The organism is Geodermatophilus africanus (genome assembly GCF_900107105.1).
Taxonomy (GTDB): Bacteria; Actinomycetota; Actinomycetes; order Mycobacteriales; family Geodermatophilaceae; genus Geodermatophilus; species Geodermatophilus africanus.
In genome coordinates, this window is the sequence record NZ_FNOT01000009.1 from 114,860 (window position 1) to 171,385 (window position 56,526).

Here is a 56,526-nt window from a genome sequence, read left to right on the forward strand (position 1 = left end):
CCGGCCCCATGCCGACCTCGAGCGCGGCGTCGATCAGCCGGCGCCACTGGGCCTCGTAGCCGGGTGGGACGGGCAGCCGCCGCCACGCCCGCTCGGGTGGCGGTGCCGGCATCGCCGGGAGTGGTGGTGCCCACCGGTCGGTCATGTGTTCAGTCTACCGTTATGCCCAACAAAAGCAACACAATTGCATATTCATCGGCGCCTGCGGCGCCAGGGCACCAACGCAACACCCCCTCGCCGTTCGCCGCGCGGCACCGCAGCAGGCTGGCGATGCTGGTCGGCGTGCGGACGGTGGGTGTCGAGGAGGAGCTGCTGGTCGTCGACCCCTCGGGGCGACCGGTCCCGCTCGGCCCCGCCGCGCTCGAGGTGGCGGCCCGCCGCGGCGAGGGCGAGACGGTCGACGAGCACGACCGCGCCGAGCGGGAGGACGGCGACACCGCTGCGGTCGACGACCCCGCCGCCCGGCTGGTGCCCGAGCTCAAAACCCAGCAGCTGGAGTTCGGCACGCGCGTCTGCACCGCCCTGGACGACGTCGCCGCCGACCTGGAGCACTGGCGGGAGCGGGCGGACGCCGCGGCCCGCGGGGTCGGCGCCCGGGTGGCCGCGCTGGCCAGCTCGCCGGTCCGGGTCGAGCCGCAATCCACGCCGGGGGAGCGGTACACGCAGATGGCCGAGACCTTCGGCCTGACCGCGGCCGAGCAGCTGACCTGCGGCTGCCACGTGCACGTCGCCGTGGAAGACGACGAGGAGGGCGTCGGGGTCCTCAACCGGATCCGCGTGTGGCTCCCGGTGCTGACCGCGCTGACCGCCAACTCGCCGTTCTGGTTGGGCCGGGACAGCGGGCACGCCAGCTACCGCGCCCAGGCGTGGAACCGCTGGCCGTCGTCCGGGCCCAACGAGCTGTTCGCCGACGCCGCCGCCTACCACCGGCTGATCGCGGAGCTGATCGCGACGGAGACGATCGTCGACAGCGGGATGGTGTACTTCGACGCCCGGCTGTCCGAGCGGTGGCCCACCGTCGAGGTGCGCGTCGCCGACGTCGCGCTGCGCGCCGCAGACGCCGTCACGCTGGCCGGGCTGGTGCGCGGCCTGGTCGACACCGCCGCGGGGGAGTGGCGGGCCGGGGTGGCCGCGCCTGCCGTCCGCACCGAGGTGGTGCGCCTGGCCGCCTGGCGGGCCAGCCGCTCGGGGCTGACCGGGGACCTCGTGCACCCCGCCACCGGCCGTCCCGCGCCGGCCGCGGAGGTCGTGGCCGCGCTGCTCAAGCACGTGCGCCCGGCGCTGGCGGCCGCCGGTGACGAGTGGCGCGTGGCCGACGGGGTGGCCGCGGTGCTCGACCGGGGCACGGGAGCCGACCTGCAGCGCCGCGTGTTCGCGGAGACCGGCGACCTGACCGCGGTGGTGCGCGCCGCCGTCGAGGTGACGCACGCCCGACCCGGCGGCGGGTGAGGTCGGCGGTTATCGTCCCGCCATGTACACCGCCAGCTGGCGCGACGTCGTCCGCCGGGACCTCTTCGGTCCCCGCCCGGACCGCCGTGATCGCCCCTACCGGCTCGTCATCCGGTTCGCGCTGCTGGTGTTCCGGCTGCTGCGCTTCCGCTTCGACGTCCGCGGCGCCGAGCACGTGCCGGCGTCGGGCGGCGCGGTGATCTGCAGCAACCACGTCAGCTACCTCGACTTCACCTTCCTCGGCCTGGCGGCGCTGCAGCAGCACCGGCTGGTGCGCTTCATGGCCAAGATCTCGGTGTTCGCCAACCGCGTCTCCGGGCCGTTCATGCGGGCGATGCACCACATCCCGGTCGACCGGAAGGCGGGTGCCGCCGCGTTCGACCGCGCCGTCCGGGCGCTCAAGGACGGCGAGGTGGTCGGCGTCTTCCCCGAGGCGACGATCAGCAGCAGCTTCCGGCTCAAGGAGCTCAAGGCCGGCGCCGCGCGCATGGCGATCGACGCCGCCGTCCCGGTCCTCCCCGCGGCGGTCTGGGGCGGCCAGCGGTCGTTCACCAAGCACCACCCGATCGACCTCCGGCGGGGCGTGGCGGTGACCGTCGTCCTCGGGGAGCCGATCCGCCCGGAGCCGGGGGAGGCGCCCCGCGAGCTGCTGCAGCGCATCCGCGCTGCGATGGAGACGCTGCTGGACGACGCACAGCGGACCTACCCCCAGCCGCCGGCCGGGCCCGAGGACCTGTGGTGGCAGCCGGCCCACCTGGGCGGCACCGCACCGACGCTGGAGGAGGCCGCGCGGCTGGACCACAGCGACGTCCGGGGCACCCGCCCCCAGGGCAACCGCCTGGCGCGGGCCCGGAGGATGCTGCGCCGCCGCGCGCGCTGAAGGGCGGACTCCTGCCGGGTCCCGCAGGCCCCGTCCAGAGGCTCGTTCCGAGCCTGCGAGGGGCGAGGGGGACGGGGCCCCTTCTCCGAACGGAGGGGGGCAGGGGGTCCTTCAGGGGTCCCCCTTCAGTCGACGACGACCGGCGCCATGAGCCGGAAGGCGTCGAGCTCGACGTCGTACCAGCGGCGCATCCGGCCCAGCGGGGTCATCCCCAGCCGGGTGCACACCGCCACCGACGCGGTGTTGCCCGGCCGGACGACGGCGTAGACCTCCGGCAGCCCCGCCTCGAACCCCCGGTCGACCACCGCCCGGGCGGCCTCGGTGGCGTAGCCGTGCCCCCAGCTGTCCGGGTGCAGGTGCCAGCCGACCTCCACCTCGCCCACGCCGTGGGGCAGCGGCTTGAGCAGCACCGTGCCGGCCACCGTGGCGGTGCCGGCGAGCTCGACCGCCCAGACCCCGAAACGGTCGTCGGACCGGGCCACCGCGCGCCACCGGGCCACCAGCTCGACCGGCGGGACCGACGGCGTGCCGCCGAGCCAGCGGGTGACTTCCGGCCGGCCGTAGAGGTCCACCAGGCGGGCCAGGTCGTCGCGGCGGGTGGTCCAGGCGCGCAGCCGCAGCCGGGCGGTGCGCAGGTCCCCGCCGGCGGCCGTCACGCCGTCCTGCCTACCGCTGGAGCGGGTGCGCGGCCACCGGACGGGACCCCCCGCGGGGACGGCGCGCGGGCGCCGTGGTGTCCTTCCCCGGGCGCGGCCGGCGCCCCCCGCGACGAAGGGACGGGACGTGACCGAACGCCTGCTGGTCACCGACGTGACGGTCGGCGACCGCGCCGGCCGGGCGGTGCTGGTGGAGGACGGCCGGATCGTCTGGCTGGGAGGCGCGGCCGACGCGCCGGCCGGCGCCCGGACGGTCGCGGGGGAGGGGGCGCTGCTCACCCCGGCGTTCGTCGACGCCCACGTGCACGCGACGGCGACCGGTCTGGCGCTCACCGGTCTCGACCTCCACTCGAGCTCGAGCCTCGCCGAGGCCGTCGCGTCGCTGCGGGCGTACGCCGCGGTCGCGGCCGCCGGTGTCCTGCTCGGCACCGGCTGGGACGAGACGGGCTGGCCGGAGGGGCGTGCGCCGACCCGGGCGGACGTCGACGCCGTCGTCGGCGACCGGCCGGCCTACCTGGCCCGGGTCGACGTGCACTCCGCCACCGTCTCCACCGCGCTGCTGGACCGGGTCCCGGGGATCGCCGACCTGCCCGGCTTCTCCCCGGACGGGCAGCTGCGCCTGGACGCCCACCACGCGGCCCGGCGGGCGGCCTACGGCGCGGTGGACCGCGGCCAGCGCGGTGCCGCGCAGCGCGCCACCCGCGCGGCCGCGGCGGCCCTGGGCGTCGGCAGCCTGCACGAGATGGCCGGCCCCGAGGTCTCCGGCGCCGAGGACCTGGCCGGGCTGCTGGCGATCGCCGCCGCCGAACCCGGCCCCCGCGTGGTGGGCTACTGGGGGGAGCTCGCCGAACGGGGCGGTCTGGACCTGGTGCGCGAGCTGGGCCTGGCCGGCGCCGGGGGCGACCTGTTCTGCGACGGCGCCCTGGGCTCGCACACCGCCGCGCTGCACCGGCCCTACAGCGACCGACCCGGGACCGCCGGGCACCTGCGCTTCGAGACGGCGTCCCTGGTCGACCACCTCCGCGCCTGCACCCGCGCGGGCGTGCAGGCCGGCTTCCACGTCATCGGGGACGCCGCCGTCGACCAGGTCCTCGACGCGGTCGGCGCGGTGGTCGACGAGCTGGGACCGGCGGCGGTCCGGGCCTGCCGGCACCGCCTCGAGCACGTCGAGATGGTGTCCCCGGCGGCGGTGGGGCGGCTGCGCGACTGGGGGCTGGTCGCCAGCGTGCAGCCGGCCTTCGACGCGGCCTGGGGTGGGGACGCCGGCATGTACGCCGAGCGCCTGGGGGTGGACCGGGCCCGGGGCACCAACCCGTTCGCCGACCTCGCGGACGCCGGGGTGGCGCTCGCCCTGGGCAGCGACGCCCCGGTGACCCCGCTGGACCCGTGGGGCGGGGTGCACGCGGCGGTCGACCACCGCACGCCGGGGTCGGGGCTGCGGCCCTTCGACGCGTTCGACGCGGCCACGCACGGCGGCTGGCACGCGGTCCGCGCGGAGCACCCGCAGGGGCCGCTGGCGGTGGGCGCGCCCGCCGACCTGGCGCTGTGGGCGACGACGGAGACGCTGTCGGGGGTGCTCGCCGGGCGGGCTCGGCCGGCCTGCCGCCAGCTGCTGGTGGCCGGCGTCCCGGTCGGGGGCTCCGCCGGGTAGGTCACCAACGGGTCCCGGTCCGTTCCACCGCCCGCGCAGTCGGCGGACTACCGCGCCCCGGTCCTTACAGTGGCTGTAGTTGGACCTCGGGGGCTCCCGACGGAGGTCCGCCCGGCCCCGCACGCCCGGACGACGACCCGCCGCTCGCCGCCAGTGACCGGCCGGACGGCCCCGGGTGCGCCGTCCGGGCCGCGGACCGCCGCCGGCGCGCCCCAGGGCCGACACGGACGGAGGACCCCGGACGCGGGCATCGGCGGGTCCGTGTCGGGATGGGATGCTGGGTCGCGGACCGCCGGCGCCCACGCCGGTGGGCGCGACCCCGTCCGACCGGCTCGGGGCAGGCCAGCGACCGGGGCTCCCGGCCGCACGGTGCACGGGAGGCGCGGGTGCCGTCAGCGACGCCGACCGGCACCGTGGAGCGGCCCGCCGGGCCGCCGGGGCCGGCTGCCGCGCGCGCGTCCCGGTGGCGCCGGGTGGGTGGGCAGGTGGCATGGCGCACGCTGCTCGCGGTCGTCGCCGGGGTCCTGCTGCTGCTCGCCTTCCCCGGCGCCTCGCTGCCGCTGCTGGCGCCACTGGGCCCGGCCGTCCTGGCGCTGGCGGTCCACGGGCAGCGGGCGCGCTCGGGCGCCTGGCTGGGCCTGGTGGCCGGCCTGACGTTCTTCGTGCCGCTGCTGTCGTGGAGCGGCATCTTCGTCGGCGCGCTGCCGTGGCTGGCCCTCGCCGGCTCGCAGGCGGTCTTCCTCGCCCTGCTCGGCGCGGCGACGGCCGCCACGTCGCGGCTGCCGCTGTGGCCGCTGTGGGCGGCGGCCCTGTGGGTGGGCCAGGAGGCGCTGCGCGGCCGGTTCCCGTTCGGCGGGTTCCCGTGGGGCCGGCTCGGGCTGAGCCAGACGGAGGGCCCGTTCCTGGCGTTCGCCGCCTACGGCGGGGTGCCGATGGTCGGGTTCGCCCTCGCGCTCACCGGCACCCTGCTGGCCGCCGCCGTGCTGGCCCTGCGCCGGGGCGGACGGCGGGCCGCGGCGCTCACCGCGGTCGGCGCGCTGGCGGTGCCGGCCCTGGGTGGGCTGGCCTGGCTGCCGCTGCCCGGCTCCTCGCTGACCGCGGGCGGGCCGACCCGCACGGTCGCGGTCGTGCAGGGCGACGTCCCGCAGCCGGGCCTGGCGTTCAACGAGCGGCGCCGCGCGGTGCTGGACAACCACGTGCAGCAGACGATCGGCCTCGCAGAGGCCGTGGCGGCGGGGGAGCAGCCGCAGCCCGACCTCGTCGTCTGGCCGGAGAACAGCTCCGACATCGACCCGTACCGCAACGACGACGCCGCCCGGGAGATCAGCCGGGCCGCCGACGCGATCGGCGCACCGATCCTGGTGGGCGCCGTCGTCAGCGGGCCCGGGGAGTTCGTCAGCAACACCGCGATCGTCTGGGAGCCCGGGAGCGGGCCCGGCGACACCTACGTCAAGCGGCACCCGGTGCCGTTCGGCGAGTACATCCCGGCCCGCGACTTCTTCCGCCTGTTCAGCGACAAGGTCGACCTGGTGCGCCGCGACTTCGCCGCGGGGGACGAAGTGGGCGTGCTGGAGCTGGGCGGGGCGCGGGTCGCCGACGTCATCTGCTTCGAGGTGGTCTACGACGGCCTGGTGCTCGACGCCGTCCGCGCGGGTGCGGGGATGCTCGTCGTCCAGACCAACAACGCCACCTTCGGCTACAGCGCCGAGAGCGAGCAGCAGGTCGCCGCGGCGCAGGTGCGGGCGGTGGAGTTCGGCCGGTCGGTGGCCCTGGCCTCCACCAGCGGCATCTCGGCGGTCATCGCCCCGGACGGCTCGGTGGCCGCGGCGTCGGGGCTGTTCGAGCCGGCCGTGTTCGTCGAGGAGATCGCGCAGCGCGACTCCCGCACGCTCGCCGAGCGGCTCGGTGCCGGGCCGGAGTGGCTGCTGAGTGCCCTGGGCGCCGGCGCGCTGCTGGCGGTGGCCGTGCCCGCGCTGCGCCGTCGCCGGACCCGCGGGGGAGCGGCGTGAGCCGGGGCCGGGTGCTGGTCGTCGTCCCGACCTACGACGAGGTGGAGAACCTCGAGCCGATCCTCGAGCGGTTGCACGCCAGCCTCCCCGAGGCGCATGCCCTCGTGGTGGACGACGGCTCGCCGGACGGCACGGGGGAGCTGGCCGAGAAGCTGGCGGCCCTCGACCCGCGGGTGCACGTGCTGCGGCGGACCACCAAGTCCGGCCTGGGCCCGGCCTACGTGGCCGGCTTCCGCTGGGGCCGGGACCGCGGCTACGACGTGCTCGTCGAGATGGACGCCGACGGCTCGCACCACCCAGAGCAGCTGCCGGGGCTGTTGGCCGCGCTGGACGACGCCGACCTGGTGCTCGGGTCGCGCTACGTGCCCGGCGGCCGGGTGGAGGACTGGCCACTGCACCGGCTGCTGCTCTCCCGCGGGGGCAACCTGTGGACCCGCTGGTCGCTGCGGCTGCCGCTGGCCGACGCCACCGGCGGCTTCCGGGCGGTGCGCGGCGAGCTGGTCGACCGGCTGCCCTTCGACGACGTGGCCAGCCAGGGCTACTGCTTCCAGGTCGACTGGGCGTGGCGGGCGGTCCGCGCCGGCGCCCGGGTGGTCGAGGTGCCGATCACCTTCACCGAGCGCACCTTCGGGCGGAGCAAGATGAGCCGCTCGATCGTTCAGGAGGCGTTGGTACGGGTCACCTGGTGGGGCCTGCAGGACCGGCTGCCGGTCCGGGCCCGCCGTCCCGTACCCGGACGAGCTCGCGATGGCAGGCGGTCGACCGGGGTCCGGTAGGCGGACCCGGACCGCCGCCGCGTGCGGGCAGAGGGAGAACCGTGGGACACCGCGTGCGCGTGCTGGTCGGGCTGTGGGCGCTGGCCGAGGTCGTCGTCCTCGTCCTGGTCGCGTCGTGGATCGGCGTGGGCTGGACGGTGCTGGCCACGCTGGCCACCACCGCCCTGGGGTGGGTGCTGCTGGCAAGGCAGGGCGCGAGGGCGCTGACCGAGCTGCGGGAGCGCGCCCGCGAGCGCCGGGCGCCGGGACGGGCCCTGGGCGACGCCGGGCTGATCGCCGTCGGCGGCCTGCTGGTGGTGCTGCCCGGCTTCCTGGGGGACGTCGTCGGGCTGCTGTGCCTGCTGCCGCCGACGCGCTTCCTCGTGCGCGGGCTGCTGGGCCGCGTGGTGGCCTCCCGGCTGCCGGTGCAGCTGCGCGGGCCGGTGCGGGTGCGCAGTGCCCGCGCGGAGGGGCCCCTGGGCGGGCCGTCCGGCTCCGGCGCGCACGCGTCGCACTACGGGCGGCCGCTGGTCATCGAGGGCGAGGTCGTGCGGGACGAGCCGGTCCGCGACGACCGCCCCTGACCGGGCCCGCGCGTCCCGGTCGCGCGCCGGGCGGCTGGGGCCGGTCGGGTGACGGGCTCCCGGCCCTGGACGTGGAACGGCCCCGGTGGGGATCCCACCGGGGCCGTCCGCTGTCGTGCGGGTCCTTTGTCAGCTGGCGCGGGTCCGCCGGCCGCGGAGCACCTCGAGGCGCTCGGCCAGGACCTCCTCCAGGTCCTCCACCGAGCGGCGCTCCAGGAGCATGTCCCAGTGGGTCCGCGGTGGCTTGACCTTCTTCGGCGCGGGCTCGGTGCCACCGACCAGCTTGGCGGCCGCCCCGTCGAACTTGCACTCCCAGGTGTCGGGGAGCTCCGCGTCGTCCGCGAAGGGCACGGTGAACAGGTGACCCGACGGGCACCGGTACTCCGCGTACTGCCGCTCGATCGGTGCGGTGTTCCGCTCGGTCTCGTAGCTCACGCTGCCCAGTCGGCTGCCCCGCAGGGAACGCTCGCCCATGGCACACCGTCCTCTCGTGCTGGTGGTGTCGGTCCGGACTCACCGTCGCAGCAGGGATCTACCCACTGCACGGCGGGATCACATGGACCAACGACAGAGTTCGCGGAGAGATTCCGCGGAATCGGTGCCACATCATCGCATGGGGTGGTAATGGGGGTGTCGACCACCCCCTCCGGGGGACATGCAGATTGTCACCGGGCACCCTGGCGGCCGTGACGACACCGGGGGAGTGGGACGCCGAGGCCGAGCGGTTCGACGCCGAGCCGGACCAGGGGCTGACCGACCCGGCGGTCCGCGGAGCGTGGCGGGCGCTCCTGGTCCCGCTGCTGCCGGCCGCGCCGGCGCGGGTGCTCGACGTCGGCTGCGGCACGGGCAGCCTCGCCGTCCTGCTGGCCGAGGACGGGCACGACGTCGTCGGGGTCGACTTCGCGCCGGCGATGGTGGCGCGCGCACGGGCCAAGGCCGCAGCCGCCGGCGTGGCGGTCGAGTTCCGGGTGGACGACGCCGCCGTCCCGGCGGTGCCGCCCGGGTCGGTCGACGTCGTGCTCTGCCGGCACGTGCTGTGGGCGCTGCCCGACCCCGCCGCGGCGCTGGCGCGCTGGACCGGGCTGCTGGCGCCGGGCGGGCGACTGCTCCTGGTCGAGGGGCGGTGGTCCACCGGCGGGGGACTGGCCGCGGCGGAGGTCGCCCGGCTGCTGGGGCACCGTCCGGCAGGAGGCCGACGTCGTCCCCCTGACCGACCCGGCGCTGTGGGGCGGTCCGGTGGACGACGAGCGCTTCCCGGTCCTCAGCCGCCGGTTGGGCCCGGGTCAGCGCAGCGCCAGCTGTCCCGGGCCGGCCGCGGTCGGCCCCAGCTGGCCCAGCACGTGGTGGCGCCGGCAGAGCACCTGGTAGTGCACCTCGGCGTCCCGCGCGTCGGGCGCGGGCGTGGGCGCGGTGTCGGCGACGACGACGGTCTCGCCCTCGCGCACCATCTCGCCGTCCACCACCCGGGCGTTGAGCAGCCCCGGCAGGCCGCACCAGCAGAGCACCTCGACCTGGATGCGCTGCACGTCGTCGGCGACCTCGAGCAGCCGCTGGGTGCCGGGGAACAGCCGCGCGCGGAAGTCGGTGGTCAGCCCGAACGCGTACACGTCGACGTGGGACTCGTCGACGAGCTCGGCGAGCTGGTCGACCTGCCCCGAGGTGAGGAACTGCGCCTCGTCGACGATCAGGTAGTCCACCCGGTGCCCGGCGGCCCAGTGGTCGCGCACCAGCAACCGCAGGTCGGTGCCGGCCGCCACCTCGAGCGCCTCGCGGCACAGCCCCACCCGGGAGCTGATCTGCGGCTGCGCCGACCGGTCGCCCTGGGTCAGCAGCAGGCCCCGGCGTCCCTGCCGGCTCTGGTTGTGGTCGACCTGCAGGGCCAGCGTGGACTTGCCGCAGTCCATCGGCCCGTGGAAGAACCGCAGGTGCGCCGGTGCCGGGTGGCGGCGGCGGTCGCCGGCGGCGGGGACGGCGGACAGCAGCGGGGCGCCGTCCGGGTCGGTCAGGGGGGTCACCAGACCTCCTCGCTGGCGCTCGTCGCCCCTGCGCCACCGGGTGCTCCGCTCATCGGTGACCTCGCCGGCTCGGTCACAGACGCTCCGGGGGGGTGTTGCCCGCCGCGACCACCGCGCGGCGGATGGGCAGCGCGGCCAGCGCGACGAAGCCGGCCACGAAGAAGACCACGAGGCTGACGATGGCCAGCCGGTAGGACCCGGTCAGCTGGTAGGTCAGCCCGAACGCCAGCGGGCCGAGCCAGCTGGTGCCGCGGTCGCTGATCTCGTAGAAGCCGTAGTACTCGGCCTCCTTGCCCGCCGGGATGAGCTGGCTGAACAGTGACCGGGACAGCGCCTGGGTGCCGCCCTGCACCAGCCCGATGACGGCGGCCAGCGCGTAGAACTGCCCGACCGCCCCCGCCTGGAGGGAGAAGGCGGCCAGCAGGACGCCGATCCAGGCGATCAGCGCGCCCAGGACGACCCGCTTGGCTCCGTAGCGGCCGGCCAGCCGCCCCAGGCCCAGCGCGCCGGCGATGGCCACCACCTGGACCATGAGGATCGCGCCGGTCAGCACCGACTGCTCCAGGCCCAGCTCCTCCGTGGCGTAGGTGGCCGACAGCGAGATGACGGTCTGCACGCCGTCGTTGAACAGCAGGTACGCGCCGAGGAACCACAGCGTCAGCGGGAAGGCCCGCATCTCGCGCATCGTCGTCGCCAGCTGGCGGAAGCCGCTGCGCGGCCGGTCCGGTGTGTCCCGCACCGGCCGGTTGCGCAGCCGGGAGACGGTGAAGACGGTGAACGCGCCCCACCACAGGCCCGCCGTGGCCAGGCAGATCCGCACCGCCTCGCCGGTGGTCAGCCCCAGGGACGGCGCCCCGAGCACCAGCCCCAGGTGGACGGCGAGCAGCAGCGCCCCGCCGACGTAGCCGAACGCCCAGCCGCGGCTGGAGACGGCGTCCCGCTCGTCCGGCCCGGCCAGGTCCGGGAGCCACGAGTAGTAGACGACGGTCGCCGCGCCGAAGCTGATGTTGGCGACGACGAACAGCGCCGCGCCGAGCAGGTAGCGGCCGTCGGCGACGAAGTACAGCCCGGTGGTGGCCAGCGCGCCGAGCGCAGCGAACCCGGCCAGCATCTCCCGCTTGCGCCCCGTCCGGTCGGCGACGGCGCCGGTCAGCGGCAGGACGAGGACCTGCAGCAGCACCGACGCCGACAGCACGTAGGAGAACCAGCTGCCCGGCGGGATGGACAGCCCGAGGAAGCCCAGCCGGCCGTCGGGCCCGGCCGCCTCCTCCGCGACCGACGTCAGGTACGGCCCCAGGAAGACGGTGGTGATGCTGGTGTTGAACACCGACATCGCCCAGTCGTAGGAGTACCAGCCGAACCGCTCGCGGCGCAGCGCGCGGTCGGCGGGGGGACTGGTCGGCCCGGTCGTGGCGGCGGTCGTCACGGCGGCAGGGTGTCAGCCGCGATGGGGGGCGTCCAGCAGGGGCAGGTCATGCCGGGATGTCGCCGGGGACGACGCCGCCAGGGAAGGCCGCGGTCGCCGTCGTCGGGCGGGTCGGGTCGACGTGCGCCGACCGGGAGGCGGGCTCGCCGGCGCGCAGCGGCGCCAGCCCGCGGGTGAGCGCGGCGGCGACGGCCAGCTCCCGCGAGTCACTCCGGGTCGTCCGGGCGCACGAGCGCCGCGGGGTCGCCGGGCCGGGGCGGCGTGCGCGGCCGCCACGAACGGACCATCCCGCTCACCGCGGCACCCACTGCCCACGCGCGATCAGGATGTCCCGCAGCATCGCGGGCCGGTCGGTCATGACGCCGTCCACCCCGAGGTCGAGCATCGCCTCCGTCTCGGCCCGGGTGTTGACCGTCCAGACGTGCACCTGCAGACCCCGGGCGTGCGCCGCGGCGACGAACCGCTCGTCGACCAGCGCCCGGCCGCCCAGCTGCAGCGGCACCTGCGCGCAGCCGGCGGGGATGCCCACCAGCCCGGCGGCACGGGGGGAGTAGGAGGACAGCCGCAGCGCCGCCACCCCGCGCGGGCCCAGCGAGGTGCACACCCCCGGCCCGAACACCCGGCGGGCCGCGGCGACCCGGGCGTCGGAGAACGAGCCCAGGCAGATGCGGCCCTCGGCGCCCAGCCGGCGGACCGTCCGGGCCAGCGGGCCGACCACGCCCGGTGCCTTGATGTCGAGGTTGAACCGCACGTCGGGCCAGGCGCCGAGCAGCTCCTCGAGCCGCAGGACCGGCTCCCGCCCCCCGATCCGCGCGCCGGAGATCTCGGCCCAGGTCAGCCGGTCGACCCGCCCGCTGTGGTCGGTGACCCGGTCGAGGGCGGGGTCGTGGAAGACGACCGGCACCCCGTCGGCGCTCACCCGGACGTCGGTCTCCAGGTACCGGTAGCCCATCGCCACGCACGCCTCGAAGGCCGGCATGGTGTTCTCCAGGTGCTCGATCGCCCCGCCCCGGTGGGCCATCGCGATGGGGGTCGGCGCGTCGAGGAACGCGTACCGGACCGGACCCACGGCGACACGCTAACGCTGCTGGTCGACGCGCCGTCCGCGACCTCGGCCGGCCCGGCGGGCGGGACCCGTCCGTCCGGCGAGGGGGACGCGTCCGTCCCGCCCGGTGGGTCGACTGCCCGTGCCGGCGGTCGGGCGTGTTCTGCGGTTCCTGTCGGTGCCTGCGTCTACGGTGCGCAGCGTGGGAGAGCGAGACACGATCCGGACGATCCACGAGGAGGCGACGACCGGGACCGGGCTGCCCAGCCCCCGGGAGGGGAGTGGCGGCGAGCGGCGCTGCGGCTGGTGCCGCCGGGTGCTGCCCCAGCAGGGGTCGGTCGGGCGGCCGCGCCAGTACTGCGGTCAGGCCTGCCGGCAGCGGGCCTACGAACAGCGGTCCGCGACGGCCAAGGCCGGCCTGTCCGGTGACGTCGTGCTGGTCACCCGCGCGGAGCTCGACGGGCTGCAGGACCGGCTGTACCAGCTGCGCTGTGCGATCGAGGACGTGCAGACCCTGCTGGGCGAGCGGCACACCAAGGCCGAGCTCGAGCGCTCCCTGCAGGACCTGGTGCGGTCGACCGGGCGGCTCGACAGGCTCTGGGTTTCCGAGCGCGCCGCCGGCTGACCGCACCGGCCCGGCGGGTCAGCCGTCGTCGGCGTCGTCGTTGCTGTTGCCCTGCTCGACACCGCCCTCGGGGTCGGACAGGTCGGGCACGTTGTCCTGCGACGGATCCGACTCGTCGTCGGTCTCGACGTTCGGCGGCACGTTCTCGTCGGTGCTGCCGTCGTTCTGGTCCTGCCCGGCTGCCTGACAGGCGGTCATCGTCGCCCCGCCTCCGAAGAGCGCCAAGGCGGTCACGAGTGCGGCGATCGGGCGTCGGAGTTGCATGTCTCCGACCCTAGGCAGCACCCGTGGCGCGCGCCCGTCGAGTCACCTCCTTTCCGGCTCAGCGTCACAGTGACGGAAGGGGAGGTGGGTCACAGGTGGCCGGACCGCCCGGGGAGGAGGCGCCCGGGAGTGTCCGGCAAGCCCTGGGTGGCCCGAACGGTCCTCCTCGCAGTCCCCGTGCTGTGGACGCAGTGGCTGGCGATCGCCGAGGGCGCGGTGCCCCCGTCCACGGACGTCGCTCTGCTCGCCGGCGTGGTGGTCGCGCACGAGGACGTGGGATGCGGGTCCGGCGGCTGTTGGCGCGAGCTGACGCTCCGAGGGCCCGGCGGCCCCCACCTATCCGTCATAACGTCACGGTGACGAAACATCGAGGTGAGGCTCGGTCGGGGAAGTGGCGGGAGCGCGAGGAGGTCTCATGGCGCGAGGTCGACCTGGCCGTCCCAACCGCCCGATGCGCACGGTGGGGCGGGCCGGTCCGGAGGAGAGCCGTCCGGCGCGCGGGGCCCGGGATGGCGAGGTCACCGGCGTCACGAGGCCGAGCGTCAGGCGCTCGCCGACCGTGACGCGCGTCGGCGACTGACGTCCGCAGCTGCCGATGCACGGACGGACATCGGCGTCGACGTCCGTCGGGTCGGTCGGCCGATGCCGAGTCGCCACCTCGGTGAGCCGCTGGCACGGCGACTCGTCGAAGCACCGGCATGCTCGTCGCGCGAGGCCCGGGACCCCCTCTGAACTCTTCCCGAACTCACCGCCGATAATGAACATTATGTCAACTAACGGGGAGGCAGCCCTCCCCGGCTGTCGACAAGTCCGCCGCAGAGCCTCACCGGGCCGCGGTGAGGCGGATCCGCGGGTCCAGCGCGGCCACGAGGACGTCGGCGACCGCGTTGGCGACGATGACCACCGCCATCACGACCGCCACGAGCCCGAGCAGCAGAGCCCGGTCGCGGTCGGCGATCGCGCCGATGAGCGCCCCGCCCAGCCCGGGCATGCCGAAGATGCCCTCCACCACCGTGAGCCCGACGACCAACTGCCCCACGTTGGCCGCGAGGAAGGTGACCACCGAGGTCAGCGACGGCCGCAGCGCGTGCACCGCCACCACCCGCCGGTCGCGGAGCCCGCGACCGCGGGCCGCCTGCACGTACGGCGCCCGCAGCGTCTCGACGAGCTCGGCACGGGTGATCAGCGCGACGTAACCGGTCGACAGCGCCGCGAGGGCGAGCACCGGGAGGACGTACGTGTCCGGCTCCCCCGACGCGCCGGTCATCGGCAGCCACTCCCACTGCCAGCCGACCACCAGCCGCAGCGCCGCGGCGGCCACGATGACCGGGGTCCCGACCAGCAGCAGCGCGGTGGCGTAGACCCCGGCGCCCGCGCGCGGCCGGCCCACGCTCAGCACCCCGGCGACCACGCCCACGAGCGTCTGGACGAGCAGGGCCCCGACCAGGATGACCGCACTCACCGGGAGCGTGGCCGCCACCAGATCCATCACCAGGGGGCCACCGCCCGGGTCGCCACGCGCGTCGACCGGGAAGCCGCGTCCGAGGTCGCCGGTGAGGACGTCGCCCAGCCACAGCACGTACTGGGTCGGCAGCGGCTCGTCGAGGTGGTATTGGGCCGTCAGCGCGGCGTACAGCTCCGGGGGCGGCGGCCGGTCCGGGAACAGCCCACGCACCGGGTCACCGGGCAGCACGGTGATCGTGACGAAGACCAGCGTCAGCGCCGCCCACAGGCTCAGCACCATCTGCACGGCGCGGCGGGCGACGAAGTCGATCACCGGCACATGGTGTCAGCCACCGTGCGTGGGGGTGCGTCGACGCGGACCAGTGGGTCCGGCACACTCCCCGGGTGCCGCCGGCCCGTGCCCTCTCCCCCAGGTCCCGACGGCGGCCGTCCACCGTGCTCCTGGTCCTCGGCGGCGGACTGCTGGCCCTCCTCGCCGCCATGGCCGTCGCGCCCGGGCTCTTCACCGACGCCGACCCGAGGGACTGCGACCTCTCCCGCTCGGTCGGACCGCCGAGCTGGGCGCACCCGTTCGGTTTCGACCTGTTCGGCTGCGACTACCTCGCGCGGACCGTCCACGGCGCGCGGGCGTCCCTGCTGCTGGCGGTCGCCGTCGTCCTCGGGGCCGGGCTGCTGGCCGTCGTCCTCGGGACCGTCGCCGGCTACGCGGGCGGCCTGCTCGACACCGTGGTCTCGCGGATCACCGATGTCTGGTCGGGCATCCCGATCGTCCTCGGCGGCCTCGTGCTGCTGAGCGCCACCCGCGAGCGCGGCCTGCTGCAGGTGATCGTCGTCCTGACCCTGTTCAGCTGGCCACCGATGGTGCGGCTCGTGCGGACCAGCACCCAGCAGACCAGGGAGCTGGATTTCGTCACTGCTGCCCGTGCTCTGGGTGCCGGGCCGCTGCGGGTGGTGCGGCGGCACGTCCTCCCGCACGCCGTGCGGCCGCTGGTCGTCTTCGCCAGCGGCTACGCGGGCGTGCTGATCTCGAGCGAGGCGATCCTGACCTACGCCGGGGTGGGGCTGCAGCGCCCGGTCGAGTCGTGGGGCATCCAGCTCCAGCAGGCGCAGGAACGGGTCACCCTGGCGCCGCACCTGCTGGTCTTCCCGTCGCTGTTCCTCGTCGCCGCCGTCCTGGCGTTCGTGCTCCTCGGCGAGGGGCTGCGCCGCCGACCCGTCGAGCGATGAGTCCACCGGCGGCGGTCGGTCTCCCCCGCGAGCCCACGCCGAGGAGCCCGTGCCCAACAGCGTCACCCCGATGATGGTCACCCACGACCTCGAGCGCCTGGCCCGCTTCTACACGGCCTGACCGGCGTCCTACCTCGGCCTGCAGCTGGGCGACTCCAAGCTCGGCATCGTGGCTGACGGATCGGTCGAGTCCGCCCCCCGGGGCCGCGTGCTGCTGAGCATCGAGGTCGTCGATGTGGACGCCGTCCCGGCGCGGGTCGAGTTCCTCGGTGGCCGGGCGCCGGCCCCGGCAACCGACATGCCGTGGGCTCAGCGGGTCGCGCCCGTGCAGGAACGCCGTCGACCTGACCACGACGACCGGCTGACCCCGCTCAGCGAGTGGAGACGGCCACCCGGACGCCGAGGGCCACGAGCACCGTGCCGCTGACGGCCTCCAGCCGACGGCGGATCCGCGGCCGGCGGAACCAGTCGCCCGCCCTGGCGACGCCGGCGGCCAGGGCCAGGTAGAGCCCCGTCTCCAGCATGATCTGCAGGAGACCGAGCAGCGCGGTCGTCGCGAACACCGGGCCCTCGGCCGGCACGAACTGCGGGTAGAAGGCGATCATGAAGACGGCGGCCTTGGGGTTCGCCAGCTGCACGAGCAGGCCCTCGCCGAAGCCCCTCCACCAGCCGCGCGCCGTCGGCCGGACCGGCACCGCGATCTCCTCCCCCGTGTCGCGCCACGCGGCGCGCCAGGCCCGCACGCCGAGCACGAGCAGCACCACGGCACCGACCACCCGCAGCACCAGGTAGGCCACCTCCGAGGCCGCGACGAGGGCGGCGAACCCCGCGCCCGCGACCAGCGCCCACACGTACAGCCCCAGCTCCAGGCCCAGCACCGTGGGGACGGCGGCGGGCAGTCCGCGCAGCGCCGCGCGGCGGACGATCAGCGCCATCGCCGGCCCCGGCGAGGCCGAGATCAGCAGCACCGCCAGCACGAAGGCCGGCAGCGTCGAGACGACGTCCACGGCCCGATCCTCGCGGTCGTCTCCGGCATGGTCGATGCGCTTCGTCCAGCTCGTGTTCATCTGATTTGAGTTGTCGTTAAGGATAACGGACGCAAGACGTCAGGGGGAGAGACGCGTCTTTCCTGCACATCGGCGGGTCAGCGGTCCGACGGGACCACCGAGCACTCACAGCTGCGTGCGGTTGACTCCCCGGTGTGGACGTCGTCGAGGGGTTCTGGACCCGCGTGACCACTCCCCTGCCCCAGCTGCCGACGGCGGTCCTGGTGAGTGCGCTCGTCGCGGCCGCCGTCGTCGTCGGGGCCCCTGCCCTGTGGCGGCCGGCCCGCACGGTCGTGACCATCGCCCACGAGGGCGCGCACGGGCTGGTGGCGCTGGCCGCGGGGCGGCGGCTGGCCGGCATCCGGCTGCACTCGGACACCTCGGGTCTGACCGTGTCGGCGGGGCGGCCGACCGGCCTGGGCATGGTGCTGACCTGCGCCGCCGGCTACACCGGGCCGGCGCTGTTCGGGCTGGGCGCCGCGGCGCTGCTGGCCGCCGGGCACGCCGTCGGGCTGCTGTGGGCGCTGCTGAGCCTGCTGGCGCTGCTGCTGGTGCAGATCCGCAACTGGTACGGGCTCTGGGCGGTGCTGGCCACCGGCGCCGTCGTCGTGGCCGTGACACGCTGGCTGCCGCCGTCCGGACAGGCCGCCTTCGCCGCTGCCGGCACCTGGTTCCTGCTGCTGGCCGCACCGAAGACGGTGCTCGAGCTGCAGCGGGCCCGGCGGCGCCGGGCCGCACCGGACTCCGACGCCGACCAGCTGGCCCGCCTCACCCGCCTGCCGGCACTGCTGTGGGTCGGGCTGTTCCTGCTGGTCGACGTCGGCGCGCTGCTGCTCGGCGGCTGGTGGCTGCTCGGCTAGTCCTCCCCGACCCGGCAGTGTCCGCCGGCCCTGGCCGGGTCGGCGCCGTCCGGAGGCGAGCCTGCGAGCCTGCGAGCGGTGAGGGGGACGGGGTCCTTCTCCGAGGCGTGGGGGAGGGTGGTCCTTGCTCAGCGGCGGCCGCGCCGCCTCGGCGCCACGCCGTGCGGTTGGTGCACGGGCGCCACCTCGGGTGCGGGCGGGATCGCGGCGGTCACCTCGTCCTCGGTCACCGTGAGCCGCCGGCCGTGGTGTTGCACGTCCAGCGGGTCGCCCTCGATCACCCGGTAGGTCGCCTCGGTGGGCGTGACGGTCACGACGAGCAGCCGGCCCTGGTAGTTCAGCCGGAACCGCAGCCGGGTGATCCGGTCGGGCAGCCGGGGCGCGAAGGCCAGCTGCCCGCCGTGGTCGCGCATCCCGCCGAGCCCTGCGACGGCGACCGTCCAGCCCCCGGCCAGCGAGGCGATGTGCAGGCCGTGCCCGGAGTTGCCGTGCAGGTTCTGCAGGTCGGTCAGCGTGGCCTCGCCCCAGTAGTCGTAGGCCAGCGCCAGGTGGCCGGTCTCGGCGGCGACCACGGCCTGCTGGGTGGCCGAGAGGGAGGAGTCGCGCACCGTCCGGGCCTCGTAGTAGGCGAAGTCGGCGACCTTCTCCTCGTGGGTGAAGGCGTCGCCGCGCAGGTGCAGCGCCATCACCAGGTCGGCCTGCTTGACCACCTGCTTGCGGTAGATGTCGAAGTACGGGTAGTGCAGGAGCAGCGGGTAGCAGTCCGGCGGGGTCGCCTCGAAGTCCCACTCCTCGTGGTGGGTGAAGGCGTCGGACTGCATGTGCACGCCGCGCCGGGTGTCGTAGGGCACCGCCATGAGCGCGGCCGCCCGGTCCCAGCGGGTGGTCTCGTCCCCGGTGACGCCGAGCCGGCCGGCCACGTCGGGCTGGCGCTTCACAGCCGCGATCGCCTCGCGCAGGTTCCGCTGCGCCATGAGGTTCGTGTAGACGTTGTTGTCCACCACGGCGGTGTACTCGTCAGGACCGGTGACGCCGTCGATCCGGAAGCCGTGCTCGTCGTCGAAGTGACCCAGCGAGGCCCACAGCCGGGCGGTCTCGATCAGCAGCTCGGCGCCGTGGTCCCGGTCGAACTCCTCGTCCTCGGTGGCGTTGTGGTACCGGACGACGGCGTCGGCGATGTCGGCGTTGATGTGGAAGGCCGCCGTGCCCGCAGGCCAGTAGCCCGACGTCTCCTCGCCTCGGATCGTCCGCCAGGGGAAGGCCGCCCCCTCCAGGCCGAGCACCCGGGCCCGCTCGCGGGCCAACTCGAGGGTGGAGTGCCGCCAGCGCAGCGCGTCACGGGCGGCGTGAGGCGCGATGTAGGTGAGCACCGGCAGCACGTAGGTCTCGGTGTCCCAGAAGGTGTGCCCGTCGTAGCCAGGACCGGTCAGGCCCTTGGCGGGGATGGGCTGGCGCTCGGCGCGCAGGCCGGCCTGGAGCAGGTGGAAGACGCCGACCCGCACGGCCTGCTGCAGCTCGTCGTCCCCTTCGATCTCGACGTCGGCGTGCTGCCAGTGCTCGTCGAGCACCTCGCGCTGCTCGCGCAGCAGCCGCTCGAAGCCGGCCAACTTGGCGGTGGCCAGCGCACCCTCGACCTGGTCGCGCAGCGCCGCCGCCGAGCGCCGGGAGGACCAGCCGTAGGAGAGGTACTTGATCAGCCGCACCGACGAGCCCTGCGGCAGCCGGGCGGCGAGGGTGAAGCGGGCGAGGTCGTCGGTGGCCTCGATGTCGGTCGTGGAGGTGTCGGGCACCTCGACGACGTGGTCCATGCCGGCGGCCATCCTCAGCCGGCTGCGCTGGGTGCGGTGCACCAGCACCGCGCGCTGCCCCCGGGCCACCGCCATCTCGTTCAGCAGCGGGCGGGCCAGGGCAGCAGCCGCCCGGGGGTCGTCGGCCTCGGAGCCGCTGTCGACCGGCTCGTTGGCCAGCAGGTCCGACTGGAGCGCGATGTAGAGGTCGCCCTGCCCGTCGGTGCACTCGACGCTGTACTCGATGGCGGCGATCGACCGGCGGCGCAGCGAGACCAGCCGGGTGCTCGTCACCGTCACGACGCGGCCGTTCGGCGAGCGCCACTCGGTGCAGCGGCGCAGCAGGCCGCGACGCAGGTCCAGGGTCCGCCGGTGCTCGACGATCTCGCCGTAGTCCAGGTCCAGCGGGGTGTCGCCGACCAGCAGCCGGATCAGCTTGCCGTCGGTCACGTTGACGACCGTCTGGCCCTGCTCGGGGAAGCCGTACCCGGCCTCGGCGTAGGGCAGCGGCCGCTCCTCGAAGAAGCCGTTGAGGTACGTCCCCGGGACGACGACCGGCTCCCCCTCCTCGAACGACCCCCGCATGCCGATGTGCCCGTTGGACAGTGCGAAGACCGACTCGTGGACGGCGAGCGCGGAGTGGTCGAGCCCCGTCTCGGTGAGCGCCCACGGCTCGATGGGGAAGGTGGGCCGGCCCTCGGTCACGACCCCTCCAGCAGCTGGTCGAGGTCGGTGACGACGACGTCGGCACCGGAGGCGGCCAGCGCCTGGGCCTGCCCGACCCGGTCGACGCCCACCACGTAGCCGAAGGAACCCGCCCGGCCGGCGGCCACGCCCGCCAGCGCGTCCTCGAAGACGACGGCCTCGGCCGGCGGCACGCCCAGCGCCCGGGCGCCGGCCAGGAAGGTGTCGGGTGCGGGCTTCCCGCGCAGCGCCTGCGCCGCCGCGACCTCGCCGTCCACCCGGGTGTCGATCAGGTCGGCGAAGCCGCCGGCCTCGATCACCTCGGCGCCGTTGCGCGACGCGGTGACCACCGCGGTGGCCAGGCCGGCCTGCTTGGCCGCGCGCAGGTAGCGCATCGAGCCGGGGTAGACCTCGACCCCGTGCTCGGCGAGCTCGGCGTGGACCAGCTGGTTCTTGCGCAGCCCCACCCCGTGCACGGTCGCGGCGTCCGGCGGGTCGTCCGGCGTGCCCTCGGGCAGCGTGATGCCGCGGCTGGCGAGGAAGTCCCGCACGCCGTCGAGCCGCGGCTTGCCGTCCACGTAGCGGTTGTAGTCCTGCTGCGAGAACTCGGGCACCCCGGGGTCGCGCGAACGCAGGAACTCGTCGAAGGTGCGCTTCCAGGCAGCCATGTGGACCGTCGCGGTCCGGGTGAGGACGCCGTCGAGGTCGAACAGGCAGGCACGGATCGAGCCGGGGAGACCGAGCACGGCCCGACGCTACCGGCGTCCGCGGGCGCGTGCCCGGCCGGGAAACGGGCTGTTCACCGGCCCGAGAGCGGCCCCGTCCCGAACCTGCGACGGGCGGGGAGGGCGGCGTCCTCCTAGGGTCGGCGCGGGAGCACCCGTCCCCGCCCCGGTCCCACGACACCCGAGGAGCCCGTCCATGGCCGACCGCCCGACGCCGCCCAGCCCCTACGACCTGCTGCCGCAGGTGCCGGGCTTCCAGCTGACCAGCGCCGACGTCACCGACGGCGCGCCGCTGGAGAAGCCGCAGGTCAGCGGGGTCATGGGCGCCGGCGGTGAGGACCGCTCGCCGCAGCTGTCCTGGTCGGGCTTCCCGGAGGGGACGAGGAGCTTCGCGGTCACCGTCTTCGACCCGGACGCGCCCACCCACAGCGGCTTCTGGCACTGGGCGGTGGCCGACATCCCGGTCTCGGTCACCGAGCTGCCCAGCGGCGCCGGCGACCGGTCGGGATCAGGGCTGCCGGAGGGCGCGGTCCAGCTGCGCAACGACGCCGGGTTCCCTGGTTTCGTCGGTGCCGCTCCCCCGGCCGGCCACGGACCGCACCGCTACTTCGTCACGGTGCACGCCGTGGACGTCGACCGGCTCGAGGTGCCGCCGGACGCCTCCCCCGCCTTCCTCGGCTTCAACCTGTTCAGCCACACCCTGGCCCGCGCCGTCCTCGTCGGCACCTACGAACAGGGCTGAACGGCTACGTTTCGTACCGCGGTGCGACCGGCCGGATGCGCTGTGCGGCGACACCCGGCGGGGTCGTTGAAGGTTGTCGTACTTGCTCGCTGAGCTGGGCAGCATGGTGCCATGGGGGCGACCGCGGCACACGGAGGCGCGCCCCGGCGTGCCCGTCGCAGCGCGCCGGCGGCCGTGGTGTCCCTGGTCCTGCTCGCGCTGCTGGTCGCCGGGCTCGGCGTCCCCGGGTGGGCGACCGCGCAGGAGGACCCCGGACCCGCCGCGCCGGCACCCGCTGCGCCCGCCGTGCAGGAGCAGCCCGCGCCCGAGCCCCCAGCACCCGAGCCCCCTGCGCCCGAGCCCCCTGCGCCCGCCGTGCCGGAGCTCCCCGCGCCCGCCGACGTCGTCCCCGCGGTGACCGCCGCGCAGGGTGGCGTGGGCGCGTTCGCCGTCGTCGTCGCCGAGCAGGAGCAGCGGCAGGCGGGCGTCTCCATCCGCGCGGCCGAGGCCGTGACCGCGCAGGTGCTGGCGCGGACGGCGGGCAACGAGCTGGCCGACCGCCCGTTTCCGACCGCCTCGCTGGTGAAGCTCTTCATCGCCGAGGACGTGCTGCACCGCGCCCGCACCGGCGCGATCGTCCTGACGCCCGGTGACCGGGCGCAGCTCGAGGTCATGATCCGCGGCTCGAACGACCCCGCCGCGTCCGACCTCTGGGTGCGCTTCGGCGGTGCTCGGGCCGTCAGCGACGTCGCCGTCCGCTACGGGCTGACCGGCACCGCGCCGCCGCGCCGGTGGGGCCAGTGGGGCGAGACGACGACGACCGCCAACGACCTGGCCCGCTTCCTCGCCCGGCTGCCCGTGGTGGCACACCCGGACGACGCCGAGACGCTGTTGGGCTGGATGCGCGCGGCCACCCCCATCGCCTCGGACGGGTTCGACCAGGAGTTCGGCGTCTTCGGGACGCTGCCCGGCGCCGGGGTCAAGCAGGGCTGGATGTGCTGCCTCGGCGGCCAGCGCCACCTGCACTCGGTGGGCGTCGTCGGCGGGCGGGTGGTCGTGCTGCTCAGCGAGGTGCCCCGGTCGGTCGGGTGGGACGCGGCGAGCGGCGCGCTGGACGCCGCCGCGGCGGCGGTCCCGCTCGCCCCGGCGCCCTAACGGCGGCTCAGCAGGCGTCGGCGAGGTCGGCGACGCCCACGGTGGCCAACCGGGCGAAGCCGGTGCGCTCGTAGACCCGCGCGACGTCGTCGTCCCCGGCGACCAGGAACACCAGCTCGGCGGTCTCCCGTGCGTGGGCGGTCAGCGCCGAGGCCAGTCCCGCACCGAGGCCCCGCCCGCGCAACCGGGGCAGGGTGGCCACACCGGCGATCTCGGTGATCTCGGTGCCGTCGACGTCCACCGGGTGGTGGGTGCCCACCGCGACCGGCTCGCCTCCCTCCACCGCCACCATCATGACGGTGCGGCCGGTGGCGATGCGCTCGCGCAGCACCGCGGTGCGGGGCGACCCGACGGCCACGCCGACCGCGGCCCCACCGGCCTCCGAGCGCGGCCCCGGGTTGGCGAAGGCGATCGAGGCCAGCCGCTCGTAGCGCGGCAGGTCGGGGTCGTCGGCGCCGACGAGGTAGAGCCGCACGCCCCAGGGCAGCAGCAGCTCGACCGGGTCGGCCGCGACCAGCAGCGGCGACGAGCCGACGGTCAGCCCCGCGGTGCGGACGGCGGCCTCCACCGTGGGCGCGTCCTCGCAGACCCACTCGACGGCCACCGGGAGCCCGGCGGCCTCCTGCAGCGCCACGGCGGCTCGCACGTCGTCGGCGCCGACCGGCTCCCCCGGCCGCGGCCGCGCCGGATAGGGCCACGTGGGGCTCCCGACCGGCACGTCGAGGCCACCGGCGGACTCGATGCGTGCGTCCGGCAGCGGCGCGGCGGCGAAGTACCGCTCGACGCGCTCGAGCAGGCCGGCGGGCACGGACACACCGGCACCCTAGACGGGCTGGGGGACGACGTCCGCTCCACCGCCGATCCGGCGCCCCTGCCCCACCCGGGCGGGTGAGCCGCCGGGGCGGGACGGCACGATGGAGTCCGTGACAGGAGTGGGATGGGCGGCGTGACGGCCGCGGAACGGCCCCAGGTGTCGCCCTACGCGGTGTTCGACCGCGACTCGTGGCGGGCGCTCGCGGCGGGCGGCTCCCTGCCCCTCGACGCGGCCCAGCTGGAGTCGCTGGCCAGCCTCGGCGACCGGATCGACCTCGACGAGGTGGCGACGGTCTACCTGCCCCTCGCCGGGCTGCTGCGGCTGCACGTGGAGGCCAGCCGGAGGCTGTGGGCGGCCCGCAGCGAGTTCCTGGGCGACTCGACGGCCAAGGTGCCCTACGTCATCGCGGTGGCCGGCAGCGTCGCCGTCGGCAAGAGCACCACCTCCCGGCTGCTGCAGACCCTGCTGACCGCCGGCCCGGGCAGCCCGCGCGTCGACCTGGTCACCACGGACGGCTTCCTCCTGCCCAACGCCGAGCTCGAGGCCCGCGGGCTGCTCGGCCGCAAGGGCTTCCCGGAGAGCTACGACCGGCGGGCGCTGCTGCGCTTCCTCGCCGACGTGAAGTCCGGCCGCGGCCAGGTCAGCGCCCCGCTGTACGACCACCAGTCCTACGACGTCGTCCCGGGTCGCCGGCAGGTCGTCGACCGGCCCGACATCCTCGTGCTCGAGGGGCTCAACGTGCTGCAGGCCGGCCGCCGGGCCGACGGCCGGGCGCCCGAGGTCTTCCTCTCGGACTTCCTCGACTTCTCGGTCTACGTCGACGCCGCCGAGACCGACCTCCAGCGCTGGTACGTCGAGCGCTTCCTCGCCCTGCGGCGCACGGCCTTCGCCGACACCAGCGCCTACTTCCACCGCTTCGCGGGCCTGACCGACGAGCAGGCCCGCGAGACCGCGCTGGGCATCTGGGCGGCGGTCAACGGCCCCAACCTCCGCGACAACATCGCCCCGACCCGCTCGCGGGCCCGGCTGGTGCTGCAGAAGGCCGCCGACCACGAGGTGCGCCGGGTCCTGCTGCGCAAGATCTGACTTCGGTCTTTTGTCTACATGTGCGGTTGGAGCTGGCCGGGTTCGCTTGCCAGATGTTGGGGATAACGGTTGAGGGCGGGTACCGGGCCGGCTGCCTATCATGATCATGGGATTGTCGTCGCCCGCCGCGGCGCGTTCCCGCGTGTCGCCTGCGCCGGGCCCATGATCAACTCCGGCGCGGCCGGTGCCCACCCGCGGTTGATCACCGTCCCGCCGCCGACCACGGCCCCCATGCGCCCGGGGCCCGCGCCACGGGTGTCGGCCCGTCGTCGCCTGTGACGGGTGCTGCCGCGTCAGAGGCGACCACCGGAGCTCCCTGGACAGCTGTCCTTCCTCGCCCCCTCGCGCGGGCACCGCTCTAGAAGCAACCCTTTGTTGGGCATAACGGTAGAAGGTGAGACGCGCAGGAGCGGCGGCCCCGGTCCTCGACCGGCGCCGCTCGTCGGCACCGTCCGTGCCCCGGGCGGGTGCAGGCGCCGCGTCCCGCCCCGCCCGGCTCGCCGGGTGCCGCCCGCAGGCGGCGGTCGTCAGGCCTGCGCGCCCGCAGGGACGGCGTCGGCCGCCGTCCCGAGGTCGTCGGGGGCACCCTCCGCACGGTCCGGGACGTGCGCCGCCGGCCCCGGGGCCGACACGGGCTCGGCGAAGGCCTCCGGCGACGGGCACGAGCAGACCAGGTTGCGGTCGCCGTAGGCCTGGTCGACCCGGCGCACCGGTGAGAGGTAGCCGCGGCCCCGCAGCGCCGGCACCGGGTAGACGGCGGTCTCGCGCGGATAGGGCCGGTCCCACTCCCCCGCCACCATCGCGAGGGTGTGCGGGGCGTTGCGCAGCGGGTTGTCGGTGCGGTCGTACTCCCCCGTGGCGACCTTCTCGATCTCGGCGCGGATGGCGACCATCGCGTCGACGAAGCGGTCGAGCTGGCCCGTGTCCTCGCTCTCGGTCGGCTCGACCATCAGCGTGCCGGCGACCGGGAAGCTCATCGTCGGGGCGTGGAAGCCGAAGTCGACCAGCCGCTTGGCGATGTCGTCGTTGGTGACGCCGGTGGCCTTGGTCAGCGGCCGGATGTCGAGGATGCACTCGTGCGCGACGAGCCCCTCGGCGCCGGTGTAGAGCACGGGATAGTGCTCGCCCAGCCGGGCGGCGACGTAGTTGGCCGCCAGGATGGCGTGCTCGGTGGCCCGCAGCAGCCCGTCGGGGCCCATCAGCCGCAGGTAGGCCCACGAGATCGGCAGGATGCCCGCCGACCCCCACGGCGCGGCCGAGACCGCCGGGCCCTGGGTGCCGGTGTCCACCAGCGGGTGGCCGGGCAGGAACGGCACCAGGTGCTCCCGGACGCCGATCGGGCCGACGCCGGGGCCGCCGCCGCCGTGCGGGATGCAGAAGGTCTTGTGCAGGTTGAGGTGGCTGACGTCGGAGCCGAAGCGGCCGGGCTTGGCCAGGCCGACCATCGCGTTGAGGTTGGCGCCGTCGACGTAGACCTGCCCGCCGGCGTCGTGCACCGCCCCGCAGATCTCCTGGATGTCGGCCTCGAACACCCCGTGCGTCGACGGATAGGTGATCATGATCGCCGCCAGCCGGTCGGCGTGCTGGTCGACCTTCGCCCGCAGGTCGGCGACGTCGACGTTGCCCGCCTCGTCGCAGGCCACGACGACGACCCGCATGCCGGCCATGACCGCGCTGGCGGCGTTGGTGCCGTGCGCCGAGGACGGGATGAGGCACACGTCGCGGTGCGCCTCGCCGCGGGAGCGGTGGTAGCCGCGGATGGCCAGCAGCCCGGCGAACTCGCCCTGCGAGCCGGCGTTGGGCTGCACGCTGACCGCCGCGTAGCCGGTGACCTCGGCCAGCGCGGTGCACAGCTCGTCGATGAGCTGCCGGTAGCCGCGGGCCTGCTCGGTGGGGGCGAACGGGTGCAGCTGGGCGAACTCCGGCCAGGTGATCGCGGCCATCTCGACCGCCGAGTTCAGCTTCATCGTGCACGACCCCAGCGGGATCATCGTGCGGTCCAGCGCCAGGTCCTTGTCCGCCAGCGAGCGCAGGTAGCGCAGCAGCGCGGTCTCCGAGCGGTGCGCGGAGAAGACCGGGTGGGTCAGGAACGGGCTGCGGCGGCGCAGCTCGGCCGGCAGCGCGTCCGCACCGCCGTCGGCGAGCGACGCCCTGCCCTCGTCGGTCCTGTCCGCCGGGACGCCGAAGGCCTCCGCGACGGTGCGCAGGACCGCCACCGTCGTCGTCTCGTCGCAGGCCACGCCGACGGTGTCGGCGTCCACCAGCCGCAGGTTGACCCGCCGGTCGGCCGCGGCGGCGACCACCTCGGCGGCCCGCCCGGGCACCCGGGCGTGCACGGTGTCGAAGAAGCGGTCGTGGACGACGTCCAGTCCTCCGGCGCGCAGCCAGCCGGCCAGGGTCTGCGCGCTGCGGTGCACGCGTGCGGCGATCGTGGTCAGCCCCTCCGCGCCGTGGTAGACGGCGTAGGTGCCGGCCATGACGGCGAGCAGCACCTGGGCGGTGCAGATGTTGCTGGTCGCCTTCTCCCGGCGGATGTGCTGCTCGCGGGTCTGCAGGGCCAGGCGGTAGGCGACGTCGCCGTCGGCGTCGACCGAGACCCCGACGAGCCGGCCGGGCAGCTGCCGGGCCAGGCCCTCGCGCACCGAGAGGTAGCCGGCGTGCGGCCCGCCGTACCCCATGGGGACGCCGAAGCGCTGCGAGCTGCCGCAGGCGACGTCGGCGCCCCACTCCCCCGGCGCCTCCAGCAACGTCAGCGCCAGCAGGTCGGCGGCGACGACGACCGCGGCGCCGGCCTCGTGCGCGGCGGCGACCAGGGTCCGGTGGTCGCGGACGGCGCCGCTGGCCCCCGGATAGGACAGCAGCACGCCGAACGCGCCGGCGTCGGGCAGGTCGGTCGGCCAGCCGGCGGAGAGGTCGGCGACGTGCAGCCCGATGCCGAGCGGCTCGGCACGGGTGCGCAGGACGGCGAGGGTCTGCGGCAGCGTGTCCTCGTCGACGACGAACACCGCGTCGGCCGTGGCCCGTCCCGCGCGGCGCACCAGGGTCATCGCCTCGGCGGCGGCGGTGGCCTCGTCGAGCATGGAGGCGCCGGCGACCGGCAGGCCGGTCAGGTCGGCGACCATCGTCTGGAAGTTGATCAGCGCCTCGAGCCGGCCCTGGCTGATCTCGGGCTGGTACGGCGTGTAGGCGGTGTACCAGGCGGGGTTCTCCAGGATGGTCCGCTGGATGACCGCGGGCGTGACCGTGCCGGAGTAGCCCAGGCCGATCATGGAGGTGTAGACCTCGTTGGCCTCGGCGCGCTCGCGCAGCAGCCGCAGCACGGTGGACTCGTCGGCGGCCGGCGGCAGGTCCAGCGGCGTCCGGTCGCGCACCCCCTCGGGCACGCAGGCGTCGACGAGGGACTCCAGCGTCGGGTGGCCGACGGCGGCGAGCATCGCCTGCGTCTCGTCCGGTCGCGGGCCGATGTGCCGGTCGGCGAAGGACCCCGCGGGGTCCAGCGCGGCGAGTGCGGGCAGGGGCTCTGGGGCACGGTCCGCCATTACATCGACGCTACCAGCGGCTGAGCGGGCGGTGAGATCGGCGATCTCGTTCGGCTGCCGAGCTCCACACGTGCGAGATCGCCGAGGTCACCGACGGACGAACGAGGGCACCCGCGGCGCCGGTGCCCTCGTGTCGGGGGTCTCCCCTAAACGGCGGCGCGGCGGCGACGACGCGCGGCGAGCTCGTCGTCCGCGGTGTGCACCGGGGCGCCGTCGATGCGCTCGGCGGGCAGCTCGGCGAGCTCACCGGAGAGCTCGCGCAGCGCACCGGAGACGGCGATGCCGAAGACGCCCTGCCCGCCGGCGAGCAGGTCGACGACCTCCTCGGCGGAGGTGCACTCGTAGACGGTGGCGCCGTCGGAGAAGAGGGTGACGTTGGCGAGGTCCTTGATACCGCGGTTGCGCAGGTGGTCGACGGCCTTGCGGATGTTCTGCAGCGAGACGCCGGTGTCGAGCAGCCGCTTGACGACCTTGAGGACCAGGATGTCGCGGAACGAGTACAGCCGCTGGGTGCCCGAGCCGGTGGCGCTGCGCACCGACGGGGCGACCAGACCGGTACGGGCCCAGTAGTCGAGCTGCCTGTAGGTGATGCCGGCAGCGGCACACGCCGTCGGGCCGCGGTACCCGACGAGGTCGCTGTCGACCTCGTCGTAGGACGGCGCGCCCACGGCAGCGTCGCTGAAGAGCTGACCCTGGGAGCCGTTGCTCTGGTCGCTCACGTCAGCGTCCTCCTCTGCTCCCGCAGCTGCTGCCGCGGTCCCCCGCGGTGCGGACCGGGACTCGGGTCGCTGCAGGTCGGCTGCCGCGTCGGGTCGCAGGTGTCACACCGCTGTTGTTCGCCGACCGTAAGCCGGGCCCTGGGGTGGGTCAACTGAGGAGGGCGGCGTGTCGCAGCACTCACCCATCAGAGGGGTATCGGCGCACCGCGGCCGCCGCTTGAGCCGGAGGGCCATCGAACCCGCGTTCCCGTCACACCAGTCACACCCGCCCCGGCCGCCCCGGCCCTGGCCCCGTCCCGGGGTCGGCGCCGTCCGGAGGCGCACCCCGGGCCTGCGAGGGTGAGGGGACGTGGTCCGTCACGGAGGCGGTGGGACGAGGGGGTCCGCTCTCAGGCGGAGCCGCCGCCCGAGCCGGAGCCGGCGCCGAAGTCCTCCGGGGAGATCTGGTCGAGGAACTCGCGGAACTTCTCGACCTCGTCCTCCTGCTCGTCAGGGATCTCGATGCCGACCTCGTCGAGCAGCTCCTCGGCGCCGTAGATCGGGGCGCCGGTGCGGACGGCGAGCGCGACGGCGTCCGACGGGCGGGCGCTGACCACCCGGTCGTCGCCGAAGACCAGCTCGGCGATGTAGATGCCGTCGCGCATCTCGGTGATGTTGACCGCCTCCAGCGTCGCGCCGAGCACGCGCACGACCTCGCGCAGCAGGTCGTGGGTCATCGGCCGGGCCGGGCGCACGCCCTGCTGCTCGAAGGCGATCGCCGCCGCCTCGACCGCGCCGATCCAGATGGGGAGGTATCGCTCGCCCTGCGTCTCCTTGAGCAGCAGGATGGGCTGGTTCCCGGGCAACTCGACTCGGACGCCGACGACTCTGAGTTCCTGCACGGTGGGACTCCCTCAGCTGCGGCCCGGGAACGGGCGGTGGATCGGGACGGGCGGCTGGTGGACGGCGGGTCGGCGCCGGGGCCGTGGACTCAGTGCCCGGCCCCGACCACGGTACGCCCGAGTCAGGGGCGCAGGAGATCCCGCAGGCGTGCCTCCAGCAGCGCACCGTGCAGCTGGGCGGAGAGGGCGGCGAGCTCGCGGAGCTTCTCGGTGGCCCGGTTGCGGGCCTCCTCCGAGCGGGCCCGCAGCACCGGGGCGACCAGCTGCTCGACCAGCCCGGCCTCCCGCTCGGCGCCGTTCTGGTAGACCCGCAGGTGCCGCGGCTCGATGCCGTGGCGGGCCAGCCCCGCCGCCGCCCGCGCGATCGGCAGGTCGGCGGCCGGGTGCCGGCCGTCGGCGTCGGGGGTGAGCAGCCCGAACTGCACGCAGGCGGCCAGCTGCCCGGCCTCCAGCCCGGAGGCCCGCGCGAACTGCTCGCCGGTCAGGCTGCCGGTGTCGGTGTCCTCCTCGGGCGGCGGCGCGGCCGGGGGCGTGCTGCCGGGCAGCGGCTCGCCCCGGTCGAGCGCCTCGAGGTGCTCCTTGATGACCCGCAGCGGCAGGTACCGGTCGCGCTGGGCGGCCAGCACGTACCGCAGCCGGGCCACGTCGGCCGAGGAGAACTTCCGGTACCCCGACGGCGTGCGCTGGGGGTGCACCAGGTCCTCGGACTCGAGGTACCGGATCTTGCTGATCGAGACGTCGGGGAAGTCCTCGCGCAGCACGTTGAGCACCTCGCCGATGGTCAGGCGTGGCGCGTGCCGGCCGTCGGGCTCCCCGGCCGCGTCGGCGCGCGAGGGCACCGCGTTCACGCCGCCGTCCGTGCCGTCGGCACCGTCCCCGTCCCCGTGGCCGCGCGCCGGATCACACGCCGGCGGGCTCGCCCGTGCGCGGACCGGTCAGGTAGACGAGGCGGAACTTGCCGATCTGGACCTCGTCGCCCCCGGCCAGCGTCGCGACGTCGACCGGCTCGCGGTTGACGTAGGTGCCGTTGAGGCTGCCGACGTCGTGCACGGAGAAGCCGCCACCCTCGCGGTGGAACTCCACGTGCCGGCGGCTGACGGTCACGTCGTCGAGGAAGATGTCGCTGTCGGGGTGCCGGCCGGCGGTGGTGACGTCCTGGTCGAGCAGGAAGCGGCTGCCGGCGTTCGGGCCGCGCTTGACGACGAGCAGGGCCGAGCCCGCAGGCAGCGACTCAACCGCGCCGGCGTGGGCGTCTGCCTCGGTGACCTCGGGCGTCTCCGCGGAGTCCTCGCCACCCACCTTGGGGATGACGCTGGTGGACTCGCCGATCCGCTCCTGGGACAGCGCCGCACCGCACTGCGCGCAGAAGCGACTGCCCTCGGGGTTGTTGTGGCCACAGCGAGTGCAGTGCACGTCTGTCTCCTCCGGTGCAGGGGGTGGCACCGCCGCGGACCTGGGATGTGGCCGCGGGCGGCCGGCGGACGGCGGGCCGGACGGCCCGTCGCGGGTCGGTCGCCGCGTCGAGCGCGGCGGGCCGTGGGTCATGGAACCAGCGGCCGACCCGAGGGTCAACCGAACGTACAGGGTGAGGCTCAGCGGTCACTCGGCGGGCTCCGCGGCGCCCCGGACGGCAGCATAGTGACCGGTGCCGGGGCCTGGGGGGCGGCTGGTGCGGACCCGCCGCGCGGGTCAGCTCGCGTCCACCAGGGCCTGGTAGGCGGCCGCGTCCATCAGCTCCGCGGTCGGGTCGCTGCCCTCCCCCGCGACGGTGATCTCGACCAGCCACCCGGCCCCGTAGGGGTCGGCGTTGATGGTGTCGGGCGCGTCGGTGAGGGCCTCGTTGACCGCGGCGACGACGCCGGCGACGGGCGCGTAGACGTCGGAGACCGACTTGGTCGACTCGACCTCGCCGATCGCGTTGCCGGGCGTGACCTCGGTGCCGACCTCGGGCAGCTGGACGAAGACGATGTCCCCCAGCGCGTCCTGGGCGTGGTCGGTGATGCCGACCCGCACGACGGCGCCCTCGCCCCCACCCGGCTGCAGCAGGGCCCACTCGTGCTGCTCGGTGTAGCGGCGGTCGTCGGGCGTGGTCATGCGGCGGCTCCTCGTCGGGGACGGAGGCGGGGGTCCGGCACGGCGTCAGTCGCCGGCGTCGGTGTCGGGCTGAGCGTATTGAGGCCGGTCCAACTGCCGCAACGCGTCGACGACGACGGTCTCGGACTGCTCGATGTCGACGGTGCCGCCCTGGCGGCCGACCCGGTCGACGACGCCGCCGGGGATGTTCATCGCCGTCTCCAGGTCCTGCGGCGAGCCGATGACCCGGATCTCGTAGGGGCTGTCGACCTCGCTGCCCTCGACCCGCAGTTGCCCGGGCTCGCCGGTGACCGCCGTCGACACCCCGACACGGACCCCGTCGATCTGCATCGTCTCCGCGCCGGCGCCGCGCAGCTCCTGGACGGCGTCGAGCAGGTCGGCGACGCGCACCCGGCCCTCCGGGTCGCGGATGATCATGAGCAGCCCCGGGCCCTGGGCGGCGACGGTGCCGTTGAGGATGCCCAGGGCCTCGGCGCGCTCCTGGGTCTCCTGCAGCGCGGCCGCGGACTGGCTGTCGTCGCTGTTGAGCTGGCGCAGCGCGGTCCGCTGGTCGGCGATCTGCGCGCGCAGCCGGTCCTCGCGGGCGTCGAGGTCGTCGAGGATGCGGACGAGGTCCTCCTCGCGGAGGGCCGAGTAGTCCTCCCCCGTCCCGGTGGTGCGCACCTGGACGGCGAAGGCGAACCCGAGCAGCAGGGTGAGGACGCCGATCAGCGCGGCGGCCAGCGGGTCGCGCCGGCGGCGGAGCCGCGCCAGCGGCCCGAGGGCGGCGGGTTGCTCGGGCGGGGACGCCGGGGGTGCGGCCTCCGCGGCGGGCGGCCCGGGGTCGGCGACGGGCGCCTCCTCCGGCGGCGGGGCCGGCCGGGCGCCGGCGCCGTCGTCGGGCGCCTCGTCGGGCCCGGGACCCGGGCGTGGCTGCTCGCTCATGCCCGGAACACGTGCCGGCGGATGGCCGCGGCGTTGCCGAAGATGCGGATGCCGAGGACAACGACCACCGCGGTGGACAGCTGCGCGCCGACGCCGAGCTGGTCGCCGAGGAACACCACGAGCGCGGCGACCACGACGTTGGACACGAACGAGATGACGAACACCTTCGCGTCGAAGATCCCGTCGAGGCGGGCACGGAAGCCGCCGAAGACCGCGTCGAGGGCGGCGACCACGGCGATCGGCAGGTAGGGCTGCAGCCACAGCGGCACGGTGGGGTCGAACAGCAGGCCGAGCGCGATGCCGATGGCCAGGCCGAGGATGGGGATCACGGTCAGCCCCCCGGCGCGGGCTCGGGGGCCGGGGCGGGCGGCACCTCGGACACCGGGACGGCCGAGCGGAGCTCGGGTGGGCTCCCGACGGGCAGGGACAGCTCGTCCTCCTGGGCGAACTCGAAGCGCAGTCCGTAGGTCTCGGAGATGACGGCGAGCGCGCCGACCTCGGGGCTGGCGAGGAACCGGCCGCGCAGCGTGGCGGGGTCGCCGACCGCGCTCACCAGGTAGGGGTTGGTGACCGGCCGGAAGTCGACGAGGACCGCCTCGCCGGCGAAGCGGATCGCCGTCGTCGGCCCGAGCCGCTGGCCGTTGATGCTGACCGCCTCGGCGCCGGCCGCCCAGAGCGCGTTGACCACCAGCTGCAGGTCGCCGTCGCGCACCTGCCCCCGGGGGTCGGCCTCCGCCGTCCCGCCGACCGGGTCCTCGTCGGCGTCGGGCTCGGCGTCGGCGAGGGTGACCAGCAGGCCCGGGCCGCTCACCGGGAGCGCCCCGGCGGCGAGCTCGGCGTCCTCGAGCCGGTCGAGGGCGCGCTGCCCGACGACGGTGGCGGCGAGCGCGGCGTCGCGGGCGGCGGTGACGTCGGCGCGCAGCGCCTCGAGGTCGGCGGCGAGCCCGTCGGTGGTCTCCGACTCCCCCTCGACCTCGGCGACCAGCGTCGCGCGCACCTGCTCGCGGCCCTGGGCGCCGGCCGCGGCCTGGTCGTAGGTGACCGCGAGCAGGACGCCGGCGACGGCCATCACCGCGGCGACGGCCGGTGCCCCCCGGCTCCACCGCCGGGGCGGCGGGGCCGGTTCCCCCGCGGCGCGCGCCTCCCTGGCCCGGGCGGCCTGGGCGTAGGCGGGGTCGAGGGTCTCGGCCAGCACCTGGTCGAGCAGCGAGGCGCCCAGCGAGCGTGGTCCCCCGCCGCGCTGCACCGTGGTCACGGCGCGGCCCCGGCCGACCGGTCGGCCCGGACCAGCCCGGCGACCTGGACGACGTAGAAGACGCCGGCGAGGAGGTAGAGGGCGCTGCCCCACACGGTCAGCGCCCATGCCACGGGCGCCGTGACGGCCGCGACCGGGCCGTCGCCGTCGGCGAGCAGCAGCAGCGGGAAGGCGTAGAGCAGGATGAACGTGGCCGCCTTGCCCAGGTAGTGCACCTGCAGCGGCGGGTAGCCGTGGGCGCGCAGCACCATGAGCGCCAGGCCCAGCACCAGCTCGCGGCCGACCAGGACGGCGACCAGCCACAGCGGGACGACGTCGCGCAGCACGAAGGCGATCAGCGTGGCGACGATGTAGAGCCGGTCGGCGGCCGGGTCGAGCAGCGCCCCCAGCCGGCTGGACTGCCCCAGCGCCCGGGCCAGCTTGCCGTCGGCCCAGTCGGTGGCGCCGGAGACCATGAGCACGACCACGGCCCAGCCGTCGGCCTGCGGCCCGAGCAGCAGCCACAGGAACAGGGGCACGCCGAGCAGCCGCAGCACCGAGAGCGCGTTGGGCAGCGTCCAGACCCGGTCGGGCAGCACGTTGCGGTCGGACACCACCGACGCCCGCCGGGCCGAGGCTGCGGCCGACGGCCCGTTGGACGACGTCACGACACCTCCGCACCCGCTGGACACCGGCTCCCGAGGCTAGTGTCCCGCGCCGACACTCCCCGGGGGGGCGCACCGGCAGCCCACGGCCACCCCCCGCCGCTCGCAGGCTCGCGGGGGGCAGGGGGGTCCTTTCGTCAGGCCGGGACGGCGGTGAGCGACGCGGGCGCCGGTTCGTACCCCAGCGGGCGGCGGGTGAAGCTGCCGGTGCCGTGGGAGACCGAGCGCAGCGCCCCGGCGTAGCCGAGCAGCTCGACCTCGGGCACCTCGGCGCGCACCGTCGTCCGGTCGCGCTCGGGGTCGGCGTCGCTGCCGGTGACCCGCGCCCGCCGTCCGGACAGGTCGCTCATCACGGCACCGACGTACTCCCCCGGCACCGCCACCTGCACCTCGCACCACGGCTCGAGCACCCGGGTGCCGGCCGCCCCGGCCGCTTCGCGCAGCGCCAGCGCGCCGGCGGCCTGGAACGCCGCGTCGGAGGAGTCGACCGAGTGCGCCTTGCCGTCGACGAGGGTGACGTGGACGTCGACGATCGGGCGGTCGCCGCTGACGCCGCGCTCGGCCTGGGTCCGGATGCCCTTCTCCACGCTGCCGTGGAACTGGCTGGGCACGGTGCCGCCGACGATGCGCTGCTCGAAGACGACGCCGGAGCCGGGCGGCCCGGGCTCGGCCTCGACCACCACGACCGCGTACTGGCCGTGCCCGCCGGACTGCTTGACGTGCCGGCCGGTGACCCGCGCCGACCCGGCGAGGGTCTCCACCATGGGCACCCGCACCGGGACGGTGTTGACCGCGACGCCGTGCCGGGTGCGCAGCCGTTCCAGCAGCACCTCGGTGTGCGCCTCCCCGACGCACCAGAGCAGCAGCTGCCCGGTGTCGGGACGGCGCTCGAGCCGCACCGTCGGGTCCTCGGCGACCAGCCGGGACAGGGCCGTGGCGAGCCGGTCCTCGTCGGCCCGGGACGCGGCCTCCACCGCGACCGGCAGCTGCGGTGTGGGCAGGTCCCACGGCGGGACCAGCCGCGGGTCGTCGGTCGAGGAGAGCGTGTCGCCGGTCTCGGCCGCGGTGAGCCGGGCGACGGCGCAGATGTCGCCCGCCGGGCAGGCCCCGACCGGGCGGAGGGTCGCGCCCAGCGGCGAGCTCACCGCGCCGATCCGCTCGTCGACGTCGTGGTCGGGGTGCCCGCGGTCGGCCATGCCGTGCCCGGAGACGTGCACCGGGGTGTCCGGCCGCAGCGTGCCGGAGAAGACACGGACCAGGGAGACGCGGCCGAGGTAGGGGTCGGTCGTCGTCTTGACCACCTCGGCGACCAGCGGGCCGTCCGGGTCGCAGGACAGCGGCGGCGCCGGCCTGCCGTCGGGGCGGGTGACCGGCGGGCAGCCGTGCTCCATCGGGCACGGGAAGCCGTTCACCAGCAGGTAGAGCAGCGAGTCGAGGCCGACGCCCTGGAGCGGGGCGGCGCAGAGCACGGGGTGGAAGTGGCCGCGCGCGACCGCGGTCTCCAGGTCGCTCATCAGGTCGCCCTGGACCAGCTCGTCGCCGGCGAGGTAGCGCTCCATGAGCGCCTCGTCCTCGCTCTCGCCGATGATGCCCTCGATCAGCTCGCTGCGGAGCCGGTCGGCGTCCGGGGCCTCGGCGCCGGGCTGCAGCAGGTTGACCACCCCGGAGACGCTGCCGTCCGGGCCGCGGTCGACGAGGTGGACGGGGTAGACGCCCGTGCCGAGCATCGTCTGGCACAGCCGGACGGTCTCCTCGACGTCGGCCCGGGCGCGGTCGAGCTGGGTGATGACCACCGCGCGCGGCATGCCGACCGCCGCGCACTCCTCCCACAGCTGCACGGTGCCCGCGTCGACGCCGTTGACCGCGGAGACGACGAAGAGCGCGGCGTCGGCCGCGCGCAGCCCGGCCCGCAGCTCGCCGACGAAGTCCGGGGAGCCCGGGGTGTCGAGCAGGGTGATGCGGTGCCCGTCGTGCTCGACGGTGGCCACGCCGAGCGAGACCGAGCGCTGCTGGCGGACCTCCACCTCCTCGCTGTCGAGGCAGGTGGTGCCGTCCTCGACCCGGCCGGCGCGGGTCAGCGTGCCGGTGGCGACCAGCAGCGCCTCGGCGAGGGTGGTCTTGCCCGCGGCCGCGTGGCCCACCAGGGCCACGTTCCGGACCTTGTCCGCCGGCCGCGGGCCGGGTGCGGCGACGGTCTCCTTGGCCACGCCGCTCAGCCGTTCGCCGGCTCGGGGACGACGGCGCAGGTCCCAGCGGCCGGGTGGAAGACGCCGGTGTGCCCGTCGGGGTCCCACCGGACGACGTAGGGCGGCCCCCCGCCCTCTCCCCTCACCTCGAGCACCCTGCCGGTGCGCTCGGGCTCTCCCTGGTGTGTCGACCGGACGACGATCCGGTCACCGACGCGTGCTTCCACGACGACCTCCTGGCGGCTGGCCCCGTTGTGTGCTGTGGGTCACAGCCTGCTCCCGGCGGCGGGGCCGATCAAGGGACCGCGCCCCGTCGGCCGCGATCGGTCCGCGACGCCCATGCTGAGGGCATGACGGGCCCCGCCCACGCCGCCGGCCGTGACCAGGAGAGCGGGCTGGCCCACGCCGTCCCGAGGGAGGCCGCCGACGGCCCGCCGCCGTGGGTGGCGGTCTGCGGCACGCCGGTCGCCGTCGTGCAGGGCAGCTGGGCCGGGCGGCGCGGCCTGGGCTCGGCGGCGGTCTGCCGGGAGTGCGCCCGGCGGGCCACCGCCTGACGGCGGCGGGCCCCGGGTCGTCGCGGCCGGTTCTCCCTCGACCGCGTCGTTGTCGCGCCAGTTGGGGATAACGGTCGACTGGCGGACGTGCGGCGGCACGGCACCGAGGGGCGGGCAGGTCAGCCGGTCGGTGCCGCGACGGCGGCGCGCACCGGTCCCGGTCGCGGGGCGGGCGGCGCGCCGGCGGGCGGTGCCGGCACAAGCAGGGCGACCACCCGCCAGCACCCGTCGAGGCCGGCCGTCGAGTGGGTGACGAGGACGACCGTGCGGTCCTGGGCGGCCAGCAGGTCGAGCAGCGCGCCGGCGGCCGCGGCGTCGAGGTGGGCGGTGGGCTCGTCGAGCAGCAGCACGCGCGCCGGACTGAGCAGGGCGCGCGCGACGCCGACGCGGGCCCGCTCCACCGCCGAGAGGCGCTCGCCGGACTCCCCCACCCAGCCGTGCAGCCCGACGGTCCCCAGCAGGCCGGCCAGGCCGACGTCGCGCAGGACGGCCTGCAGGTCCGCCTCGCTCGCGTCGTCCCGGGCGAGACGGAGGTTGCCGGCCAGCGTGCGGCCCAGCACCTGCGGGCTCTGGGCCGCCCAGGGCGACCGCGCGCGGACATCGGCGAGGGCCAGGGCGCGCAGGTCGGCGCCGCCGAGCGTGACCCGGCCCCGGTCGGGGTCGAGGGCGCGCAGCAGCAGCGCGAGGACGCTGCTCTTGCCGGCTCCGCTCGGGCCGGTCAGGCACACCCTCTCCCCCTCGGCCACCGCCAGGTCGACGTCGGTCAGCGCCAGCCGCCGGGCCCCGCGGTGGGTCAGGGTGACCGACTCCAGCCGCAGCGCCGAGCCCGACGGCGGGGGCAGCGGGGCCGCCGGGTCGGTGACCGCCGGCGGCTGCTCCCCGAGGGCCCGGACCCGATCGGCCGCCGCCCGGATGCCGCCGGCGGCGCTCCAGGCCGCACCGAGCCCACCCACCGCCTCGAAGGCGCCGAGCACCCCGAGGGCGCTCGCGGCCAGCAGCACCGGGTCGGTCGCGCCGGTGGCGACGTCCCACCCGACGAGCCACAGCGCCGCCCCGACGCCGAGCGCGGGGACCGCCTCGCGCAGCACGGTGGTGACGGCGAGCAGCCCCGCGGTGGCCCGCTCGGCCGCCTCCTGCCGCCGCAGCGAGTCCTCCAGGACGCCGAGGGCGCGGGCGCCGCCGTCCCCGCCGGCGTGGTCGGCCAGTCCGCGCAGCAGGTCCAGGGTGTCGCTGCGCAGGCGGCGCCGGCCTCCCCCGCGGCGACCGCGGCGCGCCGTCCCGCCACAGCAGCCCCGCCACCGGGACGAGGACGCCGAGCAGCAGGAGGGCGGCCGCGAGGACGGCGGCCAGCGGCGCCGAGACGAGCGCGGTCAGGGTCACCGCGACGCCGCCGGCGACCACGGCCACGGCGGTGGGCGCCACGAGGCGGAGGAACACCCCCTGCAGTTCGTCGACGTCCGCGCGGACCCGGGCCAGCAGGTCCCCGCCCCGCGCGCCGATGAGCGCGGCGGGCGCCAGCGGCACCGGCCGGGCCAGCAGGTCGGCGCGCACCCGCACCACCAGGCGCAGCGTGAGGTCGTGCGAGACCAGCCGCTCGGCGTAGCGCAGCGCGGCGCGGGAGACGCCGAACAGCCGCACGCCCGTGATGAGCGGCATCAGCACCAGCAGCGTGGCCGGCCGCTGCGCGGCGCCGCTGATCAGCGCGCCGGAGGTCGCCAGCAGGGCCGCGCCGCTGAGCACGGTGAGGGCGCCGAGCGCGACGGCGAGCGCCGTCCGGGCCGGCGGCAGCCGCCGCAGGACCTCCCTCACCGGAGGGCGGCCGCGCCGCGGACGGCGCCGTCCTCGATCGTCACGACCCGGTCGTGCAGGGCCAGCAGCGCCGCCCGGTGGGTGACGGTCAGGACGGTCCGCCCGGCGGCCAGGGCGTCGAGCGCGGCGAGAACCTCGGCCTCGCTGTCCGGGTCGAGCTGCCCGGACCCGGGGTGGCGCGTGGCTTGCGCGACGGTCACGGGCGCGAGGGGCGCCAGCCTGGCACGCAGCGGCCCGCCCGGCAGGAGGACCGGCCCCATCACTGCGACGCGGCGCCCGCGTGCTGGACTGCGTTGGGGATAACGGTAGCTCGGGTCGACGTCCTCCCGGCCGGGCGTTGGTACTGGGCCGTCCTGGACGAGGCCTCGGCGACCGGCGAGCGCGGGGTTGCCCGGCCGGGACCGGCGGTGTCCACTGGCGGCAGCCCGTCACCAGGCGTCCTCCGGGAGCGCCCCGGCGGGCTCCCCGCGGGCCGAGGAGACCGGAGATGGCGCACCGACCGAAGGGCGGACTCCAGGAGGAGCTGCTCCGCTACCTGCAGCCGCCGGTGCCCCGGCGGGCCGCGCTCGTCAGCGAGCGGGTAGCCCCCACTCTGGCCGGCATCGGCGAGGCGATGGCCGGCCGCCCGGCAGACGAGGTCCTGGCAGCGCTGGACGCCGCCGTCCGGCAGGCGGGTGCGACACCGGACCGGACGGCGCTGCGGGAGTTCGCCGCGCAGATCGAGGCGGGCGAGAACCCGTTCGAGGCCTGACGCCCCGGCGGTCGGTCGGCGGGGTTCGGCGCGCGACCGTCAGGCCCCATCCCGGGGCCCACCCTGCGCCTGCGAAGGGTGGGCAGGACGGGCGGCCCTCCTGCAGGGCCCCGCCGCGAGCCTGGTGACGTGCTGGAACGGCCCCGTCCCGGGCCCCGCCCTGAGCTCGCGAAGGGTGGGCAGGACGGGCGGCCCTCCTGCAGGGCCCCGCCGCGAGCCTGCGAGGGGCGGGGGGCAGGGGGTCCTTGTATCAGTGGGCGCGGAAGAGGTCCCGGCGCGCCTGGTGGACGAGGACGTCGGCGGTCTCGCTGTCGGCGACCCCGCGGCCGGCGATCAGCGCGGCGAGGTCGTCGCGGTCGCTGACCGTGGCGTAGTCGGCGAGCTCACGGGCGAGGGCGCGGGCGGCGCGGCGCTCGGCCCGGCGGCGGCGCAGCCAGTTCCCCGAGCCCAGGTCGGGAGTGGTGTTGGCGTAGGCGAATGCGGTGCCCTGCATGGCGGTCTCCGTGGTGTCGGACGAATGTCTGCACACCCATGATCGGCCGATTCGCTTGGCAATTCTCGCCCCGACGCTGTGAGTGTCCCCACGACGAGTCAGCAGAAGTGGCCGACGCCACCACCCGCGGGGCCGCCGACGTGGCACAGGTCATGCCGAGACCTCGTGGGGCCTGGCACGCCCGGCTCAGCGGCCGACGAGCGTCGTCTCGAAGTCGTAGCGCGAGGCGCGGTAGACGTGCCGGCCGTACTCGACGGCCACGCCCTGGTCGTCGAAGGCCGTCCGCTGCATCGTCAGCAGGGCCGACCGCGGCGGCTCGTCGAGCAGCCGGGCCTCGTCGGCCCGGGCCAGCCGCGCGCCGATGCGCTGGTGGGCGACCCGCAGGTGCACGCCGTGGGCCCGCAGGTACTGGTAGAGCCCGTGTTCGGTCAGGTCCTCGGTGGTCGGCTCGAACCGACCGGGCAGGTGGTTGGTAAGCAGCGCGAGCGGCTCCCCCCGTGAGCGGCGCAGCCGCCGCACCACGACGATCTCGTCCCCCTCGGCCACGTCCAGCTCCTCGGCCACGTCGGGTGGGGCCGGGAGCCGCTCCAGGGAGAGGACCTCGGTCGTCGGTGCCTCCCCGGACCGGGAGAGGTCGTCGTACAGGCTGGTCAGCTCGACCGAGCGGCGCACGTGCGGCTGGATGACCTGGGTGCCCACGCCGCGCTTGCGGACCAGCAGCCCCTTGTCGACCAGCTCCTGCACCGCCCGGCGCACCGTCGGGCGCGAGAGCCCGTAGCGCTGGGCCAGCAGGATCTCGTTCTCCAGCCGGGAGCCGGCCGGCAGGGCCCCACCTGTGATCGCACTCTCGATGGCCTGGGCCAGCTGGAAGTACAGCGGCGTGGGGCTGGAGCGGTCGATGTCGAACATCAGCACAGGGGCCTCCTCGGCTGCGGGGCCACGTGGGCTCGGCCGGTGACGGGCGTCCGCGCAGACATGATCGCACCTCAGGACGTCCTGTCGTCCTCACCTCTTCGGGGGGCAGCCGACATCCGGGAATCCGTTTGCCTTTATGTCCTGACAAAGTCTTGACACGTCGTTGTGTCCCGGAGCACAGTCCCAGAGGACAGCCGGACGACGAGCAGGGGGACGGAGCACCGTGGCAGACACCCTCGAGATGGTGGTGATGGGCCGCAGCGGGGTCGACGTCTACCCGCTGCAGGTGGGCGTCGGACTGGAGGACGTCGAGACGTTCGGGAAGTTCCTCGGCGGCAGTGCGGCCAACGTCGCGGTCGCTGCGGCGCGCCTGGGCCACACCAGCGCCCTGGTGACCGGGGTGGGCGACGACCCCTTCGGCCGCTTCGTCCGCCGGGCGCTGCGCGACCTCGGCGTCGAGGACCGGTTCGTGGTGGTCGACCCGGCCCACCCCACGCCGGTCACCTTCTGCGAGATCTTCCCGCCCGACGACTTCCCGCTGTACTTCTACCGCCGGCCGGCCGCCCCGGACCTGCAGATCCGCCCCGAGGACCTCGACACCTCGGCCATCCGGGACGCCGAGCTGTTCTGGGCGACGGTGACCGGGCTGTCCGAGGAGCCCAGCCGGTCGGCCCACCACGCCGCGTGGGAGGCCCGGGGACGGCACCGGCACACCGTGCTCGACCTGGACTACCGGCCGGTGTTCTGGACGTCGCGGGAGGAGGCGAGCGAGCAGGTGCGGGCCGCGCTGCCGCACGTGACCGTCGCCGTCGGCAACCGCGAGGAGTGCGAGGTCGCCGTCGGGGAGACCGAGCCAGACCGGGCGGCCGACGCGCTGCTCGACGCCGGTGTGGAACTGGCGATCGTCAAGCAGGGCCCGCGTGGCGTCCTCGGCAAGACCCGCACCGAGCGGGTCGTCGTCCCGCCCACGCCTGTCGAGGTCGTCAACGGCCTCGGCGCGGGTGACGCGTTCGGCGGCTCCCTGTGCCACGGCCTCCTGACCGGGCTGCCGCTCGAGCGGATCCTGCGCAACGCCAACGCCGCCGGCGCGATCGTCGCCTCCCGGCTGGAGTGCTCCACCGCCATGCCGACCGCCGCCGAGATCGACCAGCACGTCACCGCCTCCCTGGAGAACACTCGTGTCTGACACCGCCCTGTCTCCCGCCGAGGTCATCGGCGCCCCGCCGGTGTGCACCTCCTATGCCGAGGTCACCGAGATCCGCAGCCGCGACCCGCAGGCCATCCGCCGGGCGCTGGCCGCCCGCCGCCGGCGGCCGACCTTCCTGCCCGAGGACGGGCGGCTGATGCTCGTCGCCGCCGACCACCCCGCCCGCGGCGCGCTCGCGGCGCAGGGGCGGCCCGCGGCGATGAACAGCCGCACCGACATGCTCGACCGGCTCCGGACCGCACTGGCCCGCCCCGGCGTGGACGGCCTGCTGGCCACCGCCGACGTCGCCGAGGACCTGCTGCTGCTCGGCGCGCTCGAGGACAAGGTCGTCGTGGCCTCGATGAACCGCGGCGGCCTGGCCGGCGCCAGCTTCGAGCTCGACGACCGGATGACCGGCTACGACGTCGCGGGCGTCGTCGAGGCCCGCTTCGACGCGGCCAAGATGCTCAACCGGATCGACCTGGACGACCCCGGCACGGTGCAGATGCTCGAGACCTCCGGCCGGGCGGTCACCGAGCTGGCCCGGGCGGGCATCGTGGCGATGCTCGAGCCGTTCATGTCCAGGCGGGTCGACGGCCGGGTCACCAACGACCTCAGCCCCGACGCGGTCATCAAGTCGGTGCACATCACGCAGGGCCTCGGCGCGACCTCGGCCTACACCTGGATGAAGCTCCCGGTGGTCGCCGAGATGGAGCGGGTCATGGACGCCACGACCCTGCCCACGCTGCTGCTCGGCGGCGACCCCTCCCGCCGGCCCGAGGAGACCTTCGCGCAGTGGCGCGACGCCCTCGCGCTGCCGGCGGTGCGCGGCCTGGTCGTCGGCCGGACCCTGCTGTACCCGCCGGACGACGACGTCGCTGCCGCGGTGGACACCGCGGTCGGCCTCGTGCACTGAAGAGGGACCCTGTCCTCCCCGTCCTTCGCACGCTGAGGGCCGGGTCCCGGGACGGGGCCACGGCCGGGCCCTCGTGAGGGCCGCCCTCCCCCTACCCCTGAGGAGCAGCCGATGACCGCGACCACCGAGTCGCTCTACCTGCCCGCCGGCAGTGCCGCCGCCGGCCCGTACGCCCTCGAGGTGACCCCGGAGTCCGCCGGGTGGGGGCACTCGAGCCTGCGGGTGCTCGAACTCCCTGCGGGCGGGAGCGCCACCCTGGAGACCGGTCCCGACGAGGTCCTCGTCGTCCCGCTCGAGGGTGGCGTCGCCGTCGAGTGCGACGGGGAGGTGCTGACCCTCACCGGTCGCAGCGGGGTGTTCGCCGGCCCGACCGACTTCGCCTACCTCCCGCCCGGGGCCACCGCGGAGCTGACCAGCCGCGGTGGGGGCCGCTTCGCCCTCTGCGGTGCCCGTGCCCGCCGGCGGCTGCCGATCCGCTACGTCCCGGCGGCCGACGTGCCGGTGGAGCTGCGCGGCGCCGGCCGGTGCAGCCGCCAGGTGAACAATTTCGCGTCCGCCGACGTCTTCGAGGCCGACGCGGTCATCGCCGTCGAGGTGATCACCCCGGGCGGCAACTGGTCGTCGTACCCGCCGCACAAGCACGACGAGAGCTCGGAGGTGGAGACCGAGCTCGAGGAGATCTACTACTTCGAGGTCGCGCCCGGGCCGGAGGGTCAGCCGGGCCTGGCCTACCAACGGGTCTACGGCACACCGGAGCGGCCCATCGACGTGCTGGCCGAGGTCCGCGACCGCGACGTGGTGCTCGTCCCCCACGGCTGGCACGGGCCGACGATCGCCGCCCCGGGCCACGACCTCTACTACCTCAACGTCATGGCCGGTCCCGGGGCCGAGCGGCTCTGGCGGATCGTCGACGACCCCGCGCACACCTGGATCCGCGGTACCTGGGCGGACGAGCCGGTCGACCCCCGCCTTCCTCTGCACTCCCCCGCCGGCACGGAGCAGGACGGAGCCCCCCGACCGTGAGCGAGCACCCCGCGTCGGCGCGGACCGAGACCGTGCGGCTCACCGTGTCCCAGGCCGTCGTCCGTTTCCTGGCGCAGCAGTACACCGAGCGCGACGGGCAGCGCCAGCGGCTGTTCGCCGGCTGCTTCGGCATCTTCGGGCACGGCAACGTCGCCGGCCTCGGCCAGGCGCTGCTGCAGGCCGAGATCGACGAGCCCGGCGCGCTGCCGTACGTGCTGGGCCGCAACGAGCAGGCCGTCGTGCACACCGCCGTCGCCTACGCCCGGGCGAAGGACCGGCTGCAGACCTGGGCGGTCTCCACCAGCGTCGGCCCCGGCTCGACCAACATGCTGACCGGCGCCGCGCTGGCGACCATCAACCGGCTGCCGGTGCTGCTGCTGCCCGCCGACACCTTCGCGACCCGCTCGGCCGGCCCGCTGCTCCAGGAGCTGGAGCGGCCCGAGAGCGGTGACGTGACCGTCAACGACGCCTTCCGCCCGCTGTCGCGCTACTTCGACCGGATCTGGCGGCCCGAGCAGCTGCCCGGCGCCCTGCTCGGTGCGATGCGGGTGCTCACCGACCCGGCCGAGACCGGCGCGGTCACCCTCTGCTTCCCGCAGGACGTGCAGGCCGAGGCGTTCGACTGGCCGGTGGAGCTGTTCGCCGAGCGCACCTGGCACGTGGGCCGGCCGCTGCCGGAGCCGGCCGCGCTGGCCCGCGCCGCCGAGGCGATCCGCTCGGCCCGCCGGCCGCTGGTCGTCGCCGGCGGCGGCGTCATCTACTCGCGGGCCACCGAGCAGCTGGACGCCTTCGTCTCGGCCACCGGCATCCCGGTCGGGCAGACCCAGGCCGGCAAGGGCGCCCTCCCCTACGACCACCCGCAGTCGGTCGGCGCCATAGGGTCCACCGGGACCACGGCGGCCAACGCGCTGGCCCGCGAGGCCGACCTCGTCATCGGGATCGGCACCCGGTACCAAGACTTCACCACCGCCTCGCACACCGCCTTCAACGACCCCGGCGTGCGGTTCGTCAACGTCAACATCGGCTCGATGGACGCCGTCAAGCACGCCGGGGTGGGCGTGCAGGCCGACGCCCGCGAGACGCTGACCGCGCTGACCGACGCCCTGGCGGGCTGGTCGGTCGACGACGCCTACCGGGCGCGCACCGCGGAGCTCGCCGCCGCGTGGGAGGCCACCGTCGAGGCCGCCTACCACCCGGAGGTGCCCAGCGCGGGCGAGGGTGGCCGGCTCACGCAGAACGAGGTCATCGGCATCGTCAACGAGGTCTCCGCCCCGCGGGACGTCGTGGTCTGCGCCGCGGGCTCCATGCCCGGCGACCTGCACAAGATGTGGCGGGTTCGCGACCGCAAGGGCTACCACGTGGAGTACGGGTACTCCTGCATGGGCTACGAGATCCCCGGCGGCATCGGCATCCGGATGGCCAGCTCCGACCGCGACGTCTTCGTGATGGTCGGCGACGGCGGCTACCTGATGATGCCGACCGAGCTGGTCACCGCCGTCCAGGAGGGCGTCAAGATCGTCGTCGTCCTGGTGCAGAACCACGGCTTCGCCTCGATCGGCGCGCTGTCGGAGTCCCTCGGGTCCCAGCGCTTCGGCACCCGCTACCGCTACCGGTCGGACTCCGGCCGGCTCGACGGCGACGTGCTGCCGGTCGACCTCGCCGCCAACGCCGCCAGCCTGGGCGTCGACGTCCTCGTCGCCCAGGACGGTCCGAGCTTCGAGGCGGCGCTGCGCAAGGCCAAGGCCAGCGACCGGACGACGGTCGTGCACGTCGAGACCGACCCGCTCGTCGACGCGCCGTCCAGCGAGTCGTGGTGGGACGTGCCGGTCAGCGAGGTCGCCACCCTGCGGAGCACCCGGGAGGCGCGCGCGGTCTACGACCGCTGGAAGGCCGCCCAGCGGCCCGCCTACCTCGCGCCGTCCGAGACCGGCACCACCCCGTCCTGATCCGTCCCTCCCTCCGGAAGAGAGAAGAGATGACCGTGCAGAACGCCGCGGCGCCCGACCAGTCCACCCCGGAGCCGGGCCGGGCCCGGATCCGGGTCGGGTCGGCGCCCGACTCGTGGGGCGTCTGGTTCCCCGACGACCCCGAACAGGTGCCGTGGCAGCGGTTCCTCGACGAGGTGAGCGCCTGCGGCTTCGAGTGGATCGAGCTGGGCCCCTACGGCTACCTGCCCACCGACCCGGCGCAGCTGTCCGACGAGCTGGCCGCGCGGGGCCTGCAGGTGTCCGCCGGCACCGTGTTCGAGCACCTGCACCGACCCGACTCGTGGGACGCGGTGTGGGGTCAGGTGAAGGACGTCGCCGCGCTGACCCAGGCCATGGGCGGCACCCACATCGTGGTCATCCCCGACACCTTCCGCGACCAGAAGACCGGCGCGGACGTCGAGTCCCGCGAACTCACGGCCGAGCAGTGGCAGGCGAAGACCAGCGGTGTGGACCGGCTGGCTCGTGCGATCCGGGACGAGTACGGGCTCACCATCGCCTACCACCCGCACGCCGAGAGCCACGTCGGCTGGCAGCGCGACATCGAGCGGTTCCTCGCCGACACCGACCCGCAGTACGTGCCGCTGTGCCTGGACACCGGGCACGTCAGCTACTACCGCGGCGACAACCTGGAGCTGATCGACAAGTACCCCGAGCGGATCGGCTACCTGCACCTCAAGCAGGTCGACCCGGTCCTCATCGACCGCATCCTCGCCGAGGACATCGTCTGGCCCGAGGCGGTGCGGATGGGCGCGATGGTGGAGCCGCCGACCGGGGTCCCGGCCTACCCGCCGCTGTTCGACGCGATCGAGCGGCACGGGCTGGACGTCTTCGCGATCGTCGAGCAGGACATGTACCCGTGTCCGCCGGACCAGCCGCTGCCCATCGCCCAGCGCACCCACCGGCACATCGCCAGCTGTCAGCTGCCGTCGCTGCAGATCGGCACCCCCAAGACCGCCACCCTCGAGGAGGACCGGGCGTGACCACCGCAGAGACCCGCGCCGGGGCGCTCCCGGACCTCGCCGACGTCCCGGCCCGCGACCTGCGGGTCGCCGTGCTGGGCGTCGGGATGATGGGCGCCGACCACGTCGCCCGGCTCTACAGCCGCATCTCCGGCGCGCAGGTGGTCGCGGTCAGCGACGCCTTCACGGAGAAGGCCGAGCAGGTAGCCGCCACCGTGCCCGGCTGCCGGGTCATCGGCGACCCGCTGGCGGCGATCGCCGACGACGACGTCGACGCCGTCCTGATCGCCACCCCCGGCCAGTTCCACGAGGAGCAGGTGCTCGCCTGCATCGAGCGGGGCAAGCCGGTGCTGTGCGAGAAGCCGCTGACCATGGAGGCCGACAGCTCGCTGGCCCTCGTGCGCGCCGAGGACGAGTACGCCGCGCGCACCGGCCGGCGATTGGTGCAGGTCGGCTTCATGCGCCGCTTCGACCCCGAGTACGCCGAGCTCAAGGCGCTGATCGACGCCGGCGTGCTCGGCGAGCCGCTGCTGGTGCACTGCGCGCACCGCAACGCCGCCGTCCCGCCGCACTTCACCAGCGAGATGATGGTCAACGACTCGGTGGTGCACGAGGTCGACGTCGCCCGGTTCCTCCTCGACGAGGAGATCGCCGCGGTGACCGTGCTGCGGCCCAGGGCGACCCGCCGCGCCGTCGCCGGCCAGTCCGACCCGCTGCTGGTGCTGTTCGAGACGACCGGCGGCCGGATGGTCGACGTCGAGTGCTTCGTCAGCACCGGGGTCGGCTACGAGGTGCGCACCGAGGTGGTCGGCGAGGACGGCAGCGCGATGATCGGCCTCGACGCCGGCCTGGTCCGCACGTCCGGCGGGGACCCCGCCGCGACCCGGTCGACCGGCATCGCGCCGGATTTCCGGCAGCGGTTCGGCCGCGCCTACGACATCGAACTGCAGCGGTGGGTCGACGCCGCCCGCCGCGGCGAGGTCGACGGGCCCGGCGCGTGGGACGGCTACGCCGCCCAGGCGGTGTGCGCGGCCGGCGTCGAGGCGCTGCGCTCCGGTCAGCGCACCGAGGTCCGGCTCCAGCCGCGGGAGGGCACGCCGTCATGAGGATCGCCCTGGACCCGCAGATGCTGCGGACCACGCCGCTGCTGGAGCTGCCCGACGTGGTGGCCGGCATGGGCTACGAGTGGATCGAGCTCTCCCCCCGCGAGGACTTCATCCCGTTCTTCAAGCACCCGCGGGTCGACACCGCCACGGTGCGCGCCTTCCGGTCGAAGCTGGCCGACGCCGGCGTGGGCGTCACCTCGCTGCTGCCGGTGATGCGCTGGTCGGGCCCGGGTGAGGTGGAGCGGCAGGCCGCCGTCCGCTACTGGAAGCGGGCCATCGAGATCTGCGTCGAGCTCGGCGTGGACACGATGAACTCGGAGTTCAACGGCCGGCCGGAGGCCCCGGAGCTCGCCGAGGCGATGTTCTGGCGGTCGATGGAGGACCTGCTCCCGGTCTTCGAGCGGGAGGGCGTCAAGCTGGCGCTGGAGCCGCACCCGGACGACTTCATCGAGCTCGGCCTCCCGGCGCTCGACATGATCCGCGGCATCGACTCACCCTGCGTCTCCTTCCTGTACTGCCTGCCGCACACGTTCCACCAGGGCGACGACGCCCCGGGGATCATCGCGGACGCCGGCGAGCTGCTCACGCACGTGCACGTCGCCGACTCGATGGACCACCGGGCCTCCGACGGGCTGCGCTACATCACCAACCCGCCGGGCAACACCACCCGCGTCCACCAGCACATGGAGATCGGCCGCGGGGACGTCGAGTTCGACGAGGCCTTCGCCGCCCTGGCGGGGATCGGCTTCGACGGCGTCCTCACCACCTGCGTCTTCGGCTGGGACGAGCAGGCCCGCGAGTCCGGCACCCGCATGCTCGACGCGATCCGCCAGCTGGTCGGCAAGCACTTCCCCGCCGGGACGCTCCCCGACGCCGACGCGGCCGGGCCCGATGCCGGCACCTCCCGTCCGAACTTCCCGCAGACCCCGCTCCCCGACGACACTGCTCCCTGAAGTCGGACCGACCCCTGAGAGAGGCACCATGCCCACGCACATCCCGCACTGGATCGAGGGCGCCCGCCGCGAGGGCGCCAGTGGCCGCACCGGAGAGGTGACCGACTCGGCGACCGGCGAGGTCACCGGCGAGGTCGCGCTGGCCAGCCTCGAGGAGGTCGACGCCGCGGTCGCCGCCGCCTCGGCCGCCTTCCCAGGCTGGCGCGACACCTCGCTGGCCAAGCGCACCGCGGTGCTGTTCCGCTTCCGCGAGCTGCTCAACGCCCGCAAGCCCGAGCTGGCCGCGATCATCACCGCCGAGCACGGCAAGGTCCTCGACGACGCCCTGGGCGAGGTCTCCCGCGGCCAGGAGGTCGTGGAGTACGCCTGCGGCGTGCCCTCGCTGGTCCGCGGCGGCTTCACCGAGAACGCCTCGACCAACGTCGACGTGCACTCGGTGCGCCAGCCGCTCGGACCGGTGGCGATCATCAGCCCGTTCAACTTCCCGGCGATGGTGCCGATGTGGTTCTTCCCCATCGCGATCGCCACCGGCAACACCGTCGTCCTCAAGCCCAGCGAGCAGGACCCGTCGGCGGCGCTGTGGATGGCGGAGCTGTGGAAGGAGGCCGGGCTGCCCGACGGCGTGTTCAACGTCCTCCAGGGCGACAAGGTCGCTGTCGACCGGCTGCTCGAGCACCCCGACATCCGGTCGGTGTCCTTCGTCGGGTCCACCGCGATCGCCCAGTACGTCTACGAGACCGGCACCCGGCACGGCAAGCGGGTGCAGGCCCTGGGCGGCGCGAAGAACCACATGGTCGTGCTGCCCGACGCCGACCTGGACCTCGCCGCGGACGCCGCGGTGAACTCCGGGTTCGGCTCGGCCGGCGAACGGTGCATGGCGATCAGCGCCGTGGTCGCCGTCGGCGGGGTGGGTGACGACCTGGTCGCCCGCATCGCCGAGCGCACCCACACCCTGCGTACCGGTGACGGCCGCAAGGGCTGCGACATGGGCCCGCTGATCAGCAAGCGGCACCGGGACCGGGTCGAGTCCTACGTGGAGGCCGGCGAGAAGGAGGGCGCCAAGCTCGTCATCGACGGCCGCCAGGTGCAGCCTGAGGGCGGGGAGGACGGGTTCTGGCTCGGCCCGACCCTGGTCGACCACGTCGAGCCGGCGATGAGCGTCTACACCGACGAGATCTTCGGCCCCGTGCTGTCGGTGCTGAGAGTGGACACCTACGAGCACGCCGTCGAGCTGATCAACCGCAACGAGTACGGCAACGGCACCGCGATCTTCACCAACGACGGCGGCGCCGCCCGGCGCTTCCAGCACGAGGTGCAGGTCGGGATGATCGGCATCAACGTGCCGATCCCGGTGCCGATGGCCTACTACTCCTTCGGCGGGTGGAAGAACAGCCTCTTCGGCGACACCCACGCGCACGGCGCCGAGGGCGTGCACTTCTTCACCCGGGGCAAGGTCATCACCAGCCGCTGGCTCGACCCGAGCCACGGCGGCCTGAACCTGGGCTTCCCGCAGAACGCCTGAGGGAGGACCCCGGGCGTCGGTTGGTCATCGGCGAGTGGCTGCCCCGACGGCGTGTCGGCCAGCCACCTGCCGATGATCGACCGCCGATCCGGCCGCGGTGACGCGGTTCGAGCCCGCGCGAGCACCTGGAGTCGCCGGCGCTCGGCCCACCGCCGCGGCGCCCCCTGGGACCGGCCGGCGCCGGCGAGACGCGTCTCCGCCGGCGCCGGCTGCCCTGCCCTGGGGGAGCGACTCGATTGCTGTCGCGAGCGGAAGGGTCCCCCTCGTTCCCACAACCAGGGCCACGTCCTCCCATCTGGACGCATCGCGCACCTCGGTCGCCCGTCATCCAAGGCCCGTTCCCAGCGGCTTGAACGGAATGCCGAAAGCGGCAGTGATGGCCTGACAGCCCCACGGCTCGAGCCCTGCTCGCAAGCGAGCAACCAGGCGCACCATCCGATCCTCGAGCAGTGCAGGAAGCCCGAGCACTCTGGGCCAAGCTCGCGACCGGGCACCACGACTGGCTGGCTGTCCGGCGGAACGGGAAGTACGTCCTCGGACGGCCGCGCTCGTCCACCGTCATGCAGGAGGAGCCGGCCGCCTCACCGGACCCGAGAGGGGATGTCCACCGCATCGAGTTCCTCAGCCCCCTGCAGCGCACCCCGCGATGGGAGGCCTGCCGGAGCCCCGAGGATGGTGGCGCGCTGCTGGACCTGGGCTATCACGCGGTCGACCAGGCCCGGCACCTGTCGGGCCCGGTCCGGTCGGTCTACGCCGAGCTGTACCTGGCGCCGGGTGAGGTCGGGTTCGACAAGGGGTTCTTCGTGGCTCTCCACCAGAGGGCGGGATGATCTCGCACGTCACCGGCAACTGGGCGCGGCAGGGCGACGTCGGCTCGCGGTTCCGGGTCGACGGCGCTGCTGCCACCCTGGTCGTCCCCGGCGACGACGGCCAGACCGCGCGGCTGACGGCCGGCCGGACACCCGAGGCGGAGGGAGCCGCGTGGGGCACGGTCCCCGAGAGCCGGTGGGGCAGCATCCACCGCGGCGGCGTGGCGGCCCCCGTGCCCTCGCAGCCGGGCGACTGGAGCGCCTTCTACACCGGCTTCGCCCGCGCCGTCCGGGGGACGGACCGCCCCCGGTCGACCCGTGGGACGCCGTCACCAGCCTCGAGGTGCTCGATGCCGCACGGACCAGCGCGGCGACAGGGCAGGTGGTCGAGCTCCCGACACTGCTCGAGGATCGGACAGAGCTGGTGAGCCAGCTCCATCCGATCGACGCTGCGGCTGCACACCGGATCGTTGAAGTCAGTGATCGATGCGGTGGCCTTCTTCGCTTTCTGCGCAGAGTGGGTCGGGTAAGGCGCCGCGTGTGGACGCCAGAGCCTCACGCGGCCGCCCTCCGGAAGCGCCCCGGCTCGCTACGGCGGGCCGCGCCGCTACTTGACTGTGACTGTAAACGCTTGCAGACTGTGTTACACCCAAGAGGAGGCGCCATGTCCATCCGCAAGGTCGCGGCCCGGGCCGGTGTGTCAACTGCGACGGTGTCCCGGGTGTTCACCCAGCCCCAGGCGGTGGCTGACGAGACTCGGCGCCGCGTCATGACGGCGGCCGAGGAGCTCCACTACGCCCCCCATCCGGCAGCGAGTGCGCTCGCGCGGGGGCGGACCTGCAACCTGGGCATCGTCGTCCCGGACGTCTCGAACTCCTTCTCCGCCGTCGTCACCAAGGCGGTCGACCGGCAGGCACGCCGGGAGGGTTACGCCCTCTTCGTCGCCGGGTCCGACGAAGTCGTGCACGACGAGGAGACGTCGGCACGAGCCCTGGCGCAGCAGGTGGACGGGCTGCTGCTCGTGTCGCCGCGGATGCCGGACGATGCCCTGCTGGCACTCGCCGACATGACGCCGATCGTCATGCTCAACCGCCTCCTCGACGGCATCCCGGCCGTGCTCACGAACCTCTACGAAGCGACCGGTCACGCCGTCGAGCACCTGCACGCACTCGGACACCGCACCGTTGTCTACCTGGCCGGCCCCGACGGCTACGCCAACGACGTCCGACTGCGCGGGTTCCGTGACGCCTGCAGCCGGTTGGGCATGGAGGCGTCGGAACTCGGTCCCTTCGCGGCGCGGTTCCAGGCCGGTGTGCGCGCTGCGGACCTGGTCCTCGCAGCGTCGGTGACGGCTGTCGTCGCGTACAACGACGAGATTGCGGTGGGAGTGGTCAACCGGCTTTCCGACCGCGGGATCGGTGTGCCCGCAGACATCAGCGTCGTCGGCTTCGACGACACCGAGCTCGCCGAGATGGTGACGCCCCGGTTGACCACCGTGCGGATCCCGGCCGCCATGGCCGGGACCGCTGCCGTCGAGCTGTTGCTGGACCTCGTGCGGGGCCGCGACGCGGGCCTGGGCAGTCCGCGGGAGCTCTCGGCCGAGCTCGTCGTCCGGTCCAGTACCGGTCCGGCCCGCGTGGCCCGGGACACCGGGCAGGACCCGGCGCCGTGACCGCTGCGAGCCTGCGCTACGAGGCTGCTACCGAGCGTCGGACCTGGATGCTCTCAACGCTGCGATCGGTGGGCTTCCTCTCCGTCACCGACCTCGCCCGCCAGCTCGGTGTCTCGCAGATGACCATCCGCCGCGACCTGCACGCCCTCGAGAACGACGGTCACGTCCGGTTGGTGCACGGCGGGGCCAGCCTCACGCCCGGCGCTCCGCTGGGTTCCGGCTCTCCCGAGGACGATGACGCTGAGGCGCGAGAGCGGGTGGCCGCGCATGCCGTCGAATTCGTGAGCGACACGGACACGATCGCCATCGATGCCGGGGCGACGGGTCACGCGGTGGCCCGCGCGCTTCCGGAGACCTTCAGCGGGTGTGTCATCAGCCACTCCCTGCCCGTGCTGCAGTGCCTCTCCACTCGCAGACTCGAGCGGGTGGTCGCTCTGGGAGGCGAACTCCTGGCCGGCCGACACGCGTTCGTCGGCCCCACGACGGAAGCTGCGACCGCCCAGCTGCGGGTCCGGACGTTCTTCCTCACCCCGTGCGGGATCGACGCCCGTGGCCTGTACGCCGCGTCTCCCGCTGAGGCGAGTGTCCAGCGGCAGCTCATGGACATCGCCGACGAAGTGGTTCTGGTGGTGACACGGGAGGCGTTCCGTACCTCGGCGCCCGCACGGATCGCGCCGCTCGGCCGACTGGCGAGACTGGTCACGGACCAGCGGCCACCCTCGGAATTGTCCTGCGCCCTGCGACGGGTGGGAGTCGTCCCCCACGTCGTAGACGGGTGAGCCATCCGGGGTGCGACTCCTACTCGGCGAGGTCCCGATCCTCGTGCCGACCGCTTGCTTCGGTGTTCTGGACCGAACATCGGATGTGCAATGTCGAACACAAGCGCCCGTTGTGACGCTCACCACCCGCGCTTAGCGTCCTCGACACCACCTGGGTGAGGGGCCGGCGTCACGACGTCCGCTCTGCTCGCCCTCGAGGCCCAGGGTCCAATGAGAGGCCAAATGTCGAAGAAAGGCGCGATGGTGGCGAGTCACGGTCATGGAAGCGGCCATTCCGTGAAGGCAACGGGTGGAGCCGGGCGGTCGAAAGCGAACAACCGGTTCCTCGTCAAGCTGACCGTGATCTCCACGCTCGGAGGTCTCCTCTTCGGCTACGACACCGGGGTCATCTCAGGTGCCCTGCTCTACATGGGCGAGGACCTGAACCTCACGCCGCTCAGCGAGGCGGTCGTGGTCAGCTCGCTGCTCTTCCCCGGGGCGGCCTTCGGTGCGCTCCTGGGGGGCAAACTGGCCGATGCACTGGGCCGGCGCGGTGCACTCTTCGTCTGCGCCGTCCTCTTCCTCGTCGGAGCCGCGATCACGGCCGTCGCCCCGAACGTCCCGATCATGGTGGCTGGCCGGATCCTCCTCGGCTTCGGCGTGGGAGCCGCGGCGGCGGTCGTCCCGCTCTACCTCGCCGAGATGGCGCCCGTGGACGCGCGGGGCCGCATGGTCACGATCAACGAGCTCATGATCGTGACCGGGCAGTTCCTCGCCTTCGCGACCAACGCCATCCTCGACGCGATCATCGATGACCCGAACGTCTGGCGATGGATGCTCGGCATCGCCACCATCCCCGCGGTCGCTCTGTTCATCGGCCTGTTCTTCCTGCCCGACTCGCCACGTTGGTACGCGGTCCGGAACCGGCTCGACGACACCCGGCGCGTCCTGAACCTGAGCCGGCCCCCGGCAGAGGCCGGCGAGGAGTACAACATCGTCGCCGAGCACGCCCGGCGCGACGTCGACGAGGACAAAGGCGCGGCGATGCGTGACCTGCGCGCCTACCCGTGGATGCGCCGGATCCTCTGGATCGGCTGCGGCCTCGCCACCGTGCAGCAGGCGACCGGCATCAACACCGTCAACTACTACGCACCAACCATCCTGGAGTCCACCGGCCTCGGAGCGAGCGCCAGCCTGATCCTCACCGTCACCGTCGGCGTCATCGCGATCATCGGAACGGTCATCGGCATCATCCTGCTCGGCTTCATCAACCGCAGGCCGCTCATCATCACCGGCTTCATCGGAGTAGCGGCCGGGCACGCGGTCCTCGCCGTCTCGTTCCTGCTCCCCGAGTCCAATTTCCGCAGCTACCTCATCCTGGCCGCGATGCTCCTGGTCGTCTTCTTCGTGCAGACGTTCATCGGCACGTTGGTCTGGTTGCTGCTCTCGGAGATCTTCCCGATGACCATCCGGGGCTTCGCCATGGGTATCGCGGTCTTCGTGCTGTGGACCGTCAATGCGGCGATCTCTTTCGCCTTCCCGCCGTTGGTGGCCACGCTCGGAGCGACGCTGACCTTCGGTCTGTTCGCGCTCATCAACACCGGTTCGATTTTCTTCGTGGCCAAATTCGCCCCCGAGACCCGCGGCCGCTCCCTGGAAGAACTCGAGGACAATTTCCGGACGCACGACGCAGGGCACTTCGTGCACGAAGCCCCGGCCGGTGTCCGCGGCGGGTGAGCGTTCGGACCGCTACCGCTCGCGCCACCCCAGGTCGGTACCCGGGGTGGCGCGGGCTACCTGAGGCCCCGGGCGCGGAACGACAGCGGGGGTCGGGTCCCCTTCCATCAGCGCGGGACCGAGGGGCGGAGAAGACCATGGTGGAGGCCGTAGGCGTCCCGGCCCTGGCGCGCTGTGGGGTCGACACTTGTCCCCACCAGATCGG

At 74.8% G+C, this 56,526-nt stretch carries 54 protein-coding genes and 1 pseudogene (1 of these 55 running past the window's edge); 27 read left to right on the plus strand and 28 right to left on the minus strand.

The window, feature by feature from the left end; translation table 11 throughout:
* Positions 1-145 carry the 5' end (the start) of a hypothetical protein gene (locus BLW63_RS16720; RefSeq protein ID WP_091158675.1) on the minus strand. The gene continues 713 nt to the left of window position 1, outside the view, so only the first 145 of its 858 coding nucleotides appear in the window; it begins with the start codon at positions 143-145; the stop codon falls past the left edge of the window.
* A gap of 125 nt (positions 146-270) precedes the next feature.
* On the opposite strand from BLW63_RS16720, the gene BLW63_RS16725 reads away from it, so the two are divergent.
* Positions 271-1,449 carry a carboxylate-amine ligase gene (locus BLW63_RS16725; protein ID WP_091158678.1) on the plus strand — a complete coding sequence of 393 codons (1,179 nt, stop codon included), beginning with the start codon at positions 271-273 and terminating at the stop codon, positions 1,447-1,449.
* 22 nt (positions 1,450-1,471) lie between these two features.
* A complete protein-coding gene (locus BLW63_RS16730) occupies positions 1,472-2,329 on the plus strand; it encodes a lysophospholipid acyltransferase family protein (RefSeq protein ID WP_091158682.1) in 858 nt (285 codons plus the stop codon).
* Positions 2,330-2,454: 125 nt separating this feature from the next.
* On the opposite strand, the gene BLW63_RS16735 is transcribed toward BLW63_RS16730, so the two are convergent.
* Positions 2,455-2,985, minus strand: coding sequence for a GNAT family N-acetyltransferase (locus BLW63_RS16735; RefSeq protein ID WP_091158684.1), 531 nt, complete (start codon positions 2,983-2,985; stop codon positions 2,455-2,457).
* 127 nt (positions 2,986-3,112) lie between these two features.
* Here BLW63_RS16735 and BLW63_RS16740 point away from each other — a divergent pair, with 127 nt between their 5' ends.
* From BLW63_RS16740 to BLW63_RS16755, 4 genes are all read left to right on the plus strand, one after another.
* Complete coding sequence (locus BLW63_RS16740; RefSeq protein ID WP_091158686.1) at positions 3,113-4,636, plus strand: amidohydrolase; 1,524 nt, start codon at positions 3,113-3,115, stop codon at positions 4,634-4,636.
* A 386-nt stretch (positions 4,637-5,022) separates the two neighbouring features.
* Positions 5,023-6,645, plus strand: coding sequence for an apolipoprotein N-acyltransferase (lnt, locus tag BLW63_RS16745; RefSeq protein WP_091158689.1), 1,623 nt, complete (start codon positions 5,023-5,025; stop codon positions 6,643-6,645).
* The gene (locus tag BLW63_RS16750; protein WP_091158692.1) at positions 6,642-7,421 is read left to right on the plus strand and encodes a polyprenol monophosphomannose synthase; all 780 of its coding nucleotides are present in this window, start codon (positions 6,642-6,644) and stop codon (positions 7,419-7,421) included. The genes lnt and BLW63_RS16750 overlap by 4 nt, the downstream gene beginning before the upstream one ends.
* A gap of 53 nt (positions 7,422-7,474) precedes the next feature.
* Entirely contained in the window at positions 7,475-7,984 is a 510-nt protein-coding gene (locus BLW63_RS16755; protein ID WP_244522632.1) for an FxsA family protein, read from the plus strand.
* A gap of 129 nt (positions 7,985-8,113) precedes the next feature.
* Here BLW63_RS16755 and BLW63_RS16760 read toward each other — a convergent pair whose 3' ends face one another.
* Entirely contained in the window at positions 8,114-8,458 is a 345-nt protein-coding gene (locus BLW63_RS16760; RefSeq protein WP_012948772.1) for an RNA polymerase-binding protein RbpA, read from the minus strand.
* A 212-nt stretch (positions 8,459-8,670) separates the two neighbouring features.
* Between BLW63_RS16760 and BLW63_RS28980 the strand changes: the two are divergent.
* Positions 8,671-9,093, plus strand: a pseudogene (locus BLW63_RS28980) (class I SAM-dependent methyltransferase); the annotation flags it as partial.
* Between the two features lie 174 nt (positions 9,094-9,267).
* On the opposite strand, the gene BLW63_RS16770 reads toward BLW63_RS28980, so the two are convergent.
* The 3 genes from BLW63_RS16770 to BLW63_RS16780 all read right to left on the minus strand — a co-directional run bounded on the left by BLW63_RS16770 (position 9,268) and on the right by BLW63_RS16780 (position 12,494).
* Positions 9,268-9,999, minus strand: coding sequence for a thymidine kinase (locus BLW63_RS16770; RefSeq protein WP_091158696.1), 732 nt, complete (start codon positions 9,997-9,999; stop codon positions 9,268-9,270).
* 73 nt (positions 10,000-10,072) lie between these two features.
* Complete coding sequence (locus BLW63_RS16775; RefSeq protein WP_091158699.1) at positions 10,073-11,425, minus strand: MFS transporter; 1,353 nt, start codon at positions 11,423-11,425, stop codon at positions 10,073-10,075.
* A 292-nt stretch (positions 11,426-11,717) separates the two neighbouring features.
* Positions 11,718-12,494 carry a glycerophosphodiester phosphodiesterase family protein gene (locus BLW63_RS16780; RefSeq protein ID WP_091158701.1) on the minus strand — a complete coding sequence of 259 codons (777 nt, stop codon included), beginning with the start codon at positions 12,492-12,494 and terminating at the stop codon, positions 11,718-11,720.
* 178 nt (positions 12,495-12,672) lie between these two features.
* Here BLW63_RS16780 and BLW63_RS16785 point away from each other — a divergent pair, with 178 nt between their 5' ends.
* Positions 12,673-13,095 carry a hypothetical protein gene (locus BLW63_RS16785; protein ID WP_244522633.1) on the plus strand — a complete coding sequence of 141 codons (423 nt, stop codon included), beginning with the start codon at positions 12,673-12,675 and terminating at the stop codon, positions 13,093-13,095.
* A gap of 18 nt (positions 13,096-13,113) precedes the next feature.
* Here BLW63_RS16785 and BLW63_RS16790 read toward each other — a convergent pair whose 3' ends face one another.
* Both BLW63_RS16790 and BLW63_RS16800 read right to left on the minus strand, forming a co-directional pair.
* Positions 13,114-13,359: a hypothetical protein gene (locus tag BLW63_RS16790; RefSeq protein ID WP_091158703.1), complete on the minus strand. Its 246-nt coding sequence runs from the start codon at positions 13,357-13,359 to the stop codon at positions 13,114-13,116.
* Between the two features lie 823 nt (positions 13,360-14,182).
* Positions 14,183-15,136: an ABC transporter permease gene (locus BLW63_RS16800; RefSeq protein ID WP_139263613.1), complete on the minus strand. Its 954-nt coding sequence runs from the start codon at positions 15,134-15,136 to the stop codon at positions 14,183-14,185.
* Positions 15,137-15,207: 71 nt separating this feature from the next.
* Here BLW63_RS16800 and BLW63_RS16805 point away from each other — a divergent pair, with 71 nt between their 5' ends.
* Positions 15,208-16,050 (plus strand): ABC transporter permease, encoded by an 843-nt coding sequence (locus tag BLW63_RS16805; RefSeq protein ID WP_139263615.1) that lies wholly within the window; start codon positions 15,208-15,210, stop codon positions 16,048-16,050.
* 371 nt (positions 16,051-16,421) lie between these two features.
* Here BLW63_RS16805 and BLW63_RS16815 read toward each other — a convergent pair whose 3' ends face one another.
* Complete coding sequence (locus BLW63_RS16815; RefSeq protein WP_091158843.1) at positions 16,422-17,057, minus strand: LysE family translocator; 636 nt, start codon at positions 17,055-17,057, stop codon at positions 16,422-16,424.
* A gap of 194 nt (positions 17,058-17,251) precedes the next feature.
* Here BLW63_RS16815 and BLW63_RS16820 point away from each other — a divergent pair, with 194 nt between their 5' ends.
* Complete coding sequence (locus BLW63_RS16820) at positions 17,252-17,956, plus strand: M50 family metallopeptidase (RefSeq protein WP_091158713.1); 705 nt, start codon at positions 17,252-17,254, stop codon at positions 17,954-17,956.
* A gap of 128 nt (positions 17,957-18,084) precedes the next feature.
* Here BLW63_RS16820 and BLW63_RS16825 read toward each other — a convergent pair whose 3' ends face one another.
* On the minus strand, positions 18,085-20,448 hold the full coding sequence (locus tag BLW63_RS16825; protein WP_091158716.1) for a glycoside hydrolase family 65 protein: 2,364 nt from the start codon (positions 20,446-20,448) through the stop codon (positions 18,085-18,087).
* The gene (locus BLW63_RS16830) at positions 20,445-21,173 is read right to left on the minus strand and encodes an HAD family hydrolase (protein WP_091158718.1); all 729 of its coding nucleotides are present in this window, start codon (positions 21,171-21,173) and stop codon (positions 20,445-20,447) included. The genes BLW63_RS16825 and BLW63_RS16830 overlap by 4 nt, the downstream gene beginning before the upstream one ends.
* A 175-nt stretch (positions 21,174-21,348) precedes the next feature.
* Between BLW63_RS16830 and BLW63_RS16835 the strand changes: the two genes are divergently transcribed.
* Both BLW63_RS16835 and BLW63_RS16840 read left to right on the plus strand, forming a co-directional pair.
* Positions 21,349-21,894 carry a YbhB/YbcL family Raf kinase inhibitor-like protein gene (locus BLW63_RS16835; RefSeq protein ID WP_091158721.1) on the plus strand — a complete coding sequence of 182 codons (546 nt, stop codon included), beginning with the start codon at positions 21,349-21,351 and terminating at the stop codon, positions 21,892-21,894.
* A 111-nt stretch (positions 21,895-22,005) separates the two neighbouring features.
* Positions 22,006-23,028 carry a serine hydrolase gene (locus BLW63_RS16840; RefSeq protein ID WP_211517138.1) on the plus strand — a complete coding sequence of 341 codons (1,023 nt, stop codon included), beginning with the start codon at positions 22,006-22,008 and terminating at the stop codon, positions 23,026-23,028.
* 7 nt (positions 23,029-23,035) lie between these two features.
* On the opposite strand, the gene BLW63_RS16845 is transcribed toward BLW63_RS16840, so the two are convergent.
* The gene (locus tag BLW63_RS16845) at positions 23,036-23,842 is read right to left on the minus strand and encodes a GNAT family N-acetyltransferase (RefSeq protein ID WP_091158724.1); all 807 of its coding nucleotides are present in this window, start codon (positions 23,840-23,842) and stop codon (positions 23,036-23,038) included.
* Between the two features lie 123 nt (positions 23,843-23,965).
* Here BLW63_RS16845 and coaA point away from each other — a divergent pair, with 123 nt between their 5' ends.
* On the plus strand, positions 23,966-24,928 hold the full coding sequence (gene coaA / locus BLW63_RS16850) for a type I pantothenate kinase (RefSeq protein WP_091158727.1): 963 nt from the start codon (positions 23,966-23,968) through the stop codon (positions 24,926-24,928).
* A gap of 527 nt (positions 24,929-25,455) precedes the next feature.
* Here coaA and gcvP read toward each other — a convergent pair.
* From gcvP to BLW63_RS16910, 12 genes are all read right to left on the minus strand, one after another.
* A complete protein-coding gene (gene gcvP, locus BLW63_RS16855; RefSeq protein WP_091158730.1) occupies positions 25,456-28,467 on the minus strand; it encodes an aminomethyl-transferring glycine dehydrogenase in 3,012 nt (1,003 codons plus the stop codon).
* Between the two features lie 146 nt (positions 28,468-28,613).
* Positions 28,614-29,186: a MerR family transcriptional regulator gene (locus BLW63_RS16860; RefSeq protein ID WP_091158731.1), complete on the minus strand. Its 573-nt coding sequence runs from the start codon at positions 29,184-29,186 to the stop codon at positions 28,614-28,616.
* Positions 29,187-29,575: 389 nt separating this feature from the next.
* Complete coding sequence (locus BLW63_RS16865; protein ID WP_091158734.1) at positions 29,576-30,067, minus strand: bifunctional nuclease family protein; 492 nt, start codon at positions 30,065-30,067, stop codon at positions 29,576-29,578.
* 122 nt (positions 30,068-30,189) lie between these two features.
* The gene (ftsR, locus tag BLW63_RS16870; protein ID WP_244522634.1) at positions 30,190-30,915 is read right to left on the minus strand and encodes a transcriptional regulator FtsR; all 726 of its coding nucleotides are present in this window, start codon (positions 30,913-30,915) and stop codon (positions 30,190-30,192) included.
* Positions 30,916-30,967: 52 nt separating this feature from the next.
* Positions 30,968-31,480: an oxoglutarate dehydrogenase inhibitor Odhl gene (gene odhI / locus BLW63_RS16875; RefSeq protein WP_091158736.1), complete on the minus strand. Its 513-nt coding sequence runs from the start codon at positions 31,478-31,480 to the stop codon at positions 30,968-30,970.
* A 276-nt stretch (positions 31,481-31,756) separates the two neighbouring features.
* The gene (gene gcvH / locus BLW63_RS16880) at positions 31,757-32,161 is read right to left on the minus strand and encodes a glycine cleavage system protein GcvH (RefSeq protein ID WP_091158739.1); all 405 of its coding nucleotides are present in this window, start codon (positions 32,159-32,161) and stop codon (positions 31,757-31,759) included.
* 45 nt (positions 32,162-32,206) lie between these two features.
* Entirely contained in the window at positions 32,207-33,085 is an 879-nt protein-coding gene (locus BLW63_RS16885) for a DUF881 domain-containing protein (protein ID WP_091158741.1), read from the minus strand.
* Positions 33,082-33,414 (minus strand): small basic family protein, encoded by a 333-nt coding sequence (locus BLW63_RS16890; RefSeq protein WP_091158743.1) that lies wholly within the window; start codon positions 33,412-33,414, stop codon positions 33,082-33,084. The genes BLW63_RS16885 and BLW63_RS16890 overlap by 4 nt, the downstream gene beginning before the upstream one ends.
* A gap of 2 nt (positions 33,415-33,416) precedes the next feature.
* Positions 33,417-34,340 (minus strand): DUF881 domain-containing protein, encoded by a 924-nt coding sequence (locus BLW63_RS16895; protein WP_091158745.1) that lies wholly within the window; start codon positions 34,338-34,340, stop codon positions 33,417-33,419.
* The gene (gene clsA / locus BLW63_RS16900; protein WP_211517139.1) at positions 34,337-34,987 is read right to left on the minus strand and encodes a cardiolipin synthase ClsA; all 651 of its coding nucleotides are present in this window, start codon (positions 34,985-34,987) and stop codon (positions 34,337-34,339) included. The genes BLW63_RS16895 and clsA overlap by 4 nt, the downstream gene beginning before the upstream one ends.
* Before the next feature lie 134 nt (positions 34,988-35,121).
* On the minus strand, positions 35,122-37,191 hold the full coding sequence (locus BLW63_RS16905; protein ID WP_091158748.1) for an elongation factor G-like protein EF-G2: 2,070 nt from the start codon (positions 37,189-37,191) through the stop codon (positions 35,122-35,124).
* 5 nt (positions 37,192-37,196) lie between these two features.
* Entirely contained in the window at positions 37,197-37,397 is a 201-nt protein-coding gene (locus tag BLW63_RS16910; RefSeq protein ID WP_091158750.1) for a DUF1918 domain-containing protein, read from the minus strand.
* 123 nt (positions 37,398-37,520) lie between these two features.
* Between BLW63_RS16910 and BLW63_RS16915 the strand changes: the two genes are divergently transcribed.
* Positions 37,521-37,724, plus strand: coding sequence for a hypothetical protein (locus BLW63_RS16915; protein ID WP_091158753.1), 204 nt, complete (start codon positions 37,521-37,523; stop codon positions 37,722-37,724).
* A gap of 119 nt (positions 37,725-37,843) precedes the next feature.
* On the opposite strand, the gene BLW63_RS16920 is transcribed toward BLW63_RS16915, so the two are convergent.
* Positions 37,844-38,812, minus strand: coding sequence for an ATP-binding cassette domain-containing protein (locus BLW63_RS16920; RefSeq protein ID WP_091158756.1), 969 nt, complete (start codon positions 38,810-38,812; stop codon positions 37,844-37,846).
* A 717-nt stretch (positions 38,813-39,529) separates the two neighbouring features.
* Positions 39,530-39,733 (minus strand): hypothetical protein, encoded by a 204-nt coding sequence (locus tag BLW63_RS16925; RefSeq protein ID WP_139263617.1) that lies wholly within the window; start codon positions 39,731-39,733, stop codon positions 39,530-39,532.
* Positions 39,734-40,020: 287 nt separating this feature from the next.
* Here BLW63_RS16925 and BLW63_RS16930 point away from each other — a divergent pair, with 287 nt between their 5' ends.
* Positions 40,021-40,284 carry a hypothetical protein gene (locus BLW63_RS16930; RefSeq protein WP_091158761.1) on the plus strand — a complete coding sequence of 88 codons (264 nt, stop codon included), beginning with the start codon at positions 40,021-40,023 and terminating at the stop codon, positions 40,282-40,284.
* 250 nt (positions 40,285-40,534) lie between these two features.
* Here BLW63_RS16930 and BLW63_RS16935 read toward each other — a convergent pair whose 3' ends face one another.
* On the minus strand, positions 40,535-40,777 hold the full coding sequence (locus BLW63_RS16935; protein WP_091158764.1) for a hypothetical protein: 243 nt from the start codon (positions 40,775-40,777) through the stop codon (positions 40,535-40,537).
* 186 nt (positions 40,778-40,963) lie between these two features.
* The gene (locus BLW63_RS16940) at positions 40,964-41,686 is read right to left on the minus strand and encodes a GntR family transcriptional regulator (RefSeq protein ID WP_170856821.1); all 723 of its coding nucleotides are present in this window, start codon (positions 41,684-41,686) and stop codon (positions 40,964-40,966) included.
* Positions 41,687-41,915: 229 nt separating this feature from the next.
* On the opposite strand from BLW63_RS16940, the gene iolC reads away from it, so the two are divergent.
* From iolC to BLW63_RS17000, 12 genes are all read left to right on the plus strand, one after another.
* Complete coding sequence (iolC, locus tag BLW63_RS16945; protein WP_211517140.1) at positions 41,916-42,878, plus strand: 5-dehydro-2-deoxygluconokinase; 963 nt, start codon at positions 41,916-41,918, stop codon at positions 42,876-42,878.
* The gene (locus BLW63_RS16950) at positions 42,871-43,794 is read left to right on the plus strand and encodes a class I fructose-bisphosphate aldolase (RefSeq protein WP_091158769.1); all 924 of its coding nucleotides are present in this window, start codon (positions 42,871-42,873) and stop codon (positions 43,792-43,794) included. The genes iolC and BLW63_RS16950 overlap by 8 nt, the downstream gene beginning before the upstream one ends.
* 111 nt (positions 43,795-43,905) lie before the next feature.
* Positions 43,906-44,817, plus strand: a complete 912-nt coding sequence (gene iolB, locus BLW63_RS16955) for a 5-deoxy-glucuronate isomerase (protein ID WP_091158771.1) — start codon at positions 43,906-43,908, stop codon at positions 44,815-44,817.
* Positions 44,814-46,763, plus strand: coding sequence for a 3D-(3,5/4)-trihydroxycyclohexane-1,2-dione acylhydrolase (decyclizing) (gene iolD, locus BLW63_RS16960; protein WP_091158774.1), 1,950 nt, complete (start codon positions 44,814-44,816; stop codon positions 46,761-46,763). The genes iolB and iolD overlap by 4 nt, the downstream gene beginning before the upstream one ends.
* A gap of 29 nt (positions 46,764-46,792) precedes the next feature.
* Positions 46,793-47,785, plus strand: a complete 993-nt coding sequence (locus BLW63_RS16965) for a TIM barrel protein (RefSeq protein WP_091158776.1) — start codon at positions 46,793-46,795, stop codon at positions 47,783-47,785.
* Complete coding sequence (locus tag BLW63_RS16970; protein WP_091158780.1) at positions 47,782-48,870, plus strand: Gfo/Idh/MocA family protein; 1,089 nt, start codon at positions 47,782-47,784, stop codon at positions 48,868-48,870. The genes BLW63_RS16965 and BLW63_RS16970 overlap by 4 nt, the downstream gene beginning before the upstream one ends.
* The gene (locus BLW63_RS16975; protein ID WP_091158783.1) at positions 48,867-49,823 is read left to right on the plus strand and encodes a sugar phosphate isomerase/epimerase family protein; all 957 of its coding nucleotides are present in this window, start codon (positions 48,867-48,869) and stop codon (positions 49,821-49,823) included. The genes BLW63_RS16970 and BLW63_RS16975 overlap by 4 nt, the downstream gene beginning before the upstream one ends.
* A 28-nt stretch (positions 49,824-49,851) precedes the next feature.
* Entirely contained in the window at positions 49,852-51,345 is a 1,494-nt protein-coding gene (locus tag BLW63_RS16980; RefSeq protein WP_091158785.1) for a CoA-acylating methylmalonate-semialdehyde dehydrogenase, read from the plus strand.
* A 449-nt stretch (positions 51,346-51,794) separates the two neighbouring features.
* Positions 51,795-52,175, plus strand: a complete 381-nt coding sequence (locus BLW63_RS16985; RefSeq protein ID WP_091158788.1) for a Gfo/Idh/MocA family protein — start codon at positions 51,795-51,797, stop codon at positions 52,173-52,175.
* A gap of 643 nt (positions 52,176-52,818) precedes the next feature.
* On the plus strand, positions 52,819-53,826 hold the full coding sequence (locus tag BLW63_RS26190; RefSeq protein ID WP_139263619.1) for a LacI family DNA-binding transcriptional regulator: 1,008 nt from the start codon (positions 52,819-52,821) through the stop codon (positions 53,824-53,826).
* Positions 53,823-54,605 (plus strand): DeoR/GlpR family DNA-binding transcription regulator, encoded by a 783-nt coding sequence (locus BLW63_RS16995; RefSeq protein WP_091158793.1) that lies wholly within the window; start codon positions 53,823-53,825, stop codon positions 54,603-54,605. Before BLW63_RS26190 ends, BLW63_RS16995 begins: the two co-directional genes overlap by 4 nt.
* 276 nt (positions 54,606-54,881) lie before the next feature.
* Positions 54,882-56,321, plus strand: coding sequence for a sugar porter family MFS transporter (locus tag BLW63_RS17000; RefSeq protein WP_244522635.1), 1,440 nt, complete (start codon positions 54,882-54,884; stop codon positions 56,319-56,321).
* Positions 56,322-56,526: the final 205 nt, after the last annotated feature.

Excerpts from the sequence above, each read along its gene's own strand:
- BLW63_RS16725 (WP_091158678.1), top strand. The coding sequence starts at position 271 with ATGCTGGTCGGCGTGCGGACGGTGGGTGTCGAGGAGGAGCTGCTGGTC.
- BLW63_RS16730 (WP_091158682.1), top strand. The coding sequence starts at position 1,472 with ATGTACACCGCCAGCTGGCGCGACGTCGTCCGCCGGGACCTCTTCGGT.
- BLW63_RS16760 (WP_012948772.1), bottom strand. The coding sequence starts at position 8,458 with ATGGGCGAGCGTTCCCTGCGGGGCAGCCGACTGGGCAGCGTGAGCTAC.
- BLW63_RS16790 (WP_091158703.1), bottom strand. The coding sequence starts at position 13,359 with ATGCAACTCCGACGCCCGATCGCCGCACTCGTGACCGCCTTGGCGCTC.
- BLW63_RS16835 (WP_091158721.1), top strand. The coding sequence starts at position 21,349 with ATGGCCGACCGCCCGACGCCGCCCAGCCCCTACGACCTGCTGCCGCAG.
- BLW63_RS16840 (WP_211517138.1), top strand. The coding sequence starts at position 22,006 with ATGGGGGCGACCGCGGCACACGGAGGCGCGCCCCGGCGTGCCCGTCGC.
- coaA (WP_091158727.1), top strand. The coding sequence starts at position 23,966 with ATGGGCGGCGTGACGGCCGCGGAACGGCCCCAGGTGTCGCCCTACGCG.
- gcvP (WP_091158730.1), bottom strand. The coding sequence starts at position 28,467 with ATGGCGGACCGTGCCCCAGAGCCCCTGCCCGCACTCGCCGCGCTGGAC.
- gcvH (WP_091158739.1), bottom strand. The coding sequence starts at position 32,161 with ATGACCACGCCCGACGACCGCCGCTACACCGAGCAGCACGAGTGGGCC.
- BLW63_RS16885 (WP_091158741.1), bottom strand. The coding sequence starts at position 33,085 with ATGAGCGAGCAGCCACGCCCGGGTCCCGGGCCCGACGAGGCGCCCGAC.
- BLW63_RS16915 (WP_091158753.1), top strand. The coding sequence starts at position 37,521 with ATGACGGGCCCCGCCCACGCCGCCGGCCGTGACCAGGAGAGCGGGCTG.
- BLW63_RS16930 (WP_091158761.1), top strand. The coding sequence starts at position 40,021 with ATGGCGCACCGACCGAAGGGCGGACTCCAGGAGGAGCTGCTCCGCTAC.
- BLW63_RS16935 (WP_091158764.1), bottom strand. The coding sequence starts at position 40,777 with ATGCAGGGCACCGCATTCGCCTACGCCAACACCACTCCCGACCTGGGC.
- BLW63_RS16940 (WP_170856821.1), bottom strand. The coding sequence starts at position 41,686 with ATGTTCGACATCGACCGCTCCAGCCCCACGCCGCTGTACTTCCAGCTG.
- iolB (WP_091158771.1), top strand. The coding sequence starts at position 43,906 with ATGACCGCGACCACCGAGTCGCTCTACCTGCCCGCCGGCAGTGCCGCC.
- BLW63_RS16965 (WP_091158776.1), top strand. The coding sequence starts at position 46,793 with ATGACCGTGCAGAACGCCGCGGCGCCCGACCAGTCCACCCCGGAGCCG.
- BLW63_RS16975 (WP_091158783.1), top strand. The coding sequence starts at position 48,867 with ATGAGGATCGCCCTGGACCCGCAGATGCTGCGGACCACGCCGCTGCTG.
- BLW63_RS16980 (WP_091158785.1), top strand. The coding sequence starts at position 49,852 with ATGCCCACGCACATCCCGCACTGGATCGAGGGCGCCCGCCGCGAGGGC.
- BLW63_RS26190 (WP_139263619.1), top strand. The coding sequence starts at position 52,819 with ATGTCCATCCGCAAGGTCGCGGCCCGGGCCGGTGTGTCAACTGCGACG.